Source organism: Streptomyces sp. NPDC014864, from assembly GCF_043081525.1.
GTDB lineage: Bacteria > Actinomycetota > Actinomycetes > Streptomycetales > Streptomycetaceae > Streptomyces.
Window position 1 is genome coordinate 1 of the sequence record NZ_JBIBWT010000028.1, and the last position, 55,773, is coordinate 55,773.

A 55,773-nucleotide genomic window follows, 5' to 3' on the forward strand; every position below is an offset into this window, starting at 1 on the left:
AAGGGCGAGGTCATCAAGACCGTTCCGGAGTCGAAGATCGTGGAGACCCTGATCGAGGAGGCCATGAAACTGGCCGCGCAGATGGAGCACGGCGGCGTCGCGTCCGACGCCCCCGCCGTCACGGGGACACCCACCGTCACAGTGAGTTGAAGCACGGCACGGACCGAGAGGGGGCCGAGCGTGACCATTCTGGAGACCGTCCGGGGACCACGTGACCTGAAGGCGCTGTCCGAGGCGGAACTGGCCGAACTTTCCGACGAGATCAGGGAATTCCTGGTGCACGCGGTTGCCAGAACCGGCGGCCACCTCGGCCCCAACCTGGGGGTGGTGGAACTCACCCTCGCGCTGCACCGGGTCTTCGAGTCCCCGGCCGACCGCATCCTGTGGGACACCGGCCACCAGAGCTATGTGCACAAGCTCCTGACGGGGCGCCAGGACTTCTCCAAGCTGCGCGGCAAGGGAGGCCTGTCCGGCTACCCCTCGCGCGAGGAGTCCGAGCACGACGTCATCGAGAACAGCCACGCCTCCACCGCGCTCGGCTGGGCCGACGGACTCGCCAAGGCCCGCCAGGTCCGAGGAGAGAAGGGCCATGTCGTCGCGGTCGTCGGCGACGGCGCGCTGACCGGCGGCATGGCCTGGGAGGCGCTCAACAACATCGCGGCCGCCAAGGACCGGCCGCTCATCATCGTCGTCAACGACAACGAGAGGTCCTACTCCCCGACCATAGGCGGCCTCGCCAACCACCTGGCCACCCTGCGCACCACCGACGGCTACGAGAAGGTCCTGGCCTGGGGCAAGGACGTCCTGCTGCGCACGCCTGTCGTCGGCAGCACCGTCTACGAGTCCCTGCACGGCGCCAAGAAGGGCTTCAAGGACGCCTTCGCCCCGCAGGGCATGTTCGAGGACCTGGGGCTGAAGTACCTCGGCCCGATCGACGGGCACGACGTCAAGGCGGTCGAGTCGGCCCTGCGCCGGGCCAAACGCTTCCACGGCCCGGTCCTGGTGCACTGCCTCACGGTCAAGGGCCGCGGCTGTGAACCCGCCCTCGCCCACGAGGAGGACCATTTCCACACCGTCGGCGTGATGGACCCGCTGACCTGCGAGCCGCTGACTCCGGCCGGCGGCCCCTCCTGGACGTCGGTGTTCGGCGACGAGATCGTGCGGATCGGCGAGGAGCGGGACGACGTGGTGGCGATCACTGCCGCGATGCTGCACCCGGTGGGCCTCGGCAGGTTCGCCGAGCGCTTCCCCGGCCGGGTGTGGGACGTCGGCATCGCCGAGCAGCACGCGGCCGTCTCCGCGGCGGGCCTGGCCACCGGGGGCCTGCACCCGGTCGTCGCCGTCTACGCCACCTTCCTCAACCGGGCCTTCGACCAGCTGCTGATGGACGTGGCGCTGCACCGCTGCGGGGTCACCTTCGTACTGGACCGGGCCGGTGTCACCGGCGTCGACGGGCCCTCCCACAACGGCATGTGGGACATGTCCGTCCTCCAGGTGGTGCCGGGCCTGAGGATCGCCGCCCCGCGCGACGCCGACCAGCTGCGGGCCCAGCTGCGCGAGGCGGTCGCCGTGGACGACGCGCCGACCCTGCTCCGCTTCCCGAAGGAGTCGGTCGGCCCGGCCGTCCCGGCGGTCGGCCACGTGGGCGGCATGGACGTGCTGCACGCGGACGACGACCCGGACGTCCTGCTCGTCGCCGTCGGCGTCATGGCGCCGGTGTGCCTGAAGGCCGCCGAGCTGCTCGCCGCCCGCGGCGTCGCGTGCACCGTCGTCGACCCCCGCTGGGTCAAGCCCGTCGACCCGGCGCTTCCCGGTCTCGCCGCCGGCCACCGCCTGGTCGCCGTCGTCGAGGACAACAGCCGCGCGGCCGGCGTCGGCTCCGCGGTCGCGCTGGCCCTCGGCGACGCCGAAGTGGACGTACCGGTCAGGCGGTTCGGCATCCCGGAGCAGTTCCTCGCGCACGCCAAGCGCGGCGAGGTGCTGGCCGACATCGGTCTCACGCCCGTGGAGATCGCCGGACGGATCAGCGCGAGCCTGGCGGCCAAGGAGCAGGCCGGGCCGGCCCCGGCGCGGGACACAGGGGCCGGCGGGCCAGTCAAGGAGAGAGCTGAATGAGCAAGGAGTTCGACCTCGGCAGCCTCCTGTCCGAGCGCGGAGCCGAACGCTACGAGCTGCACGCCCGGCACCTGAACCACCAACTGCCGCGCATGCTGCACACCATCGGCTTCGACAAGGTCTACGAGCGGGCCGAGGGCGCCTACTTCTGGGACGCGGACGGCAACGACTACCTCGACATGCTCGCCGGGTTCGGCGTGATGGGCCTGGGCCGCCACCACCCCGTCGTCCGCAAGGCGCTGCACGACGTGCTCGACGCACAGCTCGCCGACCTCACCCGCTTCGACTGCCCACCGCTGCCCGGACTGCTGGCGGAGCGGCTGCTCGCCCACAGTCCGCACCTGGACCGGGTGTTCTTCGGCAACAGCGGGACGGAGGCGGTGGAGACGGCCCTGAAGTTCGCCCGCCGCGCCACCGGCAGACCGCGCGTCCTGTACTGCGAGCACGCCTTCCACGGCCTGACCGTGGGCTCCCTGTCCGTGAACGGCGAGGACGCCTTCCGCGACGGCTTCGCCCCGCTGCTGCCCGACACGGCCGTACCGCTCGGCGATCTCGACGCCCTGGCCAGGGAACTGGAGAAGGGCGACGTCGCCGCCCTGATCGTCGAGCCGATCCAGGGCAAGGGCGTGCACGAGGCCCCGCCCGGCTATCTGCGCGCCGCCCAGGAGCTGCTGCACCGGCACAAGGCGCTGCTCGTCGCGGACGAGGTGCAGACGGGACTCGGCCGCACCGGCGACTTCTACGCCTACCAGCACGAGGACGGGGTGGAGCCGGACCTGGTGTGCGTGGCGAAGGCGCTGTCCGGCGGTTATGTGCCGGTCGGCGCCACGCTCGGCCGGGACTGGATCTTCAAGAAGGTCTACTCGTCCATGGACCGGGTGCTGGTCCACTCGGCCAGCTTCGGGTCCAACGCCCAGGCCATGGCGGCCGGACTCGCCGTGCTGTCCGTCCTGGAGAACGAGCAGATCGTCGCGGGCGCCCGGGCCACCGGCGAGCTGCTGAAGTCGCGGCTCGCGGCCCTGACCGAACGCTACGAACTCCTCGCCGACGTGCGCGGCCGGGGCCTGATGATCGGCATCGAGTTCGGCCGGCCCCGGTCGCTGAAGCTGCGCGGCCGCTGGACCGTGCTCCAGGCCGCCCGCAAGGGCCTGTTCGCGCAGATGGTGGTCGTCCCGCTGCTCCAGCGGCACCGGATCCTCACCCAGGTCTCCGGCGACCATCTGGAGGTGATCAAGCTGATCCCGCCGCTGATCATCGGTGAGCGGGAGGTGGACCGCTTCGTGGACGCCTTCACCGCCGTGATGGACGACGCCCACGGCGGCGGACTGATGTGGGACTTCGGGAAGACACTGGTGAAGCAGGCCGTTGCCCACCGGTAGGTCAGGGAGCCGGCCGCGGGTCCCGCCTTTTGCCTCTGAGGCAATAAATTTGCCCCAGAGGCAAGGATGAGGCTCAATGGAGACATGAGCACTCCCGAGCCCGAGCCCTCGGCGGGACCGGTCGAGGACCTTCCCGCCGTCGCCCCGCAGCTGCGTGCGCTGCGCCGCCGCAGCTCCCTCACCCTGGAGGCCGCGGCCCGCGCGGCCGGGCTGTCGCCCGCCCACCTCTCCCGCCTGGAGACCGGACAGCGCCAGCCCTCCCTGCCCCTGCTGCTCGCGCTCGCCCGTGTCTACGGTACGACGGTCTCCGAACTGCTCGGCGAGAGCGTCGCCGCCCCGGACGCCGTGGTGCGCGCTGCGGACATGGAACCGACGCGGGCGGGCGGCTGGACGTACTGGCAGGCCGGCGCGCCCGGCCGCGGGATGCAGGCCCTGCGGGTCCACGTGCCCCACGGCTCCCAGGGCGACGTCGTGCGGGTGCACCCGGGCGAGGAGTGGCTGTACGTCCTCAAGGGGCGCCTGCGCCTGCGCCTCGGGGACACCGCGCACCTGCTCGCACCGGGCGACAGTGCCCACTTCGACTCGCTGACCCCGCACCGGATCGCCGCCGAGGATCCCGACGGGGCCGATCTGCTCTTTGTCCACACCCTGCTGCAGAGCCCCACGGCCGCGCTGTGCCTGGGCCCCCACACCGGAGACAAGTCATGAGTGACATGGAAGAGAAGTTCCCGCGAGCCCTGTGGATCCGGCTGATCATCTACATCGCCGTCGGGCACGTCTTCGCGGCGTTCGTCTGGCTGCTGTTCGAGGTGGGCGCCAAGTAGGGACACGCGAAGGGGGAAGCGCGAAGTGGGGAGCCGGAGCGGGCCGAGCAGTTCCATGACCTCGGGGGAGTAGGCCGAGGCCGCGCTGCTGCTGCGGTGCACCTTGTAGCGGCGGTGCTTGGCGTTCGACTCCAGGTAGTCCGCCCGGATCGCGTCCTCGTCCACGCCCACGGCGAGCAGGGTCACGGCGATCGACAGGCCCGCGCGGTCCTTGCCCGCCGCGCAGTGCATCAGGGCGGGGACGCTGTCCTGCGCGAGGGCGTGCAGCACGTGGGAGTGCTCGGCGGTGCGCTCGGTGATGATCATGCGGTAGGAGGCGATCATCCGGTTCGCCGCCTTGCCGTCCGCGAGGATCGTGCGCAGCTGGTCGAGGTCGCCGTCGCGGACCATCCGCCAGAACTCGGCGCCGTCTGCCGGGTCGCTCAGCGGCAGGTTGACGTTGCGCACGCCGGGCAGCTCGACGTCCGGGCCCTCGAGCTTCTTGTCGGCCGCGTTGCGGAAGTCGAAGATCGTGTGCAGGCCGAGGGAGGACAGAAAGGCCGCGTCCCGGTCCGTCGCGTGCGCGAGGTGGCCGCTGCGGAACAGCACTCCGTGCCGCACCCGCCGTCCGTCCACGGTCGGCAGCCCGCCCACGTCGCGGAAGTTGCGCACTCCGGCCAGCTCTGGTTCGGTCGACGGGACCTGCTGCGTCACGGGGGCTCCTCCCACTCGGTCGGCCCGGCCCGAAAGGCGGGGCCTGGGCCCGCCGTCACGGCTCGTCGGCGGGCGCGCCTTCCGACGATACGACATGGGTTCCCAGGGCAACGGCCTGGCCACGGGCGAGGAAGCCTCCCGGTCGGCGGCTGCCCCGCTCCGCGGCGACGGCCCAGGCGATCCACCGCCCTTCTTTCGCCTTCCTGTCCTATATGGGCAATTTATCGGTATTGAGCTATTAGGTCCCAACTCGTCGGCCCCTGGGGGCTGCTGACGGGAGGTGACGTGAGCAGCGTCATACTCGTGACCCACGGTGGTCCGCCATGTCCACGTAATTACGGCGCCCTCTCTGCGGGTTGACCAAGAGGGCGCTGATCCAATGCACGGAGCGTCACGGGTTTTGCCCGAATTGGATCACGATGAGCCCCTCTGAGCGGAACCCGCCGCTTGTCCGAACACATCCCGCTCGCTTACGTTCCACCCCGATCCGGACGGACGCCTCATCCTGCCGCCGTCCGGGGCCCGCACACCCACCCGTGCACGGCAGGAGCGGGGGACCCACAGGTACAACCGCCTGTTCCGGTCTCCGGAACGGCTAGGGGTGAAGTCGCGTCCCGCGCGGCCGGGCATCTCCAGCCCGAACCCGACAGCTCACCTCGCAGGCGCCGGAGAGGAATCCGCCATGCCCGCGAAGGGTAAGCACCGCCGTCCGAAGACCCAGCGCCTGACCCGCGTCCTCGCCGCCGCCGGAACCGGTGGCGCCGTGCTCGCACTGCCCCTCATAGGCGCCGCGGGAGCCCACGCGGCCCCCGCGCAGTCCGTCACCGAGCAGACCGTCCGCAGCGCCCCGGCGGCCGCCAAGGCGCCCGCGGCCAAGGGCGCCGGCGCCCGGACCTACACCGTCCGCGCCGGCGACAGCCTGTCGGGCATCGCCGAGAAGCAGCACGTCCGCGGCGGCTGGAAGCAGCTGTACCAGGACAACCGCCGGGCCGTCGGCGACGACCCCTCGCTGATCCACCCGGGCCTGAAGCTGACGCTCGGTCACGCGGCCGCCGGCGCCACCCGGGCGCCCGCGGCCCCGAAGCCCGCGACCGCCGGCTCGTCCGCCGCCAAGGCGAAGACCGTCTCCGCCGCCCAGGTGAAGACCGCGGTCGCCCGCGCCGAGCGGACCGCAGCCACCGCCTTCACCCTGCCGGTGACCGGCGCCGCCGTCGGCACCGGCTACCACGTGGCCGGCAGCCACTGGTCCAGCGGCTACCACACCGGCGTCGACTTCGTGGTCCCGACCGGCACCCCGGTCAAGGCCGTCGGCGCGGGCACGATCGTCTCCGCGGGCTGGGGCGGCGCGTACGGCAACCAGGTCGTCCTCCGGCTCCAGGACGGCCACTACGCCCAGTACGCCCACCTGTCCGCGCTCTCCGTCTCGGCCGGCCAGGCCGTGACCCCGGGACAGCGGCTCGGTCTGTCCGGCGCCACCGGCAACGTGACCGGCCCGCACCTCCACTTCGAGATCCGCACGACGCCGAACTACGGCTCCGACGTGGACCCGGTCGCCTACCTGCGCGCGCACGGCGCCCCCGTCGCCTGACGCACGCGCCCCCGCCACCACCTGCCCGGCACGCCGCCGAAGGCCGGACCCACACCCCCCGGGTCCGGCCTTCGGTGTGCTCTATTCCTGTTCGGCCACATTCACCCAGTGGCTTATCTCACCGTCCGTCAACCCTTGCCTACGGTCGCGTAGGTCACATTCCAAGGTGAATCATGGGCCGATGTGGCAGACGATTCGAAGAGTGACAGCAGAGCAGTGATCGGGTCGTACGTGGCGGTGGGGGACAGCTTCACCGAGGGCGTCGGCGACCCCGGCCCCGACGGGGCGTTCGTCGGCTGGGCGGACCGGTTCGCGGTCCTGCTCGCGGACCGACGTCCCGAGGGCGGCTTCCAGTACGCGAATCTCGCCGTGCGCGGCAAGCTGCTCGACCAGATCGTGGCGGACCAGGTCCCGCGGGCCGTGGAACTCGCCCCGGACCTGGTGTCGTTCTGCGCGGGCGGCAACGACATCATCCGTCCCGGCACGGACCCGGACGACGTGGCGGAGCGGTTCGAGAAGGCCCTCGCCCGGCTCGCCGCCGCGGCCGGCACCGTGATGGTCACCACCGGCTTCGACACCCGGGGCGTGCCGGTGCTCAAGCACCTGCGCGGCAAGATCGCCACCTACAACGGTCATGTGCGGGCCATCGCCGACCGCTACGACTGCCCGGTGCTCGACCTGTGGTCCCTCAAGGCCGTCCAGGACCGCCGGGCCTGGGACCACGACCGGCTGCACCTGTCGCCGGAGGGGCACACCCGGGTGGCGCTGCGGGCCGGCCAGGTCCTCGGCCTCGACGTGCCGGCCGACCCCGAGCAGCCCTGGCCGCCGCTGCCGCCGCGCGGCGCCCTCGGCATCCGGCGCGACGACGTCCAGTGGGCCCGGGAGTTCCTGGTGCCGTGGATCGGCCGCCGCCTGCGCGGCCAGTCCTCCGGGGACCATGTGACGGCCAAGGGCACGCTGTCGCCGGCCGACATCAGGAGCCGGATCACGACGGTGGCGTGAGGGCGGCCGGCGGCCGCCCCGGACCGGGGCGCACGCCGGAGCACAGGGGCACGGCGTCCCGGCGTGGAGCCGTGCCCCTCGCCGTACCGGCCGGCACTCGCCCCGGCCCGCGCCGGGGCCTGTGCACGGCTCGGCTTCACCGTCCGGCGTTCGTCAACGCCTCCCGCTCCAGGCCCAGTTCCCGAGCCAGTGCCTCGTCGACCCATTCCCGGGCCCGCGCGCGGGAGATCCCGCCGCCGTACGCCGTCAGCTGCACGGCGAGCCCGTCGAGCAGGGCCGTCAGACGCAGCGCCGCGGCTCCGGGGTCCGGGCACCGGAACTCGCCCGCCGCCACACCCTCCGCGACGACCTCGGCGATCGCCGCCTTCCACTGCCGGTCGAGGCCCTGGGCGACCTCCCGCAGGGCGGGCTCGCGCAGTGCGGCCGCCCACCCCTCGATCCACAGCCGCCAGCCCTTGGCCTGCCCGGTCGGGGCGTACCAGCGGACGGCGGCCCGCAGCCGCCGCAGCGCCGTCGTCCGCCGGCCCAGCAGCTTGCGCAGCTGCGCCAGATCGTCCTCGGCGGCATGGGCGAAGGCGGCCGCGACCAGCCTCTCCTTCGTCGAGAAGTGATAGAGCACCAGCGCGTTGCTCACCCCGAGCACCGAGGCCACGTCGGCGATGCGCACCGCCGCCACGCCCCGCTCCTCGATCTGCCCGATGGCGGCCCGCAGCAGCTCCTCGCGCCGCTCCGCCACGCTCAACCGCACTCTCGCCACGCGGTCACCCTAACTCCCCCCGCATCCCGCCCGTTTGGCGCGCACGGCGGCACGGCTCGCGGGTCCTCCCGCGCCCTCGTCCCGTCCCGCGGGCCGCGGCGGACGGCAGGCTGCCGGAGGGCCCCGCGCGGCGGCCCTCCATAATGGAAAATCTGACCGACTCCACCTGGAGGTACCGTGGCCGGCTTCCGTTCCCTGAGCTCCGGGCTCCGCGCCCTGCAGCCCGCGGCCCTCGGCGCGGCCCCCGGCGGTGAGCGCATGGCGCGCATCCGCCGGTCGCCCCACTTCAAGGACGGCGTCTTCCAGAACCCCGGGGGCGTCACGCGCACCCGGCCCTCCGGCTCGACGGCGGCCTTCGCCAAGCTCTACTTCGACAAGGACGCCCGCCCCCGCCGGGCCCCCTCCGGCACCGTGCCGGTGCACGCCACCACGCTCGCCGACCTGTCCCGGCCCCCGGCCACCGGCCTGCGGCTGACCTGGATGGGGCACTCCAGCGTGCTGGCGGAGATCGACGGGCAGCGAGTGCTGTTCGACCCGGTGTGGGGCGAGCGCTGCTCCCCGTTCCCGTTCCTCGGGCCCCGACGGCTGCACCCGGCACCGCTGCCGCTCGCCGCGCTCGGCCCGGTCGACGTGGTCGTCATCTCGCACGACCACTACGACCACCTGGACCTGCCCACGATCAAGGAACTGGCCGGCACGGACACGGTCTTCGCCGTGCCGCTCGGCGTCGGCGCCCACCTCGAGCACTGGGGAGTGTCCGCCGACCGCCTGCGCGAGCTGGACTGGCACGAGGCCGCCGAGGTCGGCGGGCTCACGCTGACGGCGACGCCGGCCCGTCACTTCTGCGGTCGCCGGCTGCGCAACACACAGCACACGCTCTGGGCCTCCTGGGTGGTCGCGGGCGACGAGCACCGGATCTACCACAGCGGCGACACCGGCTACTTCGACGGCTTCCGGGACATCGGCGCCGAGCACGGCCCGTTCGACGCCACGATGATCCAGATCGGCGCGTACTCCGAATTCTGGCCCGACATCCACATGACACCCGAGGAGGGCACGCGCGCCCATCTCGACCTCCAGGGCGGTCCGTCGGGCGGCCCGATGCTGCCGATCCACTGGGGCACGTTCAACCTCGCCCCGCACGCCTGGGCCGAGCCGGGGGAGTGGACGAAGGACGCGGCCGCGCAGGCGGGACACCCGGTGGCGCTGCCCCGGCCGGGCGAGCCCTTCGAGCCGGGCGCGGACCTTCCCGCGCGCCCCTGGTGGAGGGACGTGTCCCTGCCACTGGACCGCAAGTGGCCCGTCACGAAGGCCACTCCGACGGCGTCTCCCGACGACCTCGACCTCGTGGGCGAGGACTGACCGACCGGATCCGCCGACCAGATCACCGCGGGCACGTTCGGAACCGCGAAGTACGTCACCGACCTGCTGTGCGCTGGAGCGACGGTGAGGTCACCGACCACACCACCGTCGGTGACAAGGGCTTCGGCACCGAACACCGGCTGATGAAGCCGAAGAGCGCCTGGAAGGACGCCACCCCGGTGACCGCGGGCGACTTCACCGCGGGCGGCAACTGGGACACCCTGGTGCGCTGGTCCGACGGAAGGGTCTCCCAGTTCCAGGAGACCGGCCCCGGCGGTGTCGGCAAGGAGGTGCGGATGGCTCCGGCCGGCAGCATCTGGTCCCACGACTCGGTGATGACGGCGGGCAGCTACGACTCCAACGGCCGGCCGGACGACCTGGTCGTCCGCTGGTCCGACGGCGAGACCACCGTGTACACGCACACCGGCGCCACCTTCGGCACCGAACGCATGCTCGTCGCCCCGAAGTAATGCCCCGCGACCCGCCCGGCGGCCGGGTCGGATCCGGGGGGACCCGAACCGCCCCGCCCCCGGATCCGCCCGCCGGGAATCCGCCGTGCCACGGGCAGGCCCCCGGTCGCCCGCCCCAGTCGCTGTCGGCGGGACCGGTCGGAGAGCCCCGGTCACCGCCGGGCGGGCGCGATGCCGCTCACGGAGGTCCCTCGGTGACCGGGGGCAGCCCCGCCGCCCGCAGGGCCCGGTTGAGCGGCCCGAGGTCGTAGATGCCGTCCAGATCGGCGGACTTGAGCAGCCCCGCCCGTACCGCGTGCCGGGCCTGGGCCCGTAGGGTGGCGGCCAGCGGGTCGTCGGTGAACGTGATCCCGTGCCAGGCCCTGTCGAGCACACGCGCCGGAAGGGCCCTGCCCGTCAGCCGCTTCAGCCGGGCGTTTGCCGCCGCCTCGGCCTGGCCCGGATGGGCGGAGATCCAGGTGTTGGTGGCGACCGTGCCCCGCACCACCGCGTCGACCACGTCCGGGTGGTCCGCCAGGAACGTACGCGAGACGATGACGTTCGTCGTGACGAACCGGTGCCCCGGCCAGAGGTCCGCCTCGTCCAGCAGCGCCCGCGCCCCCTGGGCGACCAGGAGGGAGGCGGTCGGTTCGGGAACCCAGGCGCCGTCGACCGAGCCGGAGCGGTAGGCGTCCACCGTCACCCTGTTGTCGCTGCGGACCACCGAGACGTCGCCCCGGCCGGTCGCCGGATCGATCTTCCAGCCGCGGCCCGCCGCCCAGTGCAGGAAGGCGACGTCCTGCGTGTTGCCGAGCTGCGGGGTGGCGATCCGTTTGCCCTTCACCTCGGCCAGGGAGTGGATGCGGTCGGGGTTCACCACCAGCCTTACGCCGCCGGACGCGGAGCCCGCCACGATCCGCAGCGCGTCACCGCCCGACTTCAGATATCCGTTGACGGCGGGCGACGGGCCGGTCCACGCGATGTCCACGGACCGCGCGCCGAGGGCCTCGATGGCGGCGGGGCCCGCGTTGAAGACCCGGGGTGAGATCGCCGTGCCCTTCAACTCGCGGGCGAAAAAGCCGCGTTCGAGTCCGACAAGCGCGGTGGCGTGGGTGAGGTTGGCGAAGTAGCCGATGCGCACGGTTTTGACGGAGAGGGCGGGGCCGTGGGCGGGGGGACCGGCGGCCGCCGCCGAATGCGGCCGGTTCTTTCCGTATCCGCATCCCGTCAGCAGGCTCAGCGCGACGGCGAGCGCCGCGGCGGCCACGAGCCGGGTCAGGTGCGGTAACGGTAACGGGGCAGGTTGCATACCGGGGTCCTCGGGGTCAGTCGTGGAGACCGTCGGAAGAGGGAGGGGGGATGGCCGCGGGGGCCTCGGCCACGAGACCGCGGCGCGCCACGTCGATCGGCCCGGTGAAGGCCCGTGCGGCCGCGCCGAGGGCAGCCGAGGGATCGGTGCCCGGCCACAGATGGGTGAGCAGCAGCCGTGCTGCCCCGGCCGCCTCAGCGTACTCACCCGCCGATCGCGCGCTCAAGAGGAACTCGGCGTCGGCGCGCGGTACCTGGTCGACGTAGGTGGCCTCGGACAGCAGCAGATCGGCCTCGCGGGCCAGAGCCGTCACCTCGGGGCTGGGACCGGTGTCCCCGGTGTAGGCCAGGGACGTGCCGCCCGCCGTCAGCCGCAGGCCCGCGTTGGGGACGAAGTGCGGCAGCAGGCGGGTGTCGACGCGGAAGGGGCCGATCTCGAAGCGGTCGCCGCCCCGGAACTCCCGCAGCGTGAAGGCGTCCCGCAGCATTCCGGGCCGGTCCAGGGCGAGTACGGCGTCGAGGGCGCCCGGCAGCGAGTGCACGGGCAGCGGGGCCGGCGGCTCGTCGGCGAGGGCGCGGGCGCGCAGCAGCGGGTTGAGGTCGGCGCAGTGGTCCGGATGCCCGTGGGTGACCAGGACGGCGTCGATCTGCCCGGCCGTCGCGTACTCCTGCAGGGCCGGGAAGGTCGCGTAACCGGGGTCCACGAGGAGCCGGAAATCCTCGCTCTCCAGCAGGTATCCGCTGCACGGCTGCTCCGGGACCGGCCAGGCTCCGCAGCCGCCGAGGACGGTGAGGTGCATCATGCGGCGTTCCTGTTCGGACATGCGCCGGCGCGCGGTGACGGGGCCTTTCGATCTTACGCTCGCCGGGGCCGCGCACGCCCACGGAGAGGTCTCGGCCAATCGGACGCCGGTGGGAAGCCGCCGGGCACGGTGCGCCACAGAACGGAATCTTTCCCTCCCCGCCCGACCGGGGGCCGGACGAAAGAAAGTGTTATGAGCGACGTGGGCCGACCGGGGCGGCCGGGCGGGGAAGGCCGGGCCGATGCTCCGTTCGCCCCGTTTCCCTCATAAGCCGCGCTTATCGGAACCCACGCGGATCGTGGAGATGTTGCACATGGAACGTTCATGGCCGAAAGGCGCCCCGAACGCCTGGGGCTGGAGATACCTTGATTGACATTGTTGTCATACGCTTGCAATGATTCGATCAAAATTCGAGTCAGAGCTGTCCGTCGATACTCACAAGGCATCAACGGAAAAGTAAGGGGATGACTGTGCAGCAAAAGGTTCCGGACGTCAGCGGTTTACGAGCGGAACGCGTCGTCGTAGTCTCGCTGATGAAATCCGGCACCCATCTCGTGCAGGAACTGATGCTGGCTCTCGGGTACAGAATCTACGGCCAGTCGAGGATCCCGCAGGAAATACGGCCCGTTCTGGACGAGGGGACGCGCGATCGGATCGTGCGCATGGTCCACGGCGACCAGACCGCCGACGCGCTCAGGGAGCAGGGCGAAGAAGCCTTCCGGGCCGGCTCCGACCAGGCGTGGGAGGCCCTCGGCTGGGCCTGGCAGCAGCGTCTGGGGATGCCTCTGGTCAACCGCTACGGTGCGCGGCTCACCCAGACCGAACTCGTCGAGCAGGCCTTCCGACGCACGGCCGGCACGCCTTTCTCCGCCACTCCGGGGAACACCTGCTGGATCATTCCGGAACTGGACATCAAGAAGCTCGACGGAAAGTTCGTCGAGGAATGGGCGCAGACCGGCGAGCCGCGTATTCTCTTCATGTACCGCGACCCTCGCGACATGGTCCTCTCCATGGTCAACTTTCTGCTCGGAAAGACCGTCCAGGGATTCGGCAACTTCAGTGAGTTCCAGGTTTTCCACAGTATTCTGAAGTCCAAGGGGTCCCTGGAGGAACGCCTTCTGTACGCTCTGTCGGACCCCGCCTTCCCCGGCAGCGGCGACCACGAGCGGATGCTCTGGCTGCTGAACCACCCCAACGTCTGCAGCCTCTCCTTCGAGGAGATGGTGGGCCCGCAGGGCGGCGGCTCGGCCGAGGCCCAGCTCGACGTCGTACGCCGCGTGATCGAGTTCGTCGGCGCCGACGCGGACCCCGAGAAGACCGCCGACGGCATCTTCCGCAGGGACTCGTTCTCCTTCTTCAAGGGGCAGATCGGCAGCTGGCGGGAGGCCTTCACCCCGCGGGTCGAGCGGCTGGCGCACGAGCGCCTGGCCAAGTCCCTGGAGCTGTACGGCTACTCGGCCTGACCTCCGGCCCGGCGGGCCGCCCCCGCGGACTCTTCTTTCCCCGCACGCCGAACCAAGGAGTTCCGAACCCGCATGACCAAGGCCAACAGTCCTGCGCGGCGCACCCTCGTGCTCGTGATGAGGCGTGGGCTGAGCACGTCGCCGGACCATGTGCAGACCATGCTCGACCTGGACATCCGGACCCACCTCCTGACCGTCGACACCGAACCCTGGGCGAACGACCCCCGCTTCGCATCGGTGCGCCGGCTCCCGCACGACGCCGACCCGTCGGCGTTCGTGCGGGCCGCCGTCGAGATCGCCCGGGACCGTGACGCGTCCGCCGTCGTCACCTTCATCGAGCCGGACATCGAGATCGTCGAGGAGGCCAACGCCGAACTCGGCCTCGACTGGGCGATCCCCGAGTCCGCCCGCATCTGCCGTGACAAGCTGCGGCAGCGGATGTTCCTGGCCGAGCACGGCATCCCCTCGGTCTGGTTCCACCCGGTCACCGACATCGAGTCGGCCGTCGAGGCGGCCACCGCCCACGGCCTGCCGGTCATGGTGAAGCCCACCCGGGCCGCCGCCAGCGACTGCGTCGAACTCGTCCACGACGCCGACCGGTTGAGGGCCTCCCTCAAGGTCATCCAGAGCTACATCGACAGCGGCCGCAACTTCTACTTCTCCGGCGCCCCCGAGTCCTGGGCGGTCCTGGAGGACTACCTGCCCGGCGAGGAGGTCACCCTCGACGGCGTCGTGCTCGACGGGCGGTTCGTCCTCGGCGGGGTGCACAACAAGAAGCACTCCACCGGGCCGCACTTCGAGGAGGACCTGTACACGCTGCCGTTCCGCACCCCGGGGCACGAGGACGAGGTCGCCGGCATCGCCGCCGACATCACCCGGCGGCTGGGGGTGAAGCACGGCCTGTTCAACGCCGAGCTGCGGCAGGACGCCCAGGGCCGTTACCGGGTGGTCGAGTTCTCGATCCGCGTCTCCGGCGGCCACGTCTACCGGCACATCAAGGACGTGTACGCCATCGACATCGTCCGGATGTTCCTGCGCGCTGCCTGCGGCGAGAGCACCGCGGACATCCTCGCGCAGGAGAACGCCAAGCAGCCGCCCCGGATGACCGTGAGCGCCAAGGTCATCTACCGCAACGGGCGCGTGGTGCGCAACAGTGTCGGCGAGGCCATGCACTCGCCGTACTTCCGCACCTACTTCCCCGTGGCCAAGCCCGGTACGGACGTCGTCTCCGGGGAGAACGGCTTCGACTTCACCGGACTGCTGTCCGTGTGGCACCCCTGGGAGCCCGGCCAGGACCCGGCCGTCGTCCACGAAGTGGCCCGCTCCCTGGCGGAGATGCTCGACGTGGAGGTGGCCGATCCGGCCGGGACGCACGCACAGGAGTCCCCGTGACGGCCTCGCGCCCCCGCCGGCGGCGCCTCGCCGTCGGCGGCGCGGCCCTCGGGGTCGCCCTCCTCACCGCGTCCTGCGGGGGAGCGTCCTCCCAGAAGGCCACCTCCCCGCGGGTCAAGAACGTGACCCTGGTGAGGTCCGGGAAGATCGTGGTGTGCACCAACGTGCCGTACGAACCGTTCTCGTTCACGCGCAACGGCAAGGTCGTCGGCTTCGACATCGCGCTCATGGACAAGGTGGCCGCGCGACTGGGCGTACGGCAGGAGATCGTCGACATCGACTTCGACCCGATCCGCAGCGGAGCGGCGCTCAACTCGGGCAAGTGCGACGTCGCGGCGGCCGGCATCACCATCACCGAGGAACGCAGGAAGAACGTCGCCTTCTCGAATCCCTACTTCGACGAGGCACTCACCCTGATGAGCCCCAGGGGCAAGCCGGTGGCCACCCTGGAGCAGGCCAGGAAGGGCAAGCTGCGCGTCGGGGTGCTCACCGGCACCACCAGCATGAAGGCAGCGGTGGACGCGGGCATCGAGCCGCAGGAGTACAAGGACTCCGGCAAACAGCTCACCGCCCTGCGTTCGGGGAGCGTGGACGTCATCGTGCAGGACCTCCCCGTGGTCACCAGCTGGCTCAGGAAGCCGGAACTGGCGGGGAAGTTCACCGCCGGACAGTCCATCGCCACCGGAGCGCACTACGGCTTCGTGGCGAAGAAGAAGGGCAGCGAGCACCTGCTCGGAGTGATCAACGAGGTGATCGCGGCAGCGAAGAAGGACGGCAGCTACGCCCGGCTCCACCAGCAGTGGCTCGGTGTCCCGCCCGAACAGAGCACGACCTCCTGAGAGAGCCATGGCCAAGACGTCCGCAGCCCCGTCCAACCTCGACCCCGTTCCCTTACCCCCGACCCCGTCCAGGATCGGCCCGCGCCGCCGCAGACGTATCGGCCTGGCCGCACAGTACGCGGTGTTCGCCCTCGTCGTCGCCGCGGTGGCGGTCCAGGTCGACTGGGCCGCCGTGCGGGAGAACTTCCTCGACCTCGGCGTCGCCCGGGAGACCTTCCCCGGCCTGCTCACGGTGGCCCTGCGCAACACCGTCGTGTACACCCTCTCCGGCTACGTCCTCGGCTTCCTGCTCGGGCTCGTCCTGGCCCTGATGCGGCTGTCCTCCGTACCGCTGCACCGCTGGACCGCCCTGCTCTACATCGAGGTCTTCCGGGGACTCCCGGCACTGGTGATCTTCCTGATCATCGGCTTCGGGATCCCGGTCGCCTTCCCCGGCTTCACCCTGCCCGGCGACATCTACGGGCAGGTGGCGCTGGCCCTCGGCCTGGTCTCGGCGGCGTACATGGCCGAGACCTTCCGGGCCGGCATCCAGGCGGTGCCCAAGGGGCAGATGGAGAGCGCCCGCTGCCTCGGCATGTCGCACAGCCGGGCCATGTTCTCCATCGTGGTCCCGCAGGCGCTGCGCGTCGTCGTGCCACCGCTGACCAACGAGCTCGTCCTGCTCTTCAAGGACTCCTCGCTCGCCTTCGTCCTCGGAGTCACGGCGGCCACCACCGAACTCGCCAAGTTCGGCTCCGACGTGGCCGCCGACCAGGCCGACTCCACCCCGCTCGTGGTGGCCGGCCTCGGCTACCTCCTGATCACCGTCCCGCTCGGGATCCTGGTGCGCCGGCTGGAGAGCCGCCGCGCCGAAAGGGGCTGACCCATGGCCACGGCTCGACCCGCCGTCGAGATGGCGGGACTGCACAAGTCGTACGGTCGGCTCGACGTCCTCAAGGGAGTCGACCTGAGCGTGGCGCACGGCGAGGTCGTCTGCGTGATCGGGCCGTCGGGATCGGGCAAGTCCACGCTGCTGCGCTGCGTGAACCTGCTGGAGGAGCCCACCTCGGGAGCCGTCCTGGTCGACGGCGTCAGGCTCAACCACCCCGACACCGACCTGGACGCGGCCCGGCGGCGCATGGGCATGGTCTTCCAGATGTTCCATCTGTTCCCCCACCTGACGGTGCTGGGCAACGTGACCATCGCCCAGCGGCGCGTCCTGCGCCGGGACCGCGCCGAGGCGGAGCGGGTCGGCCGCGACTGCCTGGCCCGGGTGGGCGTCGAGGACAAGGCGGACGCCTACCCGGCACAGCTCTCGGGCGGGCAGCAGCAGCGCGTGGCGATCGCCCGCGCGCTGGCGATGAACCCCAGCCTGATGCTCTTCGACGAGCCGACCTCCGCCCTGGACCCCGAACTGGTCGGCGAGGTCCTCACGGTCATCCGTGACCTCGCCCGGGACGGCATGACCATGCTGATCGTCACGCACGAGATGGCCTTCGCCCGGGACGTGGCCGACCGGGTCGTCTTCATGGACGGCGGGGTGATCGTCGAGGAGGGCCTGCCGGCGCAGGTCATCGACGCCCCCCGCCACGAACGCACACGGACCTTCCTCCAACGGGTCCTCGGACCGCAGGGCCCGGCAGCTCCGGGTCCGGCGCCCCGGGGCCCGGCAGCTCAGGGCCCCGCGGGGCCGGGCTCCACCAGCACGGGGAGAACACATGAATACCTCTGACGCACCCGCGTCGCGCGTCGCGGCCGACGCCTTCGACGTGCCCGACACACCCGACGACCACGCCTTCGCCCGCGCCTGCGCCGCCGCGGCGGGAGCGCGGCTTCTGGAGATCAGGGCAGCGGCGGCGCCCGGCACCGACCCGCGCGAGCTGAGAGCCGCCGGGGACCGCGGCGCCCAGGCCGTCCTCGCCGGCCTGCTCGCGCGGCACCGGCCCCTCGACTCGGTCCTGTCCGAGGAGGCGGCCGACGACCGCACCCGGCTGACGGCGCGCCGGGTCTGGATCGTCGATCCGCTCGACGGTACCCGGGAGTTCGCCGAGCCCCCGCGCGAGGACTGGGCCGTGCACGTGGCCCTGTGGGAGGCGGGCGAGCTGGCCGCGGGCGCCGTCGCGCTGCCCGCCCGCGGCACGGTGCTGAGCACAGCCGACCCCGTGGCGGCCCGCGCGCCGCGCCGGCCGCGTCCCCGGATGCTGGTCAGCCGCAGCCGGCCGCCCGCCTTCGTGGCGCGGCTGGCCGAGGAACTGGGTGCCGACGTCGTACTGCAGGGCTCGGCCGGGGCCAAGACGGCCTCCGTCGTGCTCGGCGAGGCGGACCTGTACGTGCACGCGGGAGGCCAGTACGAGTGGGACTCGGCCGCGCCCGCCGCGGTCGCCGCCCACCACGGCTGCGTGGTCACCCGGCTCGACGGCAGCGCGCCCCGCTACAACAGGCCCGACCCCGCCCTGCCCGACCTGGTCGTCTGCGCACCGGAACTGGCCGGGCCGCTGCGGGCGGCGCTCGCGCGGGTCTGCCCCGCCCCGCACACCCCCGAGGCGGGTGGGACCGTATGACCGCCGCCGTGCGACAGGGCTGCACCGTCTGGCTGACCGGGCTGCCCAGCTCCGGCAAGACCACCATCGCCACCGCGCTCGCCGCGCGGCTGCGCGGCGACGGGCACCGAGTGGAGGTGCTCGACGGTGACGTGATCCGCTCGTTCCTCTCGGCCGGCCTCGGCTTCAGCCGCGCGGACCGCGACACGAACGTCCAGCGCATCGGGCTGGTCGCCGAGATCCTCGCCCGGAACCGGATCATCGCCCTGGTCCCGGTGATCGCCCCGTACCGGGACAGCCGCGACGCGGTGCGCAAGCGCCACGAGCAGAGCGGCACCCCGTACCTGGAGGTCCATGTCGCCACGCCCGTCGAGGTGTGCGCGCGGCGGGACGTGAAGGGGCTCTACGCCCGGCAGGCCGCCGGCGAACTGACCGGTCTGACCGGGGTGGACGACCCCTACGAGGCGCCCGACTCCCCGGATCTGCGGATCGAGACCCAGAACCAGACCGTGCAGGAGTCCGCCGTGATGCTCCATGCGTTGCTGATCGTGAGGGGGTTGTCATGACGCGGGCGACCGCACCGGACTCGCCCGCGCGGGCCTCGCGGGTCTTCGGGCACCTGGACTCGCTGGAGTCGGAGGCGGTGCACATCCTGCGCGAGGTGGCGGGCGAGTTCGAGAACCCGGTGCTGCTGTTCTCCGGCGGCAAGGACTCCGTCGTCATGGTGCACCTGGCACTGAAGGCGTTCGCCCCGGCGCCCGTGCCCTTCCCGCTGCTGCACGTGGACACCGGGCACAACTTCCCGGAGGTGCTCGCCTACCGGGACCGTACGGTGGCCTTGCACGGACTGCGCCTGCTCGTGGCCGGTGTGCAGGACTACATCGACCGCGGCGTCCTGCGGGAACGCCCGGACGGCACCCGCAACCCGCTGCAGACCCTGCCGCTGACCGACGCCATCAGGGAGCACCGCTTCGACGCGGTGTTCGGCGGCGGCCGCCGGGACGAGGAGAAGGCACGCGCCAAGGAGCGGGTGTTCTCGCTGCGCGACGAGTTCTCCCAGTGGGACCCGCGCCGCCAGCGTCCCGAGCTGTGGCAGCTCTACAACGGCCGGCACGCCCCGGGCGAGCACGTGCGGGTCTTCCCGCTGTCCAACTGGACCGAGCTCGACGTGTGGCAGTACGTCCAGCGCGAGCGGATCGAGCTGCCGGACATCTACTTCGCCCACGAGCGCGAGGTGTTCCTCCGCTCGGGGATGTGGCTGACGGCCGGCGGATGGGGCGGGCCCACCGCGGCCGAAGCGGTGGAGAAGCGCCTGGTCCGCTACCGGACCGTCGGCGACATGTCCTGCACCGGCGCGGTGGACTCCGACGCCACGACCGTCGAGCAGGTGATCGCGGAGATCGCCACCACCCGCCTGACCGAACGGGGCGCCACACGCGCCGACGACAAGCTCTCCGAAGCGGCGATGGAAGACCGCAAGCGCGAAGGGTACTTCTAGCGATGGGCACGACCACCGAGCAGACCGCCGGCCGCCCGGCGGCCACCACCACGCTGCTGCGCTTCGCCACCGCGGGCTCCGTCGACGACGGCAAGTCCACCCTGGTCGGACGGCTCCTGTACGACTCCAAGAGCGTGCTCGCCGACCAGATGCAGGCGGTCGAGCACGCTTCCCGCAGCCGCGGCCGGGACGCCCCGGACCTCGCGCTGCTCACCGACGGCCTGCGCGCCGAGCGAGAGCAGGGCATCACCATCGACGTGGCCCACCGCTACTTCGCCACCCCCCGGCGCCGGTTCATCCTGGCCGACTCGCCGGGACACGAGCAGTACACCCGGAACATGGTCACCGGCACCTCCACCGCCGAGCTGACCGTCATCCTGGTCGACGCCCGCAAGGGAATCGTCGAGCAGACCCGGCGCCACGCGGCCATCGCCGCGCTGCTGCGCGTCCCGCACGTCGTCCTCGCGGTGAACAAGATGGACCTCGTCGGTCACGAGGAATCCGTCTTCGCCCGGATCGCCGTCGAGTTCACCCGGTACGCCGCCGAGCTGGGCGCCGGGGAGATCACCGCGATCCCCATCTCCGCGCTGGCGGGTGACAACGTCGTCGAGCCGTCCGCGAACATGGACTGGTACGGCGGGCCCACCGTCCTGGAGCACCTGGAGACCGTCCCGGCCGGCGCCGACCCCGGCGGGCGCCAGGCCCGTCTCCCGGTGCAGTACGTGATCCGGCCGCAGTCCGCCGGCCACCCCGACTACCGCGGCTACGCGGGCCAGATGGCCGCCGGGACGCTGCACGTCGGCGAGTCCGTCACCGTGCTGCCCTCTGGCCGGGTGACCACCGTCGCGGCGATCGACGCCCTGGGCGTCCGCGTTCCGAGCGCGTCGGCGCCCGAGTCGGTGACCGTCCTGCTCGCCGACGACCTGGACGTCGCGCGCGGCGACCTCATCGTGCCGACGGGCGCGGCCCCCGGTCTCACCCGCCGCGTCGAAGCCACCGTCTGCCACCTGCACGAACGGCCGCTGACGGTGGGCGCGCACGTGCTGCTCAAGCACACCACGCGCACGGTCCGGGCGAGCGTCAAGGAGCTGCCGTACCGCATCGACACGGCGCACGGCCTGACACGCCGGCCCCGGCCGCAGTCCCTGCGGGCGAACGACATCGGGACGGTCGTGCTGCACACGTCCGAGCCGCTGGCCATGGACGGATACGCGGACTCACGCCGCACCGGATCGTTTCTGCTGATCGACCCGGCGGACGGGGCCACCCTCACCGCGGGCATGGCAGGCGCGGCGTTCGCGGACGGCTGCGGGGGAGGGCGGTGAACCGGCCGGTGTGCGACGGTCTCCCCTCGGGCGAGCAGGTCGTGGACGGTCTCCGCTCGGGCGAGCAGGTCGTGGACGGTCTCCGCTCGGGCGAGCAGGTCGTGACGGCCGAGGCGCCCACGCCTCCGCCGGCCGTGCCGACGGGAGCCGCGGACGGGCCGCCCGCGCTCGCGCTGCGGTCGGTCTCCAAGTCCTTCGGCCACCCCGGTGGTCGGCAGCTCGTCCTCGACGACATCAGCCTGGACGTCGCCCCCGGCGAGTTCGTGTGTCTGCTCGGCGCCTCCGGGTGCGGCAAGTCCACCCTGCTCGGGCTGGCCGCGGGCATCGACGAACCCAGCGCCGGGACCATTTCGGCGGTGGGCCCGCGCCCCGCGCTGATGTTCCAGGAGCACGCGCTGTTCCCGTGGCTGACCGCCGGGAAGAACATCGAACTGGCGCTCAGACTGCGAGGAGTTCCCCGGCGCGAGCGCGGCCCCGAGGCCGAGCGCCTGCTGGAGCTGGTGCGGCTGGGCGGCGCGTACCGCAAGCGGGTGCACGAGCTGTCCGGCGGGATGCGCCAGCGCGTCGCCCTCGCCCGGGCGCTGGCCCAGGCGTCGGAGGTCCTGCTGATGGACGAGCCGTTCGCGGCGCTCGACGCGATCACCCGCGACCTGCTGCACGAGGAACTGATCCGGGTCTGGCACGAGTGGAACCAGCCCGCCGCGTCCGAGGCCCGCCGCCTGTCGGTGCTCTTCGTGACGCACAACGTCCGGGAGGCGGTGCGGCTCGGCGGACGGGTGGTGCTGCTGACCTCCCGGCCCGGCCGTGTCGCCCGCCAGTGGCGTATCGGCCTGCCGTATCCCAGGCGTCTGGAGGACGAGGCAGTGGCGGAGAAGTCGAAGGAAATCACCGAAGAGTTACGCACGGAGATCAGCCGCCATGGCACACACTGACACGACACGGTCCCGGCGGCCGGCCGGCGGCCGCGGCGCCCTGCCGGGCGGCTCCCGGGACGGCTCCGACCTCGCCGGCCTGAGCACCGGGCTGGACGCCCTGCAGAGCGCGCCGGCCGGCGGCGGCGCCCGGCTGGGCAGGATGCTGCGCTCCCGCGTGCTGCCGCCCGTGGCCGCCTGCGCGCTGATCCTGACCGTCTGGGAACTGGTGTACCTCTCCGGCGTCAAGCCCGCCTACGTCCTGCCGGGGCCGCGCGCCGTGTGGGACGCCCTGGTCGAGCAGTGGTACCTGGGCACGACCCTCGGCGTGGTCTGGACGAGCGTCTCGCGGGGCGCCCTCGGCTTCCTGGTCGCCATCGCCGTCGGCACACCGCTCGGGCTGCTCGTCGGACGGGTGCGTCCCGTCCGCACCGCGATCGGGCCGATCCTGTCGGGGCTGCAGTCCCTGCCCTCGGTGGCCTGGGTCCCGGCCTCGGTCATCTGGTTCGGCCTGACGGACACGGCCATCTACGCGGTCGTGCTGCTCGGTGCCGTACCGTCGGTGGCCAACGGCCTGGTGGCGGGCATGGACCAGGTGCCGCCGCTGTTCGTGCGCGCCGGGCGGACCCTGGGCGCCCAGGGCCTGCGCGGAGTGCGGCACATCCTGCTGCCCGCGGCGCTGCCCGGGTACCTCGCCGGGCTGAAGCAGGGCTGGGCCTTCTCCTGGCGGTCCCTGATGGCCGCCGAACTCATCGCCGGATCGCCGGAGATGGGGTACGGGCTGGGGCAGATGCTGGAGAACGGGCGGGTGGCGCAGGACATGCCGCTGGTCCTCGCGGCGATCCTGCTGATCCTCAGCGTCGGCATCGGTGTCGAACTCCTCGTCTTCGCACCGCTGGAGCGGTACGTGCTGCGGACCCGCGGGCTGCTGGAGCGTGTGCGGTGAACGGCCGGGACGTCCCCGAGGGCGAGGGCATCGCCGCCGGCGAGCTGCGCGGCCTGCGCTACTTCCTCGCGGTGGCCGACGAGTTGAGCTTCGGCCGGGCGGCGGTGCGGCTGCACATGACGCAGCCGGGTCTTTCCCAGGGCATCAAGGCGCTGGAGCGCCGGCTCGGGATGCCGCTGTTCGAGCGCGACCGGCAGGGTGTCGCCCTGACCGCCGCGGGCCGGGTCCTCGAGCCGAAGGCCCGCCAACTTCTTTCCCATGCCGAGGAGTTCGACAGGTTCGCGAGTGTGCTGGCAGGCCGGCACAACGGGACGCTCGCCCTGTCCTACTCCCGCTCCGGCGGGATCGGGCTGGCCTCCGATCTCACCCGCCGCTTCCAGGAGGAATACCCCCACATCACCGTCGAGACCTCCACGGGTCACACCCACTCCAACGCCGAGCGGATCCGGATGCGCGCGATCGACGTCGGCTTCGTGCGGCCGCCCATCGCCGGGGACGACCTCCAGTGCTCCGTCATCGCCTACGACCGGGTGGTCGTCGCCGTGCCGGCCGGCCACCGGGTCGCGGACCTGGCCGGCGTGTCACCGGCGGACCTGGCCGGCGAGCGGCTGGTGTTCTTCCCGCGCGAACGCAGCGGCCTGTGGGAGTCCATCCTCGCCGCGGTGTACGGACCCGGCGCGGAGCCGGAGATCGGCCGCGTCGAGCCCGACGAGCCCCACATGCTCGCGGCCGTCGCCCAGGGCGCGGGCATCACGCTGGTCACCGAGCCGACCGCGGCGCTGCTGGCCGTGCCGGGCGTGGTGTTCCGGCCGTTCACCGTGCCGGTCGCCGTGCCGATGGCGCTGGCCTGGCGGAAGGACAACGCCAATGCGGCCCTGCACACCTTCGTCTCCTTCGTGCGCGGCGCCGTCGCACCGGCCGTGCCGTCCGCGTCCGCGGCGGGCACCGTGGTCGCGGGCCGGAGCAGACACGGCCGGCCGTCGGAGGGGCAGCCGGTGTCCCGGCCCCCGCGCAGTCCGGCTACGCGGGGGCCGCGAACATCGGTCGCCCGGCGGTGAGCGGGGGCCGCAGCTCCAGCGTGCAGCACTTGACGCCGCCGCCGGCCTTCATCAGCTCGGACATGTCGACGCCGATGGGCTGGAAACCGTGCGCCCGCAGCTGTTCGGTCAGCCCGGTCGCGGCCTGCGCCAGCACCACGTGGTGCCCGTCGCTGACCGCGTTGAGGCCGAAGACGGCGGCGTCCGCGTCGGAGGCCAGCAGCGCGTCGGGGAACAGCTCGCGCAGCACCGCGCGGCTGCCGGGGGAGAACGCCGAGGGGTTGTACATGATCCGGTCGTCGTCGAGCACCGCGAGGGCGGTGTCGAGGTGGTAGTAGCGCGGATCGGTCAGCGTGAGGCTGACGACCGGGCGCCCGAAGAACTCCTGGGCCGCCCGGTGACCGGCCGGGTCCGAGCGGAAGCCGCAGCCGGCCAGCACCCAGCGGCCGGTGACGAGGTAGTCGCCCTCGCCCTCGTTCACATGCCCGGACTCGTGCACCTCGGGGAAGCCGTTGGCGCGGAACCACTCGGCGTAGGCGGGCCCCTCGGCGGCGCGCTCCTCGTTGCGGAAGCGGGCGGCCAGCACCCGGCCGTCCACGACGGTGGCCCCGTTGGCGGCGAAGACCATGTCCGGCAGCCCGGGCAGGGGGTCGATCAGCTCGACCGTGTGTCCCAGCTCGACGTAGAGGTCGCGCAGATCCTCCCACTGCGCCAGGGCCAGCTCCTGGTCGACCGGCTTGCTCAGGTCCATCCACGGATTGATCGAGTAGGTGACGTCGAAATGGACCGGCGGACACATGAGGTATCGCCGCTTACGAAACCCACGGGGGTGCTCTTCGACCATCTGGGCTGCCTCCGGAGCGCTTGCGAATTTCCGGTACGGAGAAATGTGCACGACTCGCATTCGGGAGTGCACCTGACCAGTAGCGCACAAAGTCGAAGGGGGCGTCCAATTCCATTTCCTGATCAGCTCATAACGGAGCCCTATGGCTCCGGAATGGCAGCTGAGGTGTTGTCAGGAACCGCTTGACAGCGTGCTCGACATGCTGCAAGGGTCGTAGTCAAATTTTCACAAGAAGGCCCGGAGGGATGGGCGTGGGAAAAGCATCTGCCCTGACGAACGGTAACGTCGTGACGTTTTCCGATGCACGCGTGGAAGCCGCGCTGGACGCCGGTGAACCAGATATCGGAACGTTGTGGGAACTGTGCATGCTGTTCGAGTTCGACCGCGAGGAGACCGCCGACGGAATAGCCAGGTGGCTGGGCCCCGCGGAGGGACTCAGTATTCTCGACTGCGCCTGCGGAAGCGGATTTCCCGCCCTGGAGCTGATCCGCCGCGGCTACGACGTGACCTGCACCGACGGCAGCGAGCTGATGCTGGCCCACTTCCGCCGCAACGCCGGTGTCGAGGGCCTGGACGTCCGCCCCGAGCTGGTGCTGTGGGAGGACCTCCCGCGCCGCTACGCCGGGCAGTTCGACGTGGTGATGAACCGCGGCGGCGGCAACTACATCTACGCCGGCGCCTGGGACGAGGAAGGGCTGGCCGACCAGTCCGCCATGGCCGAGGCCATCGGGCAGTGGGTGGCCTGCGTGCGCCCCGGCGGCCGCTTCTACGTCGACATCACCCGCGCGGAGGACCTGGAGCGCCGGGAGGAGCAGTCGGTGGTCCACCCGACCCTGCGCATCGGCCGGCACACGGTGGACATCGCCGAGACCATCTCGATCGACCGGACCAGCGGCATCCGCACATGGTGGAGCAGCCTGACCGTGGACGGCACGGAACGGACCTTCCAGCGCCGCTCGCGCTATCTGCGGCACGACCAGCTCGTCGACATCCTCAAGAACTGCGGGCTGACCGACGTGCGCAGGACCCCCGTCCGGGGCGAGTACTACGACATCTACACCGGAGTGCGTGCCTGACATGAAGTTCCGGTCCCTGCACCCCAACCTCCGCATCCGCATCGTCGTGGGATCCGTGCAGCGCTTTCTGCACGTCATGGTCATGCCCCTGATGACCGTGTTCCTGGCCGAGCGTTTCGGCGTCGCGGTCGCCGGTGCGATGGTCCTGGTCATCGCGGTGTGCGAGGTGTCGGGATCGCTGCTCGGCGGCTACCTGGCCGACATCCACGGCCGCCGCCCCCTGCTGCTGGCGGGCGAGGCGGGCGTCGTCGCCGCGTATGTGACGATGGCGGCCGCCGCGACGCCCTGGTGGGAGAACACCGGCGTCGTCTACGCGGGCTTCCTCGCCGCGAGTCTCGCCTCCAACCTCGCCGTACCGGCGAACGACGCGATGATCGTGGACGTCAGCACCCCCGAGTCGCGGCAGTTCGTCTACACGATCAACTACTGGTCCATCAACTTCGCCCTCGCCTGCGGCGTCCTCATCGGCGGCTTCCTGTACCGGGGTTACTTCCCCCAGCTCCTCGCCGCCGTCGCCGCCGGGTCGCTCGTGGTGTTCCTGGTGACCTTCGTCAAGATCAGCGAGACGGCACCGGAGGGGACGGCGGCGGAGAAGTCCGAGTCGGCGCGCGCCTACGTCCGCAGCTTCGCCTCCGGCTACCGCGCGGTCCTCGCCGACCGGCTGTTCTCGGCGCTGCTGATCGCGGCCACCCTGCGCATGGCCATCGAGGTGCAGATCAACTACTACATCAACGTGCGGGTCAGCGAGACCTTCGGGCAGCAGCGGCTGTTCGGACTCGGATCCTGGGACGCCGCCGTCGACGGGGTCGAGATCCTCGGCATCCTGCGCGCCGAGAACACCATCCTGGTGGTGCTGCTCGCGCTGGTCGTCCACCGCCTGCTGCGCCGGGTGGGCGACCGCCCGCGGCTGTACGCCGGCGTGATCCTCTTCACCGGCGGCTACATGGTGATGGCCGTGTCCGGCAACGGCTGGGTACTGCTCGCCGCCATGCTCGTCCTCACCGTCGGCGAACTGCTGAACGTGCCCGTGCAGCAGACCATGCTGGCCGACCTCGTCCCCGAGCGCTCACGGACCAAGTACATGGCCGTGTTCAACCTCAACGTCCGCCTCGCTCTGCTCATCGCCTCGCTGTGCATGACGCTCGGGGCCGTCGTCTCGCGCTGGGGCATCGCGGCGCTCTACGCGGTCTTCGGAGCGGTGATCGTCCTGAAGTACCGCACCATCCTGGTCGCGCGCGACCGCGGCCGGCCTGAGACCGACGCGGAGGGCTCCGTACCGGTGGGACGTCCGGCACAAGACTGAAAGGGAAACACATGGATTCGTCGTGGACGGACACCCCGGTCGTCGACGTACTGGGCGTGGGATTCGGCCCGGCCAACCTGGCACTGGCGATCGCGGTCACCGAACACAACGAGACGGGGGGCAGGGCGCCCCTGACCGCCGAGTTCCTCGAACGCAAACCCGCCTTCGACTGGCACGGCAGCATGCTGATCGAGGGCGCCACCATGCAGGTGGCCTTCCTCAAGGACCTGGCGACGCTGCGCAACCCGGTCAGCCGGTTCGGCTTCGTGCCCTACCTGCACGCCCGGGGCCGGCTGGTGGACTTCATCAACCACAAGGTCCTCTACCCGTCCCGGGTGGAGTTCCACGACTACCTCTCCTGGTGCGCCGGGCAGGTGAACCACCTGGTCCGCTACGGCCACGAGATGGTCTCCGCCAGAACGGTCGCCGAGGACGGCGCCGTGACCCACTTCGAGGTCATCGCGCGCGACGAGAGCACGGGCGAACTGGTGGTCAAGAAGGCCCGCAACCTGGTCCTCGCCCCGGGCCTGGTGCCCAGGATGCCGCACGGCCTCGAGGTCTCCGCCCATGTGCGGCACAGCTCGACCACGCTCGCGGACCTCGCGCGACTGGACGCCTCCGCGCGCACGCCGCGCCGCTTCGTCGTCCTGGGCGCGGGACAGAGTGCCGCCGAGGTCGCCGACCATCTGCACCGCACCTACCCGGCCGCCGAGGTCCACGCCGTCTTCTCCCGGTTCGGCTACAGCCAGGCCGACGACAGCCCCTTCGCCAACCGGATCTTCGACCCCTCGGCCGTCGACGACTTCCACGGCGCGCCCCCGGAGGTGAAGGACGCGCTCTTCGGCTACCACGCCAACACCAACTACTCCGTGGTGGACGTCGACCTCATCGAGGAGATGTACCGCCGCGTCTACGAGGACCGGATCGCCGGCGTCGAACGGCTGCGCCTGCACAACGTCTCGGTGCTGCGCGACGTCCAGGAGACGGGCGACGCGGTAAAGATGACGGTCCATCACCTGCCCACCGGCCGCACCACCGACCTGGAGGCGGATCTGCTGGTGTGCGCCACCGGCTACCGGGCCCCCGACCCGCTGGCCCTGCTCGGCCCGGCCGGCGACCCGCTGCTCCGGGACTCCGAGGGCAGGCTCCTCGTCGAACGCGAGTACCGGGTCGCCACCGCGCCCGAGGTCCGGGCGGGCGTGTACCTGTGCGGAGGCACCGAGCACTCGCACGGCATCACCTCCTCCCTGCTGTCCAACGCCGCCGTACGCGCCGGGGAGATCCTCGGCTCCGTTCTGGACCGCGCCGGACGGGACCCGGGCCCGGCCGCCGTACGCCAGGACACCGCGGCCGCGAAGGCCTGCTGAACGACGCAAGACGCACGACGAACGCCCCATCCGCGCGTGCTCAGAGAACGAGAGGCACATGATCAGGACGTTCCGCATCCACGAAGAGAACGCGGCCCAGGAGTTCGGCATGGCCTGCCAGCGCCTCGTGCCGTGGGCCGGCCAGGGCGAGGAACCGCCCTTCGGCGCGATGGCCTGCTTCCTGCCCGCCGGGGCCCGCTCCGCACCCGACTGCCACGACCAGGACGAGGTGATGATCACCCTGGGCGGCCGGGGCACGGTCGGCGTCGGCGACGAGAGCGCTGCCATCGACGCCGGCACGGTGCTGGTCATCCCGCGCAACCAGGCCCACGTCGTACACAACTCCGGAGAGACAGACCTGAGTTGGGTCTCCTTCTACTGGCCGCTGCACGAACCGGGGACCGGGGGCGAGAAGTGAGCGTGCCCACCCCGACCTGGATCACCGCGACCCCGCCGACTCCCAACGGCGAACTGCACGTCGGCCATCTGGCGGGCCCCTACCTCGCCGCCGACGTCCTGCGCCGCTTCACCCTCGCCGAGGGCGAACCCGTCCTGATGACCACCGGCCTCGACGACCACCAGAGCTACGTCGCCACCCGCGGCCTGCTCGACGGACTCACCGGCGAGGAGGTCGCGGACCTCAACGGCGAACGCATCGCCCGCGGCTGGGACCTCGCCGAGGCCGCCTTCGACCGGGTGGTCGCACCGCGCCGCGACCCCGGCTACACCGAGTTCGTCCAGGCGTTCTTCCAGAAGCTCCACGACAACGGTGTCCTGGTGCCCCGCACCCGGCCGCTCCCGTACTGCGTGCCCTGCGACCGCTGGCTCTACGAGGCCTACGTCACCGGCGGCTGCCCGCACTGCGGCGCCGGCTCCAACGGCAACGCCTGCGAGCCGTGCGGCCGCCCCAACGACTGTGGCGACCTCACCGACCCGCACTGCGTCGTGTGCGGCGCGGCGGCCGAACTGCGCCCGCAGACCCGCCTCTACCTGCCGCTGGCGCCCTTCGCCGACCGCCTGGCCCGCTTCTGGCGCGACACGCCCATGCCGCCGCACCTGCGCGCGCTGTGCGAGCGGATGCTCGGCGACGGCATGCCGGAGATCGCGGTCAGCCATCCCTCCGACTGGGGCGTCCCGGTGCCCGTGTCCGGCTTCGAGGACCAGCGGATCTTCGTCTGGTGCGAGATGGCGCCGGGCTACCTCCTGCAGTACGCCCCCGAGTCCGCCCGGCCCGCCGCCGGCCCGGTCCAGTTCTTCGGCTTCGACAACGGCTACTTCCACGCCGTCCTCTTCCCGGCGCTCTACCTGGCCTGGGACCCGGAGCTGCCCCTGGCCAGGGCGTTCGTCGTCAACGAGTTCTACCGGCTGGAGGGCAGGAAGTTCTCCACCAGCCGCCGCCACGCGGTGTGGGCGCTCGCCGCGCTGAAGGAGGGCGGCGCCGACGCCCTGCGCCTGCAGGTGCTGCGCGACCGGCCCCACGGCCGGCAGACCAGCTTCAGCGACGGCGACCTCGCCCGGGCCCGCGCACACCTGGACACCCTCTGGAACGGCTGGCTGAACCGCCTCGTCGAGGCCGTCCACGCGGAGACCGGCGGCGTCGTCCCGGACCTGCGACCGGCGGGGCCCGGCTGGGAGTTGCTCGAGGGCCGGCTCACCCGGCTGTGCGGGGAACTGCGCGAGGCGTACTCCGTCGAGGGCTTCGACACCCGCCGCGCGGTCGATCTCCTCGACGAGACCGTGCGCTGCGCGGCGGACTTCGGGCACGTCCACCGCCACGAGCGGGAACGCCCCGCCGGCCGGGACGCGTACCGGGCGGCCCTCGCCGGTGAACTCGCCGTCGCCTCGGCGCTGGCCGCCTGGGCGGCCCCGGTCGTCCCGGCGGGCGCCGCCCGGCTGAGCGAGGTCCTGGGCTGGGACCCGGCACGGCGCGTGGACGCGACGGCGCTGACCCCGCCGCCCGCCGGCACGGTGCTGACGCTGCCGGACGGCCCGCTCTTCGGGAGCTGACGCCCGATGGGAGGACGAGAGGTGGACCCACGGCCCCGGGTGGCCGTGGTCGGACCGTTCAGCGGGCCGCGCGCCGCCTGGGGCGAGCTGCTGAGCGGCGCGCTCGACGCGGTGCGCCGGGCCCCGGTGGAGTGGGCCCTCCTCGACGACCGGGGCGAGACGGAGCGGGGCGGGACCATGGCGCGCGAGGTCGTCGCCGACGGCGGCTTCGCCGCGGTCGTCGGCCACTTCAACAGCCTCGGCGCCGCGGCCGCCCTGCCGGTCTACCGGGAGCACCGCCTGCCGGTGCTGCTGCCGCTCGCCACCGCGCCCGGCCTGCTCGACGGGGCCGGCGGCCTGGCGCTGCGGCTGTGCCCCGACGACGCCGGGCAGGCCGCGGCCGTGGTGGCGGCCTGCCGCGCCGAGGGACACCCGCACCTCGACGTGGTGCACGACGGCACCGGGTACGGGCTGCGGCTCGCCGGACTCCTCCGGGAGGCCGCCGCCCCCGGCCTCTCGGTGGACGTCCACTCCCGGTGGCCCGCCGCCGCGGGCGCCGCGGTCGCGCTGTGCGGCGTCCACCACGGGGCCGCCGCGCTGCTGCGCGACCGGACGCACCCGCGACCGGAGCGGTGGATCGTGGCGACGGACGACTGCGACGTGCCCGAGTTCGCCGAACTGGCGGGGTCCGCCGCCGAGGGCGTACGGGTCGCGCGGCTGGCCGGGGGGCCCGCGGCACGCGTCGTGGCGGCCTTCGCGGCGCTCGCGGCGGCCCTCACCAAGCATCCGGCGCGCCGCGGCGCACGGCTGCTGGAGACCGTACGCGGCGAGCTGGCCCACGAACTGGACGCGCGGGGCGAGGTGGTGGACGGCTCGCGCGGCGCGGGGTGGGAGGTGCTGCCGGTCGGCGCGCCGGCCGGGCCCCGGGGCCCGTTCGACGTGGCGGTCGTCGGCGCGGGCGTGGTCGGCAGCGCGACGGCCGCCGAACTCGCCGAGCGGGGACGGTCGGTGGTGCTGCTGAACGGCTCGGCGGACGCCGCCAGCACGGTGTCCGGGGCACTGGTCCGGGCCTGGGAGGCGGACGCCGCCGAACGGGCCCGGGCGATCCGGTCCTACCGGCTGCTGTGGGGCCGGGCGGAGCGGGCGGCCGCCCACGGCTTCCGCCGGACCGGCGCGCTGGTGCTCTTCGGGCCCGGGGGAAAGGCCGCCGCGGAGGAGGGGGTCGCCGACCTGGCCGCCGCGGGCCTCGCCGCCGAGGTCCTCGGCCCCGACGAGGTGACCCGCCGCTGGCCGCTGATCGCGGGCGACGGCCTGGAGGGCGCGGTGTGGGAGCGGGGCGGCGGGTACGCGGTGGCCGCCGTGGCCCTGGCCGCGCTGACCGACCGGGCCCGCCGCGCCGGGGCGCACCTCGTGCCCGGCCACGACGTGCGCACCCTCCGGGCCCGCGCCGGTGCCGGAGTCGTCCTGGACGAATCGCTGCGCGCGGGAGGGGCGGTGGTGGCGGCGGGCTGCGGCACGCCCGGACTGCTCGGCCCGCACTGGCCGGCCGGGCACACCGCCCGCACCAAACGGATCCAGTACGCGATCTTCGAACGGCCGTCCGACGGGACGGGCGACCCGTTGCCCACGCTGGTCGATCTCACGACCGGGACGTGGGCCCGGCCGGACGGCCTGGACGGCGTCCTGGCCGGGGTCCCGGTCGAGGAGTGGGACGTGCCGGCCGCGGACGGTACCGCCCTGACACCGGACCGGATCGACCACATCCGGGACCGGGCGGCCTCACGGCTGCCGTTCCTCACCGGGGCCAGGGCGCTCACGAGCGTGCGGGGCCGCGATCTGTACGTCGCTCCGGCCCCGGTGCTGGGGCCCGTGCCCGGCCTTCCGCACACCGTGGTGGCGGCGGGCTGGTCGGGCGCCGGCTTCAAGACGGCCCCGGCAGCGGCGGAGGCGGCGGCTGACGCTGTCATGGCGGAGGCGGTGACCGCGGACGCGTTCACCGTGAGTGATGCTCAGGGGAGTGCCGACGAGGGCGGCGGCGAGCCCGGAGCCGCCGCCGCGGGCTGACCGGGGAGAGGGACGGGCGGCGCGGCCGGGGGTCGGGGAGCACATGCCTCCCCGGCCCCCGGCTTTCGTCCTGGACCGACCCTGAACAGGTGCGATCGTTCTCTTTCGCTCAGGCTTCGCGTGGATGCGCCGCGCCTCGCTCTGTCGTACGAACCCTCATACCAGAGCGGGACGCGTCCTGGGTGATTTCGTCAACTGCCCACCGCGCAAGTTGCGTTGGTGACTACTGTGAGTGGCGGTCGGGCGACGCGGGGCCGGTTCCTCCCGCTCCCCCGACCGGCACAGCGAAGGCGCATGCCCGCTCGCGCACCAGGCGCGCGCATCACGGGCCCGACGGACCAGACGGACCAGTACGAGGAACAGATGTCTCACCTCCGTGCACCGGTCGCACGCGCAGACCGCCGCGAGGGCGGGCGGCACGGGCGGCCGGTGACCCGCACCGTCCCCTCGCCGCCCGACACCGCCCTACGACCCCAGCTGATGCGGCTGGCGGTGCTCCCGCCGACCGCGGTCGCCCTCGCCGCCTGCGCCGCCGTGCTGTTCACGGTGCGCTCCACCGGGGCACGTCCCGGCCTCACCCTGTGGGTCGTCCTCGCCGGGGCGCTCTCGGTGGCGCTCGCGGGCATCGGGATCGCCGCCGTCGCCGCCGGCCGCGCCGCCCGCTCCGTCCACGACCGGATCGCCGCCCTGCGCGGCGGCACCGCGCACCTCGAGTCCGACCTGCGGACCCTCCTGGAGACGCTGCGCCACGGCGAGGCCCCGGCGCCGCGCAAGGCACCCGGCGGACCCCCCGAGGGCGCCGACGACTTCGAACTGCTCGCCGCCGACCTGGCCCGCGCCCACGACGGCGCCGTCACCGCCGTCGTCCAGGCCGCCCAGCTCTCCAGCCAGTCGGGCAGCGAACAGAAGCTGGAGGTCTTCGTCAACCTCGCCCGGCGCCTGCAGTCCCTGGTGCACCGCGAGATCTCCATCCTCGACGAGCTGGAGAACGAGATCGAGGACCCCGACCTGCTCAAGGGGCTCTTCCACGTCGACCACCTCGCCACCCGCATCCGCCGGCACGCCGAGAACCTCGCCGTGCTCGGCGGCGCCGTCTCCCGCCGGCAGTGGAGCAACCCGGTCTCCATGACCGAGGTGCTGCGTTCGGCCATCGCCGAGGTCGAGCAGTACTCGCGGGTCAAGCTCGTCCCGCCCGTCGACGGCGAACTGCGCGGCCACGTCGTGGCCGACGTCATCCACCTGCTCGCCGAACTCGTCGAGAACGCCACCGTGTTCTCCGCCCCGCAGACCCAGGTCCTGCTGCGCGCCAGCCTCGTCACCTCCGGACTCGCCGTGGAGGTCGAGGACCGCGGTCTCGGGATGCCGCCCGCCGAGCACGCCCGGATGAACGCGCTGCTCGCCGACCCCGACCAGGTCAACGTGGCCGGCCTGCTCGCCGACGGCCGCATCGGGCTGTTCGTGGTGTCCCAGCTCGCCAAGCGGCACGGCATCTCCGTCCGCCTGCAGAGCAACATCTACGGTGGTGTGCAGGCGGTCCTCGTGGTGCCGCAGGCGCTGCTGGGCACGGCAGCGCCCCTCCCCGGAGCACCGGCCCAGTTCCAGCCGCAGCCGCTCCGGCAGCTCCACCCGCAGTCGCCTCCGGAACCGCACACGCCGGTGAACGGGCGGCGGGCCGCGATCCCGGCACCGTACGTCCCGGGCCCGGCGGCCGGCGGCCCGGGCACACCGGCGGGGCGCCCCGGCACGCCCCACCGCGCACCCACGCCTCCGGCGGCCACCCCGCCCCCGGACGACGCCCACGTCCGCGCTCCCGCCCCGGACCCGCACGAGGGGGTACGCCCCGCCCCGGCCGGGACCGGCCGGGACCTGCGCGGCGACCCGGGCCCTGCCCGGACCGCCGACGCGGGGGCCCCGCCGGCCGTGTCCGCGGACGCCACGGCCGGCGCCCCGGGTGACGTACGGACCGGCGCGCCCGCGCACGGCGGCGGACCGGCGCCGCTGCCCCGGCGAGGAGCCCGCAGGGAGCGGCCGAACCCGGCGGACGCCGCGCCCGGCGTCAGACCCGAGGACCGGCCCGTCGTCGCGGCGAACGTGGCCATGTCCCCCACCCCGCGCGCCGACGCCGTACGCGGCACCATGGGAAAGCCCCAACTGCCCCGGCGCCGGGCCCAGCAGCACATCGTGCCCCAGTTGCGCGGCGGCCCGCTGCCACGCCAGGACACCGAGGGCGCCGGCCACGACCCGGGCCTGATGGCCGCCTTCCAGCGCGGCATCGACCTGGCCGAGGCCCAGCCGCACCGGGAACCGGCCCGTCCCGAGCCGGACCCCCCGTACGCCTGCGACGCCCCGGCCGCCCCCCACAGTCGGGACGTACAGACCCCGGACGCGCCCCCGGAGGGCGAGGCACCGGACGCGCCCGCCCCCGCCGAGACGTTCGGCGCGCAGGACGGACCGGCCGCGCCCGGACACCACCTCACCGCCCGGCACGACGGGAGCACGCCGACGGGATGACCGGCCCGCCCACCGCCCCCACCCCCAGTGCTCCCGCAGACCTTCGTACCCCAAGGAGTCGATCCACCATGGCGAGCGATGCGCCGACCGGCCATGTTTCCGATCTCGACTGGCTGATGAGCGGCCTCGTGCAGCGCGTACCGCACACCAGCAGCGCCGTCCTGCTGTCCTGCGACGGGCTGGTGAAGTCCGTCCACGGCCTCGATCCCGACAGCGCCGACCACATGGCCGCCCTGGCCTCCGGCCTGTACTCGCTCGGCCGCAGCGCCGGTGCCCGCTTCGGCGACGGCGGGGAGGTGCGGCAGGTCGTCGTCGAACTCGACTCGACCCTGCTGTTCGTCGCCACCGCGGGTTCCGGCACCTGCCTGGCCGTGCTCGCCGGCCGCGAGGCCGACGCGGCGGTCCTGGGCTACGAGATGGCGATGCTGGTCAAGAGCGTCCGGCCCTACCTCGCGACCGCTCCCCGCCAGCACGCCGTCGAACCCCCGGCGCTGAGGCCTTGAGCGCGGCGACGGCCGGCGACGGGCCCTGGCTCGACGACGCGGCCGGACGGCTGGTACGCCCGTTCACGGTCAGCAACGGCCGCACCCGGCCGAGCATCGCACTCGACCTGATGTCGCAGGTGATGGCCACCGGAGTCACCCCGCTCGGCTACCTGGGACCCGAGCACTCCCAGGCGCTCGACCGGTGCCGCGCCCCCGCCCCGGTCGCCGAGGTCGCCGCCCACCTGCGGCTGCCGGTGGCGGTGACCAAGGTGCTGCTGTCCGACCTCGTCGACTGGGGGGCGCTGACCACCAAGCCCCCCGCGTTCCACCACCAACCCACTGACCGGGCCCTTCTGGAGGCAGTGCTCGATGGACTACGACGACAGCTCTGACTACGACGGCGGCGCCGACCCCTTCCCCACCGCGCTGAAGATCCTGGTGGCGGGCGGATTCGGCGTCGGCAAGACGACCTTCGTGGGCGCGGTGAGCGAGATCGCGCCGCTCAGCACGGAGGAACTGCTCACCACGGTCGGCGCGGCCACGGACAATCTCGACGGCATCGAGAACAAGGTCGAGACGACCGTGGCGATGGACTTCGGCCGTATCACCCTCGACGCGCACCACGTGCTCTACCTGTTCGGCACGCCCGGACAGGAGCGGTTCTGGTTCATGTGGGACGAGCTGTCCGAGGGCGCGCTCGGCGCGGTGATCCTGGCCGACACCCGCCGCCTGGAGGAGTGCTTCGCGGCCGTCGACTTCTTCGAGCAGCGCGGCCTCACCTTCATCGTCGCCGTCAACGAGTTCGACGGCTCCTACCGCTACGACCCCGAGGAGGTACGGGCCGCGCTGGACCTCGACGCGCTGGTGCCCGTCGTCCGCTGCGACGCCCGCATCTCCAGCTCCAGCGTCCAGACGCTGCTCGCCCTGGTCCGTCATCTCCTCGCCCACGCCCCCGCCCCCGCGCCGAGCCACGGCGCCCACCGGTGACCCCGCCCCCCGCCACGGAGCCCGAACATGACATACGCGCACAGCGTCGGAACCCGGCCATGAGCTACGACCCGCCCCGCCCGGCCGGTCGGCTGCTGCTCACCCCCGAGGACCGGGACGCCCCCGCCCGCACCGCGCGGCTGCGCGGGCTCGGCCTGGGGGAGCGTTCCGAGCCCGCCCTCGACGCCTTCGCGGACCGTCTCGCCCGCCGCACCGGGGCGCCGTACGCGATGGTCAACTTCCTCGACGGGGAACGGCAGTTCTTCGCCGGACTGCACCGGCCCGAACGGGACGTGCTGACCGTCGACACCGACGGAACCCGGCCGGAGGTGGGCCGCTATCTGGCCCGCGACCACGGCTTCTGCCCCCACGTGGTGGCGCGGCGCAAGGCGCTGGTGCTGGAGGACGTGTGCGACTACCCGCGCTTCGCGGGCAACCCGGTCGTCGACGAGTTCGGCATCCGCTCCTACCTCGGCGCCCCGCTCATCGACAGCACGCGGACGGTGCTGGGCACGGTCTGCGTCGTCGACGTCGAGCCCCGGCCCTGGGGCCGGGAGGGGCTGGACACCATCAAGTCGGCGGCGGCCGAACTCGTCCCGCTGCTGGAGGGGCGCGAGCCAGGGGGTTTCCTGATCTGAACCGGCGCCGCAACCGGGGGCGCGACCCGGGGGGTGTGTAGGAAAGCTGTGACCGCGCTTAAGAAAACCTCGATGGACCAGCACGCCGCCGTAGGGCAGATTGCTACGCGATTCCACCCCTCTCCCCGGGCGCGGGCCGCTTCGTCATGCCCGGACCCGGGGTCGAACCACAGGAGCCGTAGCGTTGAAGGCGCTGGTCAAGGAGAAGGCGGAGCCCGGACTGTGGCTCGCGGACGTCCCCGAGCCCGCCGTGGGACCCGGCGACGTACTGATCAAGGTCCTGCGGACCGGCATCTGCGGCACCGACCTGCACATCCGGGCCTGGGACGGGTGGGCGCAGCAGGCGATCCGCACCCCGCTCACGATCGGGCACGAGTTCGTGGGCGAGGTCGTCGAGACCGGCCGCGACGTCAGCGACATCAAGCCCGGCGACCGGGTCAGCGGCGAGGGCCACCTGGTGTGCGGCAAGTGCCGCAACTGCCAGGCCGGCCGCCGCCACCTGTGCCGGGCCACGGTCGGCCTCGGGGTCGGCCGGGACGGTGCCTTCGCCGAGTACGTCGCACTTCCCGCCGCCAACGTCTGGGTGCACCGGGTCCCCGTCGACCTCGACGTCGCCGCGATCTTCGACCCGTTCGGCAACGCCGTGCACACCGCGCTGTCCTTCCCGCTGGTCGGTGAGGACGTCCTGATCACCGGGGCGGGGCCGATCGGTCTGATGGCGGCGGCCGTCGCCCGGCACGCCGGCGCGCGGAACGTCGTCATCACCGACGTGAGCGAGGAGCGGCTCGAACTGGCCCGGAAGATCGGCGTGAGCCTCGCGCTCGACGTCTCCGAGGCCACCATCGCCGACGGGCAGCGCGCGCTCGGCCTGCGCGAGGGCTTCGACATCGGCCTGGAGATGTCCGGCCGCCCGGAGGCGATGCGGGACATGATCGCCAACATGACGCACGGCGGCCGGATCGCGATGCTGGGCCTGCCGTCCCAGGAGTTCCCGGTCGACTGGGCGCGGATCGTCACCTCCATGATCACCGTCAAGGGCATCTACGGCCGGGAGATGTTCGAGACGTGGTACGCGATGTCGGTGCTGCTGGAAGGCGGCCTGGACCTCGCGCCCGTCATCACCGGCCGGTACGACTACCGCGACTTCGAGGCGGCGTTCGCCGACGCGGCGAGCGGCCGCGGCGGCAAGGTCATCCTCGACTGGACCGCGTAAGTCATCTGCTTCCTAGGAGCTTCACGATGTTCGACTCCGTGCGCGACGACCTGCGCGCCACCCTCGACGAGATCCGTGCCGCCGGCCTGCACAAGCCCGAGCGCGTCATCGCCACCCCGCAGTCCGCGACCGTCGCCGTCAGCGCCGGCGGCCGCCCCGGCGAGGTGCTCAACTTCTGCGCCAACAACTACCTCGGCCTCGCCGACCACCCCGAGGTCGTCGCCGCCGCCCACGCGGCCCTGGACCGCTGGGGCTACGGCATGGCCTCGGTGCGCTTCATCTGCGGCACCCAGGAGGTGCACAAGGAGCTCGAGGCGCGGCTGTCGGCGTTCCTCGGCCAGGAGGACACGATCCTGTACTCCTCCTGCTTCGACGCCAACGGCGGTGTCTTCGAGACGCTGCTCGGCGCGGAGGACGCGGTGATCTCCGACGCCCTCAACCACGCCTCGATCATCGACGGCATCCGCCTGTCCAAGGCCCGCCGCTTCCGCTACGCCAACCGCGACATGGCGGACCTGGAGCGGCAGCTGAAGGAGGCCGCCGAGGGCGGCGCCCGGCGCAGGCTGATCGTCACCGACGGCGTCTTCTCGATGGACGGCTACGTGGCGCCGCTGCGTGAGATCTGCGACCTCGCCGACCGCTACGACGCGATGGTCATGGTCGACGACTCGCACGCCGTCGGCTTCGTCGGACCCGGCGGCCGCGGCACGCCCGAACTGCACGGGGTCATGGACCGCGTCGACATCATCACCGGCACCCTCGGCAAGGCGCTCGGCGGAGCCTCCGGCGGCTACGTCGCCGCCCGTGCCGAGATCGTCGCCCTGCTGCGCCAGCGTTCCCGGCCGTACCTGTTCTCCAACACGCTCGCCCCGGTGATCGCGGCCGCCTCCCTGAAGGTGCTGGACCTGCTGGAGTCCGCGGACGACCTGCGCGTCCGGCTGGCCGAGAACACCGCGCTGTTCCGTCGCCGCATGACCGAGGAGGGCTTCGACATCCTTCCCGGCGACCACGCCATCGCGCCCGTGATGATCGGCGACGCGGGCCGGGCCGGCCGAATGGCCGAGCTGCTGCTGGAGCGCGGCGTGTACGTCATCGGCTTCTCCTACCCGGTGGTGCCGCAGGGCCAGGCCCGTATCCGCGTCCAGCTGTCCGCCGCCCACTCGACGGCCGACGTCGACCGCGCGGTCGACGCGTTCGTCGCGGCCCGGGCCGAACTGGAGGGCTGACGGCGGGGGCGGCCGGCTCCCCGTTCGGACCGGAGGGCCGGCGGCGGGGACGGCCGGCTGCCCGGCCGGCCCGGTTACCGCCGGGGGCCGGGACGCCCCTCGGGCTTGCGATAATCGGGGGCATGATCGAGGCACGGCGGCTGCACATCCTCCGGGCGGTGGCCGACCACCGTACGGTCACCGCGGCTGCCGCCGCGCTGTACCTCACCCCCTCCGCGGTCTCGCAGCAGCTCACGGCCCTGGAGCAGGAGACCGGCCACCGGCTCGTGGAGCGCGGCGCCAAGGGCGTACGGCTGACCCCGGCCGGCGAGATCCTGCTCAGCCACACCAACGCGGTCCTCGCCCAGCTCGAGCGCGCGGAGGCCGAGCTCGCGGCGTACCGCTCGGGCGCGGCCGGCACGGTCACCGTCGCGGCCTTCGCCACCGGCATCGCCCTGGTCGTCGCCCCGGCGGTGGCGCGCCTGGCCGGCACGTCCCCCGGCATACGCATCCGTGTGCAGGACGCCGAGGGCGACGAGAGCCTGCCGATGGTGCTGGACCGGCAGGTCGACGTGGCCGTGGCGGTCGAGTACCGGGGAGCACCGCCCGCCGACGACCCCCGCCTGACCCACGTCCCGCTCTACGCCGAGCCCTTCGACGCGGTCGTCCCGGTCGCCCACCCGCTGGCCGCCGCCGCCGAGGTCCCGCTCGCCGGGCTGGCCAAGGACCCCTGGATCGGGCCCTACCCCGGCAACCCCTGTCATGACGTGGTGATTCTGGCCTGCGAGAACGCCGGTTTCCAGCCCCGCATGGAGCACTCCTCGGACGACTTCCGCGCGGTGGTGGCCCTCGCCTCCGCCGACGCGGGTGTGGCCCTCGTCCCCCGTTCCGCGCTGCGCGGCATGGACCTCACCGGCGTGGTCGTCCGCCCCGTCGACGGCGACGCGCCCACGCGCCGGGTCTTCGCCGCCGTCCGCCGGGGAGCCGAGGAACATCCCCTGATCCGCCCGGTACTGGCGGCCCTGGGCGACGTCGCGCACACCTGACGGCGATGTCAGTGGCAGGGGCTAGCGTGCGTGTCATGCCCGACGCCGAAGACGTACGCCGTATCGCCCTGTCCCTGCCGGACACGACGGAGAAGCTCGCCTGGAACATGCCCACCTTCCGGGTGGCGGGCAAGATGTTCGCCACCCTGCCGGAGGAGGAGACCTCCCTCGCCGTGCGCTGCCCCAAGGAGGAGCGCGACGAACTGGTCCGGGCCGAGCCCGGGAAGTTCTGGGTCGCCGGGCACGAGGCGCACTTCGCCTGGGTCCGGGCCCGTCTCGCCGCGCTGGAGGACGAGGACGAGCTGCGCGACATCCTCGCCGACTCCTGGCGCCAGGCCGCCCCGCCCCGGCTCCTGGAGACGTACCCCGCGCTGGGGCTGCCCACGGAGCGGTGAGAGGCGGCCACCGGACTTCCATCGGGACGGCCACCAGGACGGCCTCCGGCGGTCAGGCTCCCACCCCGGGCCGCCCGGCCCTCTGCCCGACGAAGGCCGAGATGCTCTCCCGCAGGGATCGCGCGTCGAGTCCGTGCGCGGCGACGTGCTCCTCGACGCGCCCGTAGCGCCGCAGCTCGCGGCGGCCCACACCGAGGCCCAGCACCCGGTGCGGGAGGTCGCGCAGGGCGTCGTTCGCCGCCGCCGTCGAGGTCCCCGCCAGACAGGGCTCGACGAGGACCACGTCCGTCCCGGCCGACGCCGTGGCCCGGCGCAGCGCCGCCGCGTCGAAGGGCCGTACGGTCGTCGCGTACAGGACGGTGACGTCCAGGTCCCGCGTCGCGGCGAGCACCTCGTCGAGCATCGGCCCCACGGCGACGACCACCCCGCCACCGCCCTCGCGGACGGTGCGGAAGCGCTCCCCGTCGACCGGGCGGCCCTCGGCGTTCGACTGCGCCGACAGCCGCACGTACACCTTGTCGTCCCCCGCCGAGACCGCGTGCCGCAGCAGCTTCTCCGCCTCGTCGGGGTGCCCCGGCACGTGCACGGTCCAGCCGTCGAGGGTGTCGAGCAGCGCCACGTCGCCGGGTGCCATGTGCGTGAAGCCGCCCGCGGGCCAGTCGAACGAGGCCGCCGCGCTCACCAGCACCGCGCCGGCCCCCTGGTGCCCCAGGTCCAGCTTGACCTGCTCGAAGGGCCGCTCGACGAGGAAGCTGGCGAAGGTGTGCACCACCGGCCGCATCCCGGTCAGGGCCAGCCCCGCGGCGGCGCCGATCAGGAGCTGCTCGCGGATGCCTACGTTGATCACCCGGTCGGGATGCCCGCGCCGGGCGTCGGTGAAGCCGTCCTTGCCGATCTCGGCGAGGACGACCGCGACCCGCGGATCCTCGTCGAGCAGGCGGGAGACGACGGGGGCGAGACGGTCGCGCATGGTGTCCATGGAGGAAAGCCCTTCTTGCGGATCGGCGGAAGCGAGCGGGGAGCCGAGGGGGGATGGCCGGGAGCGGAGTGCGGGCGGGCGAGCGGGGCCGTGGCCGGGGCGTCAGACGGACTTCGGCTCGACCCGGGCCACGACCACGTGCGGGCGGCCCGGATGCGGCGCCGTGAACGCGGCGTGCAGCGCCTCGTGGTCCCGGCCGTCGACGGTCAGCGCCGACCAGCCCGCCGCCTCGAAGCGGGCGGCGATCCCGCCGGGGCGGGCATGGCTGGCGGAGGCGTTGTCCACGACGACGGTGTGCAACCGCTCCAGCCCCGCGGGACCGGCGAAGGCGATGGCCTCGTGGTTGCTGCCCTCGTCCAGCTCGGCGTCCCCGATCAGCACCCACACCCGCGGCGCGCTCAGCCCCTGGGCGCGCAGCCCCAGCGCGGTGCCGACGGCGATCGGCAGCCCGTGCCCCAGCGACCCGCTGCCGATCTCCGCGCCCGGCACCAGCAGGCGGTCCGGATGGTGTCCGAGCGGGGAGTCGTACGCGCCGAAGTCCGGCAGCCAGCTCACGGGCACGAAGCCCTTGGCGGCGAGGACGGCGTAGTACGCCATCGGCCCGTGCCCCTTCGACAGCAGGAAACGGTCCCGTTCCGGGTCGTCCCGGCGGTCGGGGGCGACGTCCAGCACCCGGTCGTAGAGCACCCAGAGCACGTCCAGCGTGGACGTGGCGGCCGGTCCGTGCTTCTCGTCGCCGGTCATCAGCCCCATCAGCCGGGGCAGGTCGGCGTACCCGTGGGCGCGCCCGAGGTCGTCGGTGATCGTCATACCGGCGATCGTGCGACCTCGACCAAGGTTGAGGTCAAGTGCGCGCCCCGCCCGTAAAAGGGGTGCGCGACCACCGACCCGAGTGCGGTATTGTTTTCCTGCACGTTCGGCCGGAGGAAAGTCCAGGTCAGACGGGCAACGGGACGTGGCGCAGCTTGGTAGCGCACTTGACTGGGGGTCAAGGGGTCGCAGGTTCAAATCCTGTCGTCCCGACTTGTGAAGCAGCAGGTCGGAGGCCGCACCGGAACACACCGGTGCGGCCTTCGCCGTCTCCGGGCCCCGCGGGGCCCGAGCCGTCAGGGGCCGCCGACCGTGCCGGGCAAGGACCTGCCCGGCGGGGCCGCGACCGGCGAGGCCGCGCCGGCCGCGCCCGGCAGGGTCCCGGAGAACCCCGCGGGGACGCGCTCCAGGACACCGCCCGCGAAGACGTCGTACAGCGGCAGGGTCTCCAGGTGGACGTAGCCGATGTGGCAGTCGCACGCCGTCAGCGGGCAGGGCCGGGGCGCGAGCGCCGCGCGGTAGGAGCCGTCGTAGAGGTTGCCGAGCTCGGCGCGGACGAAATGGCAGCGGCGGACCGTGCCGTCGCCGTCCACGGAGACCACGGTCTCGCCGGTGCGGCAGGGCAGCCCGGCCGAGCGGTGCGGACGGCGGCTGTACGGGAACAGCGGGTCGAGCGCGGTCCAGGTGTCCGCCTCGTCGTCGGTGTAGGTGTGGCCCTCGGCGGCGTTGACCCACAGATAGACCTCGGCGGGCAGCGCGGCGCGCAGCCGGCGGGCGTGCTCCAGGTGCCCGGGCAGCCCGACGACGCCGACGCTGAAGCGGATGCCCCGCCCGGCGAGATCCCGCGTCTTGGCCAGGAACCGCTCGTACGGCGTCTCGCCCGGGTGGTACGTGCACCACAGCGCGACGGTGCCGGGGTCGGCGTCCGCCAGCCAGTCGGTGCGACAGCTCAGGTTCGTCTGGATGGCCACCCGCTCGACGTGCGGCAGGTGCGACAGCGTGACCAGGGCCCGCCGGTACCAGGAGCGGACGAGTCCCTCGCCCCAGGGGGTGAACAGCACGGAGAGCCGGTCGCCGGTCTGTTTCCCGGCCCAGTCGGTGAAGCGTTCGAGCGCGGTGCGGTCGGCGCGCAACCGGTCGGAGCTGTCGCGCCGCTTCGCGAACGGGCAGTAGGGACAGTCGTAGTCGCAGGAGGCGAGCGGGCCGCGGTACAGCATCGTCAGGTCCATGGCGGGCTACTTCGGCGCGTAGGCGGCCATGGCGGCCCGCACGGCGGGGGAGAACAGCGCGGGACCCAGCGCGTCGGAGTGGGCGAGTCCCTCCGGGGTGAGGCGCAGCAGGTCACCGGCGCCGTCGTCCTCCAGCCAGCCGCGCGCGGCGAAGGCGGCCAGCTCACCGGGGAAGTCGTCCCACGGGCCGTTGCCGAACCGGTCGCGGTAGCCGGCGACCGGCATGCCCCGTGCCTGGAGCACCGACTGCAGGAGGTGGCGGCGGCGCGCCTCGTCCCCGTCGACGTGGCGGCCGTGGACGGCTCGGCCGAAGTCACCGGTGGCCGTGTAGTCGTCGACGATCGCGCGGATCTCGCCCATGCCGACCGCGTAGTCGAAGGAGTAGTGCAGCGCGGAGGTGTAGGAGCGGGCGCCGCAGCCCAGGCCGATCATTCCGTCGGTCTGGCAGGCGTGGTCGTCCGGGCCCTGCGCGGGCGCGCCGGACCGGCGGAACATCCGCATCGACACCTGTTCGTACCCGTGCGCGAGCAGGTGGTCGCGGCCCTGCCGGTACAGGGCCAGCCGCTGCTCGTCCCACGCGCGGTCGGTGTGCGCGGTGCGCCGGGCGAGGCCCGTCAGGGGACGCACGTACAACGGGTAGAGGTAGAGCTCCTCGGGGCGCCAGGCGAGCGCGGCGTCCAGGGAGGTCCGCCAGGTGGCGGGCGTCTGGCCGTCGATGCCGTAGATGAGGTCGATGTTGAGCACGGGGATCGCGGCGTCGCGGATGCGGCCGAGGGCGGCCTCGACGTCGGCCCGGCGCTGCGGCCGTACCGCGGCCCTGGCCTCCTCGTCGACGAAGCTCTGCACGCCGATGCTGAGCCGGGTCGTGCCGCGCTCGGCCAGGACGGCGAGCCGGTCCGCGGTGGCGGTGGCGGGGGACGCCTCCACGGAGAGCGGGATCGTCCGCAGGTCGGCGCCCATGCGCTTCTCGGCGATGTCGCACAGCCGGGACAGCTCGCCTGCGGTGAGGAAGGTGGGGGTGCCCCCGCCGAACGCCGCGTTCGCGAACCGCGCCGGGCGCGTGCCGCCGGCGCCGGGCTCCCGCTCGTCGAGCGCGTCGCGGACGGCGGTCGCCTGGCGGTCCAGGGCGTCGAGATAGCGGCCCGTGAGCCCGTCGGGCGCGCCGATCCGGGTGAACAGGTTGCAGAAGCCGCAGCGGACCTCGCAGAACGGTATGTGCAGGTAGAGCGAGAGCGCGTCCTTGCGTTCGCCCCGCCACAGCTCGCGCAGCGCGGGCCGGCCGGGCAGCGGCCGGTAGGCCGTCTTGTGCGGATAGGCGTACACATAACTCTGGTACGGGCGCGCGCTCACGTCGCTCTGGTTCGGGCGCGCGCCCATCCGGCTCTGACGGGGGCTCACGGCGGTGCCGTCGGTGGGGTTCATGCGGCGGGCTCCAGGAAGAAGTGGGCGTACGGGACGGTCCACACGGCCTCGTGGCCGAGGCGGTGGCCGGTGTAGCCGTCCTCGCCGTAGGCGGTGCCGTGGTCGGAGCAGACGACGGCGAAGCAGCGGCGGCGCGAGCTCATGGCGGTGAAGAGCCTGCCGATGTGCCGGTCGACGTACTCCAGGGCGGCGGCGTGGCTGGCGCGGGTGTCGCCGTCCTCGCGGGTGGCGCCGGGCAGGTGGAACCAGTTGGGCTGGTGCAGCGCGGACACGTTGAGGAAGAGGAACAGCCGCCGGTCCGCCGGAAGCCCGGCGACGACCTGCTCGGCCCGCTCCACCTGCGCCTCGAAGGACGTGGGGGAGGGCACGCCGAACTCGGGTTCCCAGTGGCTCTCCTGGAACATCCCCGGCAGGACGTCGCCCAGCGCCCCCTGCTTGTTGAAGAATCCGACGCCGCCGATGCACACCGTGCGGTACCCGGCCGCCGCGAGGCCGGAGACGAGGTCGGGCGTGTCGAAGACGTAGGTGTGCCCGGCGGTCGTCTCGCTGCCGGCGAAGCGCGCCGCGAACAGCCGCGGATGCGGCCCGGGAGCGGCCGGGGTCGGCAGGAACCCGGCGAACAGGGCCTGGTGGGAGGCGTAGGTGAAGCTGCCGGGCGCGTGGCGCTTCTCCCAGGTACCGCCGGGCAGGTGCCGGGCGAGGTTCGGGATGCGTCCGGCGGCGGCCAGTTCGGCGGCCACGTCGTGGCGCAGGGTGTCCAGGGTGACCAGGAGCAGGTCGTCGCGCCCGACGACCTCGTTCATGTCGGGAAGCGGTCCGGCCTCGGGGGGTCGCATGGGGGTCCTCGTTCGGTTCTCGCGCTGTCTCTTGCGCAGTTCTCGCACTGTTCCGGCTCAGTGGTGCTCTCGGCGGTGCCACCGGGGGCCCTGGAGGGCGGCGACCTGGGCCGCGTAGGTGTCCAGGCCCTCGGCCCCGCTGCCGGGCAGGCCGGTGAGGCCGGGCAGCAGGTCGCCGAAGGCGTTGACCTCCGCGACGGCGAACCGGCCCCAGCCGACGGCCGGGAGCAGGTCGACGCCGACGCACAGCGTGCCGGGAAAGCAGGCCGCCGCGCGTTCGCAGGTCCGCAGGGCCTCGGCCCAGTTGGGGCCCGCCGCCCCGACGGCGGCGGCGAGATCGCCGCGCCGGCCGCCGAGGTGAAGATTGGTCATGGGGGAGTGGCTGGTGCGCACCACGGCGTGCGTGGCCCGGCCGGCCACCACGACGACCCGCAGGTCGGCCGCACGGCCGTCGCCCAGGGAGGCCTTGGGCCACCACCGCTCGACGTGCAGTCCGTCCGGGGCCAGCGCGTCGACGAGGGCGGCGATCTCGCGCTCGCCCGTGACGCGGCGCACCCGCAGGGAGTTGTGCAGCCGCCCGTCCGCGGCCGCCTCCACGGAGGTGGTCGCCCGGATCCGGCCGCGGCCCGCCGACTCCACGGCGAGCACACCGGAAGCCGACGACCCGTGGGCGGGCTTGACGAACACCCGCGGCATCCCGTGCGCCCGCATCAGGGCCCGTACGTCGTCCCAGCCGCGCACCGGGGTGCCGCCGCCGGACGTCGGCGACCGCGGCACCGGCACCCCGGCCTCGTCGAGGGCGCGGTGGCAGAGCCGCTTGTCGAAGAGGACGGCCAGTTCGCCGGGATCGTCGAGCCGCACCCCGCCGGTCAGCGTGCGGACGGCCGCGGTGAACCGCGCGTACCAGCGGGCGCCGCCCTCCACCCGGGTCGGGTCGGCCAGGCCCCGCAGGGCTCGGTCCACCTCGCCGTCCTCCCCGGGCGACTCCAGCCGTACGACCTCGTCGCCCGCGAAGGACGCGCCGCCGTCCCGCAGCACGGCCGCCCAGGACACGACACGCGGCGCGGGCAGCCCCGCCTCGCGCACCGCCCGGGCGAACAGGGCGACGCGGCGGTTCTCCGGGTTCCCGACGACGACGAGCCGCGGGGCCGCTTCCTCCCTCATCACCGGACGTCCGCTACTCGCCGACGGCCACGTAGCGCCAGACGCGGCCGTCGTCCTCGTCCTCCTCGGCGTACCCCCGCTCCAGGTCGAGCGTCACGCCGGCGCCCCCGAGGGTCTCCCGGAAGCGCTCCCGCACCGCATCGCTCAGGTAGTTGTGGTGGAGGTCGAGCCTCTTGAGGTGGGTGAGCGGCCGGCCGCCGAGCAGCGCGGTCGCGCCCTCGTCGGTGAGGACGCCCATGGACAGGTCGAGGGTCTCCAGCCGGGCGACGACGGGCGCCGAGGCCACGGCGGCCGCGATCTCGTCCTGTATGTCGCTGTTGCGCAGGCCGAGGTGACGCAGGCTCGGCAGACGGGTCCCCTCCAGGAACGGTGCCACGTCGGACAGCTCGCAGTCGCCGCCGTACTCGGACGTGCCCAGCCACAGGTCGAGGTGCTCCAGCGCGGGGAAGTCACCGGCCGCCATGCCGCGCACGGCGGCGGCGGGCAGGCCGCCGGTCTGCACGGTGAGCGAACGCAGCCGCCGGTGGGTGAGCGCGGGGAAGACCAGATTGCTGCCGCCGCGGACGCCGAACTCCTCCAGTTCGGGGAAGCCGTTCAGCAGCGGGGCGACGTCGCCCTGGATTATCCAGGAGATCTCGCACTCCTCCGCCTCCATGTCGCCGAGGAACAGGGCGCGCAGGGCGGGCAGTTCAGGCCTGGCGTCGAGCAGTGCGGTGATCACCGGCTCGGGGCCGTCCTCGTACGCATCCTCCCACGCGCCGACGACGATCGCGCGGACGCGGGTGGTGTCGACGGCCGCCGTGAACCGGGCGAACGCCGCCGGCCAGCCCTCCTCGGCGTCATAGGTGTCCGAGGAGATCCGCCACGCGACGGCGTCGGCCGCGGGCAGAGCCCTCGTGCCCTCGTCCTTGGGGCCGGGGAAGTCGAAGACGGGCAGTCCGCCGCACTCCCGCAGGTGGTTCGCTGTGCTCATGTCTCCGACGCTCCTCGCCGATCGCGGTCTCCACTGCCGCAAGTTGTAGCAAGGACCACTGACAAAGCCCTCGGCGGAGCGGGCGGCCGACGGCCGGGTACGAGCGGCTCGCGTCGCCGCGTTCCGCGCCGGACGACGGCGAAGGGACTCTCCCGTGCTCCGGCGCCCGCGGGCGGGGCGCCGGGCGCCGTTCAGGACACGTGTCCGACGTGGGCGAGCGCCTGCTTCAGGAGGACGCCGTGCCCGCCCGGCATCTCGCTCTGCACCGCCGCCGACACGGCCTCCTGCGGGCTGAACCACACCAGGTCCAGGGCGTCCTGCCGGGGACGGCAGTCACCGGTCACCGGGACGACGTAGGCCAGCGACACGGCGTGCTGCCGGGGGTCGTGGTACGGCGTGACGCCCGCCGTCGGGAAGTACTCCGCGACGGTGAAGGGCTGCAGGGAGGCGGGCACCCGGGGCAGCGCCACCGGACCGAGGTCCTTCTCCAGATGGCGCAGCAGGGCGTCCCGCACCCGCTCGTGGTGCAGTACCCGGCCGGAGACCAGGGTCCGGCTGACCGTGCCGTCCGGCCCGATGCGCAGGAGCAGGCCGATGCTGGTCACTTCGCCGCTGTCGTCGACGCGCACGGGCACCGCCTCGACGTACAGGATCGGCATGCGGGCGCGGGCCGACTCCAGTTCGTCGGTGGTCAGCCAACCCGGCGTGGTTTCGGTCATGTCAGACATTGCTTGATCATACTTTCAGGTGTTCCTGGTTGGGGCGTGCCGCACCGGGCGACCGTGACCGGCCCCTGCCGGTCAGGCCTCCCGGTCGTCGTCGGTCAGTCCGTAGACCCGCTGGGCATTGTGCCGTCCCGCCCACCGGGCGATCCGCAGCGCGTCCGCGAGACTCAACTCGTCGGTGTCCACCCGGTCTTGCAGCAGACCGGCCAGTCCGGACCGGAAGGCCACCGCGCCGAGGTGGTGGAACTCGGCCACACCGTAGGCGTCGGAGCTGTACAGCAGTTTGCGGAACGGTGTGATCTCCAGGGCCTCCGCCAGGATCTCCCGCGCCCGGCCGGGGCCCACGTGGTGCAGCGTCAGGCCGACGTCCAGGTACACCCGCGCGAAGACCGCCGCGAGATAGGCGGCCTGGCGCTGGTAGGGCCAGCAGTGCAGCAGCAGCACCGGGATCGTGCCGGCCGTCCGATGCAGCCAGTCGGTGAGCAGGGCGGGGTCCGCGCGGTGCAGCCGCAGGTCGTTGTCGCCGAATCCGGCGTGCAGTTGGAGCGGCAGGCCGAGGTCGACGGCCGTCCACAGCAGGTGCCGCACGAGGACCGGGTCGTCCAGGCGCCGGCCGCCGCCCGCCGTCCAGCGCGCCGCCGCCCGCGCGACCTCGGCCTCCGAGGGGCGGGCCGGGTCCAGGCCGAAGCCGGTGCGGTAGGCGGCCACCGACTTCACCGCCAGCACGCCCGGCCGCCGTACGGCCTCCTGCGCGGCCGCGCGGAACACCGCGCCGTACTCGCCGGGTTCGACCCCGCGCGCCGCCACGGCCTCCGCCACGCTCTCCAGCCGTACGACCTCGTAGGCCCTCGCGTTCCCGCCCGCGGCCGCGGCCAGCTCCGCCGGAGTGCCCGCGTGCTCGGGCACGAATCCGGTGTCGACGCAGAACACGTCCGCCCACGCGGCGCTGAGCAGGCGCCGGTTCACCTCGGAAGCCCCCAACTCCGCGCGCCGGGCCAGGTAGACGTCGGCGGGGGCGTGCCGGGGCAGGCCGAGCACCGGGGCGCAGTGGCGGCGCACGGCCACGCCGACCGGGCTGTCGAAGGTGGAGATGCCGCTGCCCGGCCACGCGCCGCCCTCGCTGATCAGCGCCTCGAAGCCCGGCCGGTCCAGGTCAGTGGAGACCACCGGGTGGCAGTGATGGTCCACGAGCGGCAGCGCGGCGAGCGTCTCGTGCACCGGTCCGGCGCTTCCCGCGGTCGCCGTCATCGGCACGTCCGGCACCGGGCCACGGGTCCCGCCCCGGACCGGGTCCCGCCCATCAGTAGGCCCAGCGGTACGCCGCCGCGACCTGCTCGTCGTCCAGCCCCTCCACGGCCGCGATCTCCCCCTCGCGCACCGCGATCACCGCGTCGGCGAGGACGGGCCCGAGGGCGGAGCGCAGCAGCGTGTCCGCGCGGAAGGCGGTGACCGCCTCCGCCAGCGAGGAGGGCAGGCGCCGTACCCCGCGGGCCGCGGCCTCGGCCGCGTCGAGCCGGGCCGGGTCCCCGGTGATCTCCTCGGGCAGGGACGCGGACGAGGTCAGCCCGTCCAGGCCGGCCGCGATCAGGCAGCCGAGGGCGAGGTACGGGTTGGCGGCGAGGTCGACCGGCTTGACCTCCAGGTTCGCGGCCCGGTCGCGCACGCCCTGGGTGCCGGTGACCACGCGGACGGCGGCCTCCCGGGTCTCCCGGCCCCACGCGGTGAACGTCCCCGCCCACTGGGAGGGGCGGAGCCGCAGATAGCTGGCCGGGCTCGGCGCGGTCACCGCGGTCAGCGCCGGGAGCCGGGCGAGCAGGCCGGCCACGAAGGACTCGGCCGCGGCGGTCATGCCGTACCGGCCCTGACCACCGGAGTGCAGGTTGACGCCGTCGCGCCAGGCGGAGAGGTGGACGTGGCCGCCGTTGCCGACGTCCCCCGCGGTGACGGCGGGGGAGAAGGAGACCTTCAGCCCGTGGCGCCGGGCCACGGCGCGGACGGTCTGCCGCACCAGTACGCTCCGGTCGGCCGCCGCCACGGGGTCGAGCGCGCCGACCGAGACCTCGAACTGCCCGGCGGCGTACTCGGGATGGAGCTGTTCCACGTCCACGCCCTGCGCGGCCAGCGCCGCCAGCAGATCGGCGGCGCAGTCGCTCAGCTCCACCTGCCGGGCGGCGCCGTACGCCGGTCCGGTCACCGCCGGTACGAACTCCCCGTCGGGCGCGCCGCCCTGGCCGACGGCCCACTCGATCTCGATACCGGCCCGGAAGGTGATGCCGTGCCGCTGCTCGGCCTCCGCGACGATCCGGCGCAGCGCGGTGCGGCCGCACCCGGGATGGCGCGTGCCCTCCTGGGTGATCCGGTCCACCGGGGCCCAGGCCCAGCCGGGCTGCCCGGACAGGACGACCAGGTGGTCGAGGTCCGGGTAGAGCCGCAGATCCCCGTCCGGGGAGCCGAGGACGTCGGTGGCGACGATGGAGTCGTCGGCCAGGAAGGTGTCGAACACCGGCGACATGCCGACGCCCCAGGCCGCGGCCGAGGGCAGTTTCGCGGTCGGCACGGTCTTGACGCGGGCCACGCCGGCGGTGTCGACGTAGGCCAGGACGACGCCGTGCACACCCCGGCCGGCCAGCTCGCCGCCGAGCGCGGTGGCCCGCTCGAGGTCACCGGGACGCCCACCGGGGACGGGATCGGCAAGGGTGGTCATACGTCCTCCTCGGCGCGCGGTGACGGTCCGGCGGCGCCGGGCCGCCCGCGTCAGGGTTTCACGGCCACCGCGCCGAACTGCGGTACCACGGCCGGGGCGCCGGAGCCGGAGTCGGCGCGCCACTGCGAGCACGGGACCAGGCCCGGTTCGACCAGGTCCAGTCCCTCGAGGAAGGCGGCGATCTCGGCACGGCCACGGGCCGTGATCGGCGGCGTGGCGTTCGCGTTCCAGAACTCCATGGCCGGGATGTTGCCCTCGCCGCCGAGGTCGGCGTCGTAGGTGGGGTGGGTCAGCACCAGGAAGCTGCCCGAGGGCACCGCGGCCATGACGCGGCGGACCGTCTCGTGCGCCTCGTCGGTGTCCAGGACGAAGTTGAGGATGCCCAGCATCATCACCGCGACGGGCCGGCCGAAGTCGAGGGTCGCGGCGGCGCGCTCGACGATGGTGTCCGGGTCGTGCACGTCGGCGTCGATGTAGTCGGTGACGCCCTCGGACGTGCTGGTGAGCAGCGTGCGGGCGTGCACCAGGACGATCGGGTCGTTGTCGACGTAGACGATGCGGGAGTCGGGCGCGATCCGCTGGGCTATCTCGTGGGTGTTGTCCACCGTCGGCAGACCGGTGCCGATGTCCAGGAACTGCCGCACTCCGCGCTCGGCGGTCAGATGGCGGACCGCCCGGCCGAGGAAGTCGCGGTCCGCGCGCGCCACGTCGCGGATCACCGGGAACATCCCGGCGACGTGCTCGCCGACCCGCTGGTCGACCTCGTAGTGGTCCTTGCCGCCGAGCCAGTAGTTCCACACGCGCGCGTTGTGCGCCACCCCGGTGTTCAGCCTCGGCGATCCGCCCGAGGTGCTGTGGGTCTCGCTCACGTCTGCGCTCCGGTTTCCTCGTGGTCCGTCCCGCCCCAGGCGGCCGTCGCCGCCATTGTGCCGCCCGGTGATCACGCTGTCCCGGGAATCGGGAGGACCGGGAGAAGCGGATCCTCGGTCCCTTTTTGGTCAGGACTCTTGCCCAAACCAGGTGGGTCATGCTTCGCTCGGGGTCTAGTAAGGAGCCCTGACCAAAGGAGGTCGACGATGACCGCCGGCACCGACCGGCAGCGGGCCGCGCTGCCCCTGCCCCACTGGGAGACCGTCCCGGAGGACCTGCCTGCCGCGATCCGGGAGGTCAAGGCCGCCCTGCGCGCCCGCATCGAGGCGTCCGGGCGGACCGTGGAGGAGGTCTTCGCCGTCGTCGAGCGCCGCGTCGCCGCCCGCGTCGCCGAGATCCGGGCGGAGAAGGAGCGAGGCGAGAGCGTCTGGCCGGCCGTCGACTACGCCGACATCGAGAACGGCACCGTCCCCGCGGACCGGCTGGCCGCGGTGCGGCGGCGTGGCTGCCTGGTGGTGCGCGGCCACTTCCCCCGGGAGCAGGCCCTGGCCTGGGACGCCGGCATCGTCGACTACGTGGAGCGGAACAGGTTCTTCGAGACCTACACCGGCCCCGGCGACGACTTCTTCGGCAGCGTCGGCTCCAGGCCGGAGATCTACCCCGTCTACTGGTCCGAGGCCCAGATGGAGGCCCGGCAGAGCGACCGCATGGCCCGGGTGCAGTCCTTCCTGAACTCCTTCTGGAAACACACCTCGGACGGCGTGCGGTGGTTCGACCCCGACCGGGACGCGCTGTACCCGGACCGGATCCGCCGCCGCCCGCCGGGCACCGACTCCGGCGGCCTCGGCACGCACTGCGACCCCGGGACGCTGGACCTGTGGATGACCCGCGCCTACCAGCAGGCGTTCCGGCACCTGTTCGACGGCAGTGCCGAGCGGTACGACCCCTGGGACGCCGCCCACCGCACGGCCGGCCCCCAGTACCCGGGCAGCACCATGTGCTCGGCCTTCCGCACCTTCCAGGGCTGGACCGCCCTGTCCGACATGGACCACGACCAGGGTGTGCTGCACACCGTGCCCGTCCCCGAGGCCATGGCCTACCTGCTGCTGCGCCCGCTCCTGTCCGACGTGCCCGAGGACGACATGTGCTCGGTCACCGTCAACCGGGTCTTCCCGGCGAGCGAGAAGTGGCACCCCCTGCTGATGGAGGCCCTGACCGGCATCCCCGACGTGCGGGCGGGCGACTCCGTCTGGTGGCACTGCGACATGATCCACAGCGTCGCGCCCGTAACGGACCAGAAGGGCTGGGGCAACGTCATGTACATCCCCGCCGCGCCCTGGTGCCCGCGCAACGAGGCGTACGCGGCGCACGTCCGCGAGGCGTTCCTGACCGGGTCCAGCCCGAGCGACTTCCCCGAGGAGCACTACGAGCGCGCCTGGACCGGCCGCTTCACCGCGGACCGCCTGAACGCGACCGGCCGCCGCGGCCTCGGCCTCGCGGAGGCCTAGTCAGGAAGGAGCCCTTACCCTCTCGAGGCCGGTAGGCTGGCGGCGGTCGCCGAGCGGCGATCAGCGGCCCGAGGACGAGAGGTGCGATGGAGATCCGCCGGGAGCTCGCGGGAGCGGCCCTGCCGAGCATGGCTCTGGTACGGGAGCTCACCGACCAGATCGTGCTGGACACCGTGTTCGAGCAGGCGCCGGTCACCCGTGCGGAGATCGCGCACCGCACCGGCATCTCCAAGACCACCGTCTCCGAGTCGGTACGGCGGCTGGAGGAGCTGCGGCTGCTCCGGCCGGCCGGCGAGCAGCGCGGCCGGCAGGGCCGGGTGGGCACCTACTACCGGGTGGCCGCCGATGCCGGGTTCGTCGTCGCCGTCGACCTGCACCCGAGCGAGATCCGGCTGTGCGCCGCCGACCTGTTCGGCCGCCCGTTCCTCCAGAGCACGCACCAGCCGCTGCGGCCGCGCAACCCCGAGCACACCGCCCGGCAACTGCGCACGCTCGTGGCCGGCGCGATCGAGCAGGGCGGCGTCGACCACGGCCGGCCGCTGGCCGTCGGGATCTCGGTGGCCAACCCGGTCGACCCGCGGACGTCCGCCGTGATCCCGCTCCGGAACACCCCGTACCCGGGCGGTGTCTTCCAGCCGCAGGACGCCCTCGCCGGCCTGACCGACGCCCCGCTGCTGGTGGAGAACGACGTCAACCTCGCCGCGGTGGCCGAACGCTGGCACGGCGCGGGCCGCGACGCCGAAAGCTTCGCCTACGTCTACATCGGCGCCGGCCTCGGCATGGGCCTGGTCGTCGGGGACCGGCTCGTCCAGGGGGCGCGCGGCGTGGCCGGCGAGATCGGCTACCTCAGCGTCAGCTCCCAGCCCCCCGGCACCCCGCACGGCCTCGCCCGCGCCGTGGCCGAGGCGGGCTTCCGGACGGGGCAGCTGTCGGAGGCCGACGGGGCTGACCCCGTGGCCGCCGCCCGCGAGGTCCTGCGGCGCGCCGAGGACGGCGACGCCGAGGCGGGGGCCGTCGTGGCGGAGGAGGGACGCACCATCGGCGAGGCGATTGCGACCGTCTGCGCGGTCGTCGATCCCGAACTCGTCCTCCTCGGCGGACCCGTCGGCAGCCACCCCGCGCTGCTGCAGCCGGTCCGCGAGTCGGTGCGTGCGCTCGCCCCGCTGCCCCCGCCGGTCGAACCCGGCGCCCTCGGCGACACCGCACCGCTGCGCGGCGCCCTG

The 55,773-nt window shown here is 73.2% G+C and carries 52 protein-coding genes, 1 tRNA gene, 2 pseudogenes and 1 riboswitch (1 of these 56 only partly in view); of the genes and pseudogenes, 39 read left to right on the top strand and 16 right to left on the bottom strand.

All coding sequences use genetic code 11. The annotated features are described in order from the left end of the window. The 5 genes and pseudogenes from ACF1A5_RS31945 to ACF1A5_RS31965 form a co-directional block, all read left to right on the top strand. Positions 1-150, top strand: a pseudogene (locus ACF1A5_RS31945) (4-hydroxy-3-methylbut-2-en-1-yl diphosphate synthase); the annotation flags it as partial. 30 nt (positions 151-180) lie between these two features. After that, on the top strand, positions 181-2,115 hold the full coding sequence (dxs, locus tag ACF1A5_RS31950; RefSeq protein ID WP_392196357.1) for a 1-deoxy-D-xylulose-5-phosphate synthase: 1,935 nt from the start codon (positions 181-183) through the stop codon (positions 2,113-2,115). Beyond that, positions 2,112-3,494 (top strand): aspartate aminotransferase family protein, encoded by a 1,383-nt coding sequence (locus tag ACF1A5_RS31955; protein ID WP_392196358.1) that lies wholly within the window; start codon positions 2,112-2,114, stop codon positions 3,492-3,494. The genes dxs and ACF1A5_RS31955 overlap by 4 nt, the downstream gene beginning before the upstream one ends. A gap of 84 nt (positions 3,495-3,578) precedes the next feature. Then, positions 3,579-4,202 (top strand): helix-turn-helix domain-containing protein, encoded by a 624-nt coding sequence (locus ACF1A5_RS31960; protein ID WP_392196359.1) that lies wholly within the window; start codon positions 3,579-3,581, stop codon positions 4,200-4,202. Further along, positions 4,199-4,318 carry a DUF6126 family protein gene (locus tag ACF1A5_RS31965; RefSeq protein WP_392196360.1) on the top strand — a complete coding sequence of 40 codons (120 nt, stop codon included), beginning with the start codon at positions 4,199-4,201 and terminating at the stop codon, positions 4,316-4,318. Before ACF1A5_RS31960 ends, ACF1A5_RS31965 begins: the two co-directional genes overlap by 4 nt. Positions 4,319-4,354: 36 nt before the next feature. Here ACF1A5_RS31965 and ACF1A5_RS31970 read toward each other — a convergent pair. Further along, positions 4,355-5,011: pseudogene (locus tag ACF1A5_RS31970) on the bottom strand (tyrosine-protein phosphatase); the annotation flags it as partial. Positions 5,012-5,532: 521 nt separating this feature from the next. Continuing rightward, a riboswitch (cyclic di-AMP (ydaO/yuaA leader) is annotated at positions 5,533-5,689 on the top strand. 4 nt (positions 5,690-5,693) lie between these two features. Between ACF1A5_RS31970 and ACF1A5_RS31975 the strand changes: the two are divergent. Both ACF1A5_RS31975 and ACF1A5_RS31980 read left to right on the top strand, forming a co-directional pair. Next, a complete protein-coding gene (locus tag ACF1A5_RS31975) occupies positions 5,694-6,599 on the top strand; it encodes a peptidoglycan DD-metalloendopeptidase family protein (protein ID WP_392196361.1) in 906 nt (301 codons plus the stop codon). Between the two features lie 216 nt (positions 6,600-6,815). Next, entirely contained in the window at positions 6,816-7,601 is a 786-nt protein-coding gene (locus ACF1A5_RS31980; RefSeq protein WP_392196413.1) for an SGNH/GDSL hydrolase family protein, read from the top strand. Positions 7,602-7,737: 136 nt separating this feature from the next. On the opposite strand, the gene ACF1A5_RS31985 is transcribed toward ACF1A5_RS31980, so the two are convergent. Continuing rightward, entirely contained in the window at positions 7,738-8,358 is a 621-nt protein-coding gene (locus tag ACF1A5_RS31985) for a TetR/AcrR family transcriptional regulator (RefSeq protein ID WP_392196362.1), read from the bottom strand. Positions 8,359-8,535: 177 nt separating this feature from the next. On the opposite strand from ACF1A5_RS31985, the gene ACF1A5_RS31990 reads away from it, so the two are divergent. Beyond that, the gene (locus tag ACF1A5_RS31990) at positions 8,536-9,720 is read left to right on the top strand and encodes an MBL fold metallo-hydrolase (protein ID WP_392196363.1); all 1,185 of its coding nucleotides are present in this window, start codon (positions 8,536-8,538) and stop codon (positions 9,718-9,720) included. A gap of 68 nt (positions 9,721-9,788) precedes the next feature. After that, positions 9,789-10,190, top strand: coding sequence for a hypothetical protein (locus tag ACF1A5_RS31995; protein ID WP_392196364.1), 402 nt, complete (start codon positions 9,789-9,791; stop codon positions 10,188-10,190). A 178-nt stretch (positions 10,191-10,368) separates the two neighbouring features. Here ACF1A5_RS31995 and ACF1A5_RS32000 read toward each other — a convergent pair whose 3' ends face one another. Then, complete coding sequence (locus ACF1A5_RS32000) at positions 10,369-11,478, bottom strand: aliphatic sulfonate ABC transporter substrate-binding protein (protein ID WP_392196365.1); 1,110 nt, start codon at positions 11,476-11,478, stop codon at positions 10,369-10,371. A gap of 16 nt (positions 11,479-11,494) precedes the next feature. Next, complete coding sequence (locus tag ACF1A5_RS32005) at positions 11,495-12,280, bottom strand: MBL fold metallo-hydrolase (RefSeq protein WP_392196366.1); 786 nt, start codon at positions 12,278-12,280, stop codon at positions 11,495-11,497. A 464-nt stretch (positions 12,281-12,744) separates the two neighbouring features. Here ACF1A5_RS32005 and ACF1A5_RS32010 point away from each other — a divergent pair, with 464 nt between their 5' ends. The 12 genes from ACF1A5_RS32010 (at position 12,745) to ACF1A5_RS32065 (ending at position 24,231) form a co-directional block, all read left to right on the top strand. Continuing rightward, entirely contained in the window at positions 12,745-13,743 is a 999-nt protein-coding gene (locus tag ACF1A5_RS32010; protein WP_392196367.1) for a hypothetical protein, read from the top strand. A 72-nt stretch (positions 13,744-13,815) separates the two neighbouring features. After that, positions 13,816-15,135: an acetyl-CoA carboxylase biotin carboxylase subunit family protein gene (locus ACF1A5_RS32015; protein WP_392196368.1), complete on the top strand. Its 1,320-nt coding sequence runs from the start codon at positions 13,816-13,818 to the stop codon at positions 15,133-15,135. Further along, on the top strand, positions 15,132-15,974 hold the full coding sequence (locus ACF1A5_RS32020; RefSeq protein ID WP_392196369.1) for an ABC transporter substrate-binding protein: 843 nt from the start codon (positions 15,132-15,134) through the stop codon (positions 15,972-15,974). The genes ACF1A5_RS32015 and ACF1A5_RS32020 overlap by 4 nt, the downstream gene beginning before the upstream one ends. 7 nt (positions 15,975-15,981) lie before the next feature. After that, positions 15,982-16,836, top strand: coding sequence for an amino acid ABC transporter permease (locus tag ACF1A5_RS32025; protein ID WP_392196370.1), 855 nt, complete (start codon positions 15,982-15,984; stop codon positions 16,834-16,836). A gap of 3 nt (positions 16,837-16,839) precedes the next feature. Beyond that, positions 16,840-17,685, top strand: a complete 846-nt coding sequence (locus tag ACF1A5_RS32030) for an amino acid ABC transporter ATP-binding protein (protein ID WP_392196371.1) — start codon at positions 16,840-16,842, stop codon at positions 17,683-17,685. After that, positions 17,672-18,514 (top strand): inositol monophosphatase family protein, encoded by an 843-nt coding sequence (locus ACF1A5_RS32035; RefSeq protein ID WP_392196372.1) that lies wholly within the window; start codon positions 17,672-17,674, stop codon positions 18,512-18,514. The genes ACF1A5_RS32030 and ACF1A5_RS32035 overlap by 14 nt, the downstream gene beginning before the upstream one ends. After that, entirely contained in the window at positions 18,511-19,059 is a 549-nt protein-coding gene (gene cysC / locus ACF1A5_RS32040) for an adenylyl-sulfate kinase (protein WP_392196373.1), read from the top strand. The genes ACF1A5_RS32035 and cysC overlap by 4 nt, the downstream gene beginning before the upstream one ends. Continuing rightward, a complete protein-coding gene (gene cysD, locus ACF1A5_RS32045; RefSeq protein ID WP_392196374.1) occupies positions 19,056-19,991 on the top strand; it encodes a sulfate adenylyltransferase subunit CysD in 936 nt (311 codons plus the stop codon). The genes cysC and cysD overlap by 4 nt, the downstream gene beginning before the upstream one ends. A 2-nt stretch (positions 19,992-19,993) precedes the next feature. Next, positions 19,994-21,316: a sulfate adenylyltransferase subunit 1 gene (locus ACF1A5_RS32050; protein WP_392196375.1), complete on the top strand. Its 1,323-nt coding sequence runs from the start codon at positions 19,994-19,996 to the stop codon at positions 21,314-21,316. 134 nt (positions 21,317-21,450) lie between these two features. Then, entirely contained in the window at positions 21,451-22,248 is a 798-nt protein-coding gene (locus ACF1A5_RS32055) for an ABC transporter ATP-binding protein (protein ID WP_392196414.1), read from the top strand. Continuing rightward, positions 22,235-23,173, top strand: coding sequence for an ABC transporter permease (locus ACF1A5_RS32060; protein ID WP_392196376.1), 939 nt, complete (start codon positions 22,235-22,237; stop codon positions 23,171-23,173). The genes ACF1A5_RS32055 and ACF1A5_RS32060 overlap by 14 nt, the downstream gene beginning before the upstream one ends. After that, positions 23,170-24,231, top strand: coding sequence for a LysR family transcriptional regulator (locus tag ACF1A5_RS32065; RefSeq protein WP_392196377.1), 1,062 nt, complete (start codon positions 23,170-23,172; stop codon positions 24,229-24,231). The genes ACF1A5_RS32060 and ACF1A5_RS32065 overlap by 4 nt, the downstream gene beginning before the upstream one ends. Here the strand turns inward: ACF1A5_RS32065 and ddaH are convergent. Next, the gene (gene ddaH / locus ACF1A5_RS32070; protein WP_392196378.1) at positions 24,194-25,054 is read right to left on the bottom strand and encodes a dimethylargininase; all 861 of its coding nucleotides are present in this window, start codon (positions 25,052-25,054) and stop codon (positions 24,194-24,196) included. The two genes, ACF1A5_RS32065 and ddaH, sit on opposite strands and share 38 nt — an antisense overlap. Positions 25,055-25,419: 365 nt before the next feature. Between ddaH and ACF1A5_RS32075 the strand changes: the two genes are divergently transcribed. From ACF1A5_RS32075 to ACF1A5_RS32145, 15 genes are all read left to right on the top strand, one after another. After that, positions 25,420-26,130 (top strand): class I SAM-dependent methyltransferase, encoded by a 711-nt coding sequence (locus ACF1A5_RS32075; RefSeq protein ID WP_392196379.1) that lies wholly within the window; start codon positions 25,420-25,422, stop codon positions 26,128-26,130. A 1-nt stretch (position 26,131) separates the two neighbouring features. Further along, positions 26,132-27,433 (top strand): MFS transporter, encoded by a 1,302-nt coding sequence (locus ACF1A5_RS32080; protein WP_392196415.1) that lies wholly within the window; start codon positions 26,132-26,134, stop codon positions 27,431-27,433. Between the two features lie 11 nt (positions 27,434-27,444). Continuing rightward, entirely contained in the window at positions 27,445-28,800 is a 1,356-nt protein-coding gene (locus ACF1A5_RS32085) for a lysine N(6)-hydroxylase/L-ornithine N(5)-oxygenase family protein (RefSeq protein ID WP_392196380.1), read from the top strand. A 58-nt stretch (positions 28,801-28,858) separates the two neighbouring features. Further along, on the top strand, positions 28,859-29,218 hold the full coding sequence (locus ACF1A5_RS32090; protein WP_392196381.1) for a cupin domain-containing protein: 360 nt from the start codon (positions 28,859-28,861) through the stop codon (positions 29,216-29,218). Positions 29,219-29,220: 2 nt separating this feature from the next. Further along, positions 29,221-30,807, top strand: coding sequence for a class I tRNA ligase family protein (locus tag ACF1A5_RS32095; protein ID WP_392196382.1), 1,587 nt, complete (start codon positions 29,221-29,223; stop codon positions 30,805-30,807). Positions 30,808-30,828: 21 nt separating this feature from the next. Continuing rightward, on the top strand, positions 30,829-32,850 hold the full coding sequence (locus ACF1A5_RS32100; protein WP_392196383.1) for an FAD-dependent oxidoreductase: 2,022 nt from the start codon (positions 30,829-30,831) through the stop codon (positions 32,848-32,850). Positions 32,851-33,213: 363 nt separating this feature from the next. Continuing rightward, a complete protein-coding gene (locus tag ACF1A5_RS32105; RefSeq protein ID WP_392196384.1) occupies positions 33,214-35,361 on the top strand; it encodes an ATP-binding protein in 2,148 nt (715 codons plus the stop codon). Between the two features lie 68 nt (positions 35,362-35,429). After that, the gene (locus ACF1A5_RS32110) at positions 35,430-35,864 is read left to right on the top strand and encodes a roadblock/LC7 domain-containing protein (protein ID WP_392196385.1); all 435 of its coding nucleotides are present in this window, start codon (positions 35,430-35,432) and stop codon (positions 35,862-35,864) included. Beyond that, positions 35,861-36,238 carry a DUF742 domain-containing protein gene (locus tag ACF1A5_RS32115; RefSeq protein ID WP_392196386.1) on the top strand — a complete coding sequence of 126 codons (378 nt, stop codon included), beginning with the start codon at positions 35,861-35,863 and terminating at the stop codon, positions 36,236-36,238. Before ACF1A5_RS32110 ends, ACF1A5_RS32115 begins: the two co-directional genes overlap by 4 nt. Beyond that, positions 36,216-36,833 carry an ATP/GTP-binding protein gene (locus tag ACF1A5_RS32120; protein WP_392196387.1) on the top strand — a complete coding sequence of 206 codons (618 nt, stop codon included), beginning with the start codon at positions 36,216-36,218 and terminating at the stop codon, positions 36,831-36,833. Before ACF1A5_RS32115 ends, ACF1A5_RS32120 begins: the two co-directional genes overlap by 23 nt. A 59-nt stretch (positions 36,834-36,892) precedes the next feature. Further along, positions 36,893-37,471 (top strand): GAF domain-containing protein, encoded by a 579-nt coding sequence (locus ACF1A5_RS32125; protein WP_392196388.1) that lies wholly within the window; start codon positions 36,893-36,895, stop codon positions 37,469-37,471. A 184-nt stretch (positions 37,472-37,655) separates the two neighbouring features. Continuing rightward, the gene (gene tdh / locus ACF1A5_RS32130; protein WP_392196389.1) at positions 37,656-38,684 is read left to right on the top strand and encodes an L-threonine 3-dehydrogenase; all 1,029 of its coding nucleotides are present in this window, start codon (positions 37,656-37,658) and stop codon (positions 38,682-38,684) included. A gap of 26 nt (positions 38,685-38,710) precedes the next feature. Continuing rightward, positions 38,711-39,910 (top strand): glycine C-acetyltransferase, encoded by a 1,200-nt coding sequence (locus tag ACF1A5_RS32135; RefSeq protein ID WP_392196390.1) that lies wholly within the window; start codon positions 38,711-38,713, stop codon positions 39,908-39,910. Positions 39,911-40,032: 122 nt separating this feature from the next. After that, entirely contained in the window at positions 40,033-40,935 is a 903-nt protein-coding gene (locus ACF1A5_RS32140; RefSeq protein ID WP_392196391.1) for a LysR family transcriptional regulator, read from the top strand. 35 nt (positions 40,936-40,970) lie between these two features. After that, a complete protein-coding gene (locus ACF1A5_RS32145; RefSeq protein ID WP_392196392.1) occupies positions 40,971-41,330 on the top strand; it encodes an MmcQ/YjbR family DNA-binding protein in 360 nt (119 codons plus the stop codon). 52 nt (positions 41,331-41,382) lie between these two features. Here the strand turns inward: ACF1A5_RS32145 and ACF1A5_RS32150 are convergent, their stop codons facing one another. Both ACF1A5_RS32150 and ACF1A5_RS32155 read right to left on the bottom strand, forming a co-directional pair. After that, on the bottom strand, positions 41,383-42,309 hold the full coding sequence (locus ACF1A5_RS32150; RefSeq protein ID WP_392196393.1) for a transketolase family protein: 927 nt from the start codon (positions 42,307-42,309) through the stop codon (positions 41,383-41,385). A 102-nt stretch (positions 42,310-42,411) separates the two neighbouring features. Further along, a complete protein-coding gene (locus tag ACF1A5_RS32155; RefSeq protein ID WP_392196394.1) occupies positions 42,412-43,119 on the bottom strand; it encodes a transketolase in 708 nt (235 codons plus the stop codon). A 139-nt stretch (positions 43,120-43,258) separates the two neighbouring features. Between ACF1A5_RS32155 and ACF1A5_RS32160 the strand changes: the two genes are divergently transcribed. Beyond that, positions 43,259-43,332: transfer RNA gene (locus ACF1A5_RS32160), tRNA-Pro, on the top strand. Between the two features lie 83 nt (positions 43,333-43,415). On the opposite strand, the gene ACF1A5_RS32165 is transcribed toward ACF1A5_RS32160, so the two are convergent. The 9 genes from ACF1A5_RS32165 to ACF1A5_RS32205 form a co-directional block, all read right to left on the bottom strand. Continuing rightward, positions 43,416-44,348 carry an STM4011 family radical SAM protein gene (locus tag ACF1A5_RS32165; protein WP_392196395.1) on the bottom strand — a complete coding sequence of 311 codons (933 nt, stop codon included), beginning with the start codon at positions 44,346-44,348 and terminating at the stop codon, positions 43,416-43,418. Between the two features lie 6 nt (positions 44,349-44,354). Continuing rightward, positions 44,355-45,725 carry an STM4012 family radical SAM protein gene (locus ACF1A5_RS32170; RefSeq protein WP_392196416.1) on the bottom strand — a complete coding sequence of 457 codons (1,371 nt, stop codon included), beginning with the start codon at positions 45,723-45,725 and terminating at the stop codon, positions 44,355-44,357. 41 nt (positions 45,726-45,766) lie between these two features. Beyond that, on the bottom strand, positions 45,767-46,573 hold the full coding sequence (locus ACF1A5_RS32175) for an STM4013/SEN3800 family hydrolase (protein ID WP_392196417.1): 807 nt from the start codon (positions 46,571-46,573) through the stop codon (positions 45,767-45,769). A 90-nt stretch (positions 46,574-46,663) separates the two neighbouring features. Further along, the gene (locus ACF1A5_RS32180) at positions 46,664-47,770 is read right to left on the bottom strand and encodes an STM4014 family protein (protein WP_392196396.1); all 1,107 of its coding nucleotides are present in this window, start codon (positions 47,768-47,770) and stop codon (positions 46,664-46,666) included. A 13-nt stretch (positions 47,771-47,783) separates the two neighbouring features. Continuing rightward, on the bottom strand, positions 47,784-48,743 hold the full coding sequence (locus tag ACF1A5_RS32185) for an STM4015 family protein (protein WP_392196397.1): 960 nt from the start codon (positions 48,741-48,743) through the stop codon (positions 47,784-47,786). 191 nt (positions 48,744-48,934) lie between these two features. After that, a complete protein-coding gene (locus ACF1A5_RS32190; protein ID WP_392196418.1) occupies positions 48,935-49,462 on the bottom strand; it encodes an NUDIX hydrolase family protein in 528 nt (175 codons plus the stop codon). Positions 49,463-49,543: 81 nt separating this feature from the next. After that, a complete protein-coding gene (locus ACF1A5_RS32195; RefSeq protein WP_392196398.1) occupies positions 49,544-50,716 on the bottom strand; it encodes an amidohydrolase family protein in 1,173 nt (390 codons plus the stop codon). Between the two features lie 52 nt (positions 50,717-50,768). Then, entirely contained in the window at positions 50,769-52,172 is a 1,404-nt protein-coding gene (locus tag ACF1A5_RS32200; RefSeq protein WP_392196399.1) for a glutamine synthetase family protein, read from the bottom strand. A gap of 50 nt (positions 52,173-52,222) precedes the next feature. Continuing rightward, positions 52,223-53,041, bottom strand: a complete 819-nt coding sequence (locus tag ACF1A5_RS32205; protein ID WP_392196400.1) for an SAM-dependent methyltransferase — start codon at positions 53,039-53,041, stop codon at positions 52,223-52,225. Positions 53,042-53,248: 207 nt separating this feature from the next. Between ACF1A5_RS32205 and ACF1A5_RS32210 the strand changes: the two genes are divergently transcribed. Further along, the gene (locus ACF1A5_RS32210; protein ID WP_392196401.1) at positions 53,249-54,550 is read left to right on the top strand and encodes a DUF1479 domain-containing protein; all 1,302 of its coding nucleotides are present in this window, start codon (positions 53,249-53,251) and stop codon (positions 54,548-54,550) included. A gap of 86 nt (positions 54,551-54,636) precedes the next feature. After that, positions 54,637-55,773 carry the 5' portion of an ROK family protein gene (locus ACF1A5_RS32215; protein WP_392196402.1) on the top strand. The gene runs 57 nt beyond the window's last position, so 1,137 of the gene's 1,194 nt are visible here — the first part of the coding sequence; its start codon is at positions 54,637-54,639; its stop codon lies off the right edge, out of view.

Excerpts from the sequence above, each read along its gene's own strand:
- ACF1A5_RS31955 (WP_392196358.1), top strand. The coding sequence starts at position 2,112 with ATGAGCAAGGAGTTCGACCTCGGCAGCCTCCTGTCCGAGCGCGGAGCC.
- ACF1A5_RS31960 (WP_392196359.1), top strand. The coding sequence starts at position 3,579 with ATGAGCACTCCCGAGCCCGAGCCCTCGGCGGGACCGGTCGAGGACCTT.
- ACF1A5_RS31965 (WP_392196360.1), top strand. The coding sequence starts at position 4,199 with ATGAGTGACATGGAAGAGAAGTTCCCGCGAGCCCTGTGGATCCGGCTG.
- ACF1A5_RS31975 (WP_392196361.1), top strand. The coding sequence starts at position 5,694 with ATGCCCGCGAAGGGTAAGCACCGCCGTCCGAAGACCCAGCGCCTGACC.
- ACF1A5_RS32000 (WP_392196365.1), bottom strand. The coding sequence starts at position 11,478 with ATGCAACCTGCCCCGTTACCGTTACCGCACCTGACCCGGCTCGTGGCC.
- ACF1A5_RS32005 (WP_392196366.1), bottom strand. The coding sequence starts at position 12,280 with ATGATGCACCTCACCGTCCTCGGCGGCTGCGGAGCCTGGCCGGTCCCG.
- ACF1A5_RS32010 (WP_392196367.1), top strand. The coding sequence starts at position 12,745 with ATGACTGTGCAGCAAAAGGTTCCGGACGTCAGCGGTTTACGAGCGGAA.
- ACF1A5_RS32015 (WP_392196368.1), top strand. The coding sequence starts at position 13,816 with ATGACCAAGGCCAACAGTCCTGCGCGGCGCACCCTCGTGCTCGTGATG.
- ACF1A5_RS32025 (WP_392196370.1), top strand. The coding sequence starts at position 15,982 with ATGGCCAAGACGTCCGCAGCCCCGTCCAACCTCGACCCCGTTCCCTTA.
- ACF1A5_RS32030 (WP_392196371.1), top strand. The coding sequence starts at position 16,840 with ATGGCCACGGCTCGACCCGCCGTCGAGATGGCGGGACTGCACAAGTCG.
- ACF1A5_RS32035 (WP_392196372.1), top strand. The coding sequence starts at position 17,672 with ATGAATACCTCTGACGCACCCGCGTCGCGCGTCGCGGCCGACGCCTTC.
- cysC (WP_392196373.1), top strand. The coding sequence starts at position 18,511 with ATGACCGCCGCCGTGCGACAGGGCTGCACCGTCTGGCTGACCGGGCTG.
- cysD (WP_392196374.1), top strand. The coding sequence starts at position 19,056 with ATGACGCGGGCGACCGCACCGGACTCGCCCGCGCGGGCCTCGCGGGTC.
- ACF1A5_RS32050 (WP_392196375.1), top strand. The coding sequence starts at position 19,994 with ATGGGCACGACCACCGAGCAGACCGCCGGCCGCCCGGCGGCCACCACC.
- ACF1A5_RS32060 (WP_392196376.1), top strand. The coding sequence starts at position 22,235 with ATGGCACACACTGACACGACACGGTCCCGGCGGCCGGCCGGCGGCCGC.
- ddaH (WP_392196378.1), bottom strand. The coding sequence starts at position 25,054 with ATGGTCGAAGAGCACCCCCGTGGGTTTCGTAAGCGGCGATACCTCATG.
- ACF1A5_RS32075 (WP_392196379.1), top strand. The coding sequence starts at position 25,420 with ATGCTGTTCGAGTTCGACCGCGAGGAGACCGCCGACGGAATAGCCAGG.
- ACF1A5_RS32080 (WP_392196415.1), top strand. The coding sequence starts at position 26,132 with ATGAAGTTCCGGTCCCTGCACCCCAACCTCCGCATCCGCATCGTCGTG.
- ACF1A5_RS32085 (WP_392196380.1), top strand. The coding sequence starts at position 27,445 with ATGGATTCGTCGTGGACGGACACCCCGGTCGTCGACGTACTGGGCGTG.
- ACF1A5_RS32090 (WP_392196381.1), top strand. The coding sequence starts at position 28,859 with ATGATCAGGACGTTCCGCATCCACGAAGAGAACGCGGCCCAGGAGTTC.
- ACF1A5_RS32105 (WP_392196384.1), top strand. The coding sequence starts at position 33,214 with ATGTCTCACCTCCGTGCACCGGTCGCACGCGCAGACCGCCGCGAGGGC.
- ACF1A5_RS32110 (WP_392196385.1), top strand. The coding sequence starts at position 35,430 with ATGGCGAGCGATGCGCCGACCGGCCATGTTTCCGATCTCGACTGGCTG.
- ACF1A5_RS32120 (WP_392196387.1), top strand. The coding sequence starts at position 36,216 with ATGGACTACGACGACAGCTCTGACTACGACGGCGGCGCCGACCCCTTC.
- ACF1A5_RS32125 (WP_392196388.1), top strand. The coding sequence starts at position 36,893 with ATGAGCTACGACCCGCCCCGCCCGGCCGGTCGGCTGCTGCTCACCCCC.
- ACF1A5_RS32135 (WP_392196390.1), top strand. The coding sequence starts at position 38,711 with ATGTTCGACTCCGTGCGCGACGACCTGCGCGCCACCCTCGACGAGATC.
- ACF1A5_RS32140 (WP_392196391.1), top strand. The coding sequence starts at position 40,033 with ATGATCGAGGCACGGCGGCTGCACATCCTCCGGGCGGTGGCCGACCAC.
- ACF1A5_RS32145 (WP_392196392.1), top strand. The coding sequence starts at position 40,971 with ATGCCCGACGCCGAAGACGTACGCCGTATCGCCCTGTCCCTGCCGGAC.
- ACF1A5_RS32150 (WP_392196393.1), bottom strand. The coding sequence starts at position 42,309 with ATGGACACCATGCGCGACCGTCTCGCCCCCGTCGTCTCCCGCCTGCTC.
- ACF1A5_RS32155 (WP_392196394.1), bottom strand. The coding sequence starts at position 43,119 with ATGACGATCACCGACGACCTCGGGCGCGCCCACGGGTACGCCGACCTG.
- ACF1A5_RS32165 (WP_392196395.1), bottom strand. The coding sequence starts at position 44,348 with ATGGACCTGACGATGCTGTACCGCGGCCCGCTCGCCTCCTGCGACTAC.
- ACF1A5_RS32170 (WP_392196416.1), bottom strand. The coding sequence starts at position 45,725 with ATGGGCGCGCGCCCGAACCAGAGCGACGTGAGCGCGCGCCCGTACCAG.
- ACF1A5_RS32175 (WP_392196417.1), bottom strand. The coding sequence starts at position 46,573 with ATGAACGAGGTCGTCGGGCGCGACGACCTGCTCCTGGTCACCCTGGAC.
- ACF1A5_RS32180 (WP_392196396.1), bottom strand. The coding sequence starts at position 47,770 with ATGAGGGAGGAAGCGGCCCCGCGGCTCGTCGTCGTCGGGAACCCGGAG.
- ACF1A5_RS32185 (WP_392196397.1), bottom strand. The coding sequence starts at position 48,743 with ATGAGCACAGCGAACCACCTGCGGGAGTGCGGCGGACTGCCCGTCTTC.
- ACF1A5_RS32190 (WP_392196418.1), bottom strand. The coding sequence starts at position 49,462 with ATGACCGAAACCACGCCGGGTTGGCTGACCACCGACGAACTGGAGTCG.
- ACF1A5_RS32195 (WP_392196398.1), bottom strand. The coding sequence starts at position 50,716 with ATGACGGCGACCGCGGGAAGCGCCGGACCGGTGCACGAGACGCTCGCC.
- ACF1A5_RS32200 (WP_392196399.1), bottom strand. The coding sequence starts at position 52,172 with ATGACCACCCTTGCCGATCCCGTCCCCGGTGGGCGTCCCGGTGACCTC.
- ACF1A5_RS32210 (WP_392196401.1), top strand. The coding sequence starts at position 53,249 with ATGACCGCCGGCACCGACCGGCAGCGGGCCGCGCTGCCCCTGCCCCAC.